The organism is Sphingomonas degradans (genome assembly GCF_053502645.1).
Genome location: NZ_CP177172.1, coordinates 1,131,637 through 1,189,307, shown reverse-complemented (window position 1 = coordinate 1,189,307; position 57,671 = coordinate 1,131,637). Strand labels below are relative to the sequence as shown.

36 protein-coding genes and 1 pseudogene (1 of these 37 running past the window's edge) are annotated in these 57,671 nt (G+C 66.7%); 17 read left to right on the top strand and 20 right to left on the bottom strand.

Annotation, left to right across the window (positions count from 1 at the left end):
- Nucleotides 1–2,111, bottom strand: the 5' portion of a protein-coding gene (locus tag ACG3SL_RS05245) for a penicillin acylase family protein (protein WP_448664088.1). The gene continues 328 nt to the left of window position 1, outside the view; the window shows 2,111 of its 2,439 coding nt (coding positions 1–2,111); it begins with the start codon at nt 2,109–2,111; its stop codon lies off the left edge, out of view.
- A 100-nt stretch (nt 2,112–2,211) separates the two neighbouring features.
- Between ACG3SL_RS05245 and ACG3SL_RS05240 the strand changes: the two genes are divergently transcribed.
- Entirely contained in the window at nt 2,212–3,579 is a 1,368-nt protein-coding gene (locus tag ACG3SL_RS05240; RefSeq protein ID WP_448664087.1) for a M24 family metallopeptidase, read from the top strand.
- A gap of 190 nt (nt 3,580–3,769) precedes the next feature.
- On the opposite strand, the gene ACG3SL_RS05235 is transcribed toward ACG3SL_RS05240, so the two are convergent.
- Nucleotides 3,770–4,630 carry a transglutaminase-like cysteine peptidase gene (locus ACG3SL_RS05235; RefSeq protein WP_448664086.1) on the bottom strand — a complete coding sequence of 287 codons (861 nt, stop codon included), beginning with the start codon at nt 4,628–4,630 and terminating at the stop codon, nt 3,770–3,772.
- Between the two features lie 410 nt (nt 4,631–5,040).
- Between ACG3SL_RS05235 and ACG3SL_RS05230 the strand changes: the two genes are divergently transcribed.
- Nucleotides 5,041–6,702: a ShlB/FhaC/HecB family hemolysin secretion/activation protein gene (locus ACG3SL_RS05230; RefSeq protein WP_448664085.1), complete on the top strand. Its 1,662-nt coding sequence runs from the start codon at nt 5,041–5,043 to the stop codon at nt 6,700–6,702.
- A 50-nt stretch (nt 6,703–6,752) separates the two neighbouring features.
- Complete coding sequence (locus ACG3SL_RS05225) at nt 6,753–16,370, top strand: beta strand repeat-containing protein (protein WP_448664084.1); 9,618 nt, start codon at nt 6,753–6,755, stop codon at nt 16,368–16,370.
- Nucleotides 16,371–16,626: 256 nt separating this feature from the next.
- On the opposite strand, the gene ACG3SL_RS05220 is transcribed toward ACG3SL_RS05225, so the two are convergent.
- The 3 genes from ACG3SL_RS05220 to ACG3SL_RS05210 are packed head-to-tail and all read right to left on the bottom strand — an operon-like array spanning nt 16,627 to nt 20,566.
- Entirely contained in the window at nt 16,627–17,049 is a 423-nt protein-coding gene (locus ACG3SL_RS05220) for a YbaN family protein (protein WP_448664083.1), read from the bottom strand.
- Nucleotides 17,033–17,608, bottom strand: a complete 576-nt coding sequence (locus ACG3SL_RS05215; protein WP_448664082.1) for a biliverdin-producing heme oxygenase — start codon at nt 17,606–17,608, stop codon at nt 17,033–17,035. Before ACG3SL_RS05215 ends, ACG3SL_RS05220 begins: the two co-directional genes overlap by 17 nt.
- A 39-nt stretch (nt 17,609–17,647) precedes the next feature.
- Nucleotides 17,648–20,566 carry a TonB-dependent receptor domain-containing protein gene (locus ACG3SL_RS05210; protein ID WP_448664081.1) on the bottom strand — a complete coding sequence of 973 codons (2,919 nt, stop codon included), beginning with the start codon at nt 20,564–20,566 and terminating at the stop codon, nt 17,648–17,650.
- A 157-nt stretch (nt 20,567–20,723) separates the two neighbouring features.
- Here ACG3SL_RS05210 and ACG3SL_RS05205 point away from each other — a divergent pair, with 157 nt between their 5' ends.
- From ACG3SL_RS05205 to ACG3SL_RS05185, 5 genes and pseudogenes are all read left to right on the top strand, one after another.
- Nucleotides 20,724–21,248, top strand: coding sequence for an RNA polymerase sigma factor (locus ACG3SL_RS05205; protein ID WP_448664080.1), 525 nt, complete (start codon nt 20,724–20,726; stop codon nt 21,246–21,248).
- On the top strand, nt 21,245–22,204 hold the full coding sequence (locus ACG3SL_RS05200) for a FecR family protein (RefSeq protein ID WP_448664079.1): 960 nt from the start codon (nt 21,245–21,247) through the stop codon (nt 22,202–22,204). Before ACG3SL_RS05205 ends, ACG3SL_RS05200 begins: the two co-directional genes overlap by 4 nt.
- A 77-nt stretch (nt 22,205–22,281) precedes the next feature.
- On the top strand, nt 22,282–23,058 hold the full coding sequence (locus ACG3SL_RS05195) for an energy transducer TonB family protein (RefSeq protein WP_448664078.1): 777 nt from the start codon (nt 22,282–22,284) through the stop codon (nt 23,056–23,058).
- A gap of 42 nt (nt 23,059–23,100) precedes the next feature.
- Nucleotides 23,101–23,265: pseudogene (locus ACG3SL_RS05190) on the top strand (IS3-like element IS1953 family transposase); the annotation flags it as partial.
- A 41-nt stretch (nt 23,266–23,306) separates the two neighbouring features.
- Complete coding sequence (locus ACG3SL_RS05185; RefSeq protein WP_448665229.1) at nt 23,307–23,432, top strand: IS3 family transposase; 126 nt, start codon at nt 23,307–23,309, stop codon at nt 23,430–23,432.
- Between the two features lie 66 nt (nt 23,433–23,498).
- Here ACG3SL_RS05185 and ACG3SL_RS05180 read toward each other — a convergent pair whose 3' ends face one another.
- A complete protein-coding gene (locus tag ACG3SL_RS05180; protein WP_448664077.1) occupies nt 23,499–23,873 on the bottom strand; it encodes a winged helix-turn-helix transcriptional regulator in 375 nt (124 codons plus the stop codon).
- Nucleotides 23,874–23,965: 92 nt separating this feature from the next.
- Between ACG3SL_RS05180 and ACG3SL_RS05175 the strand changes: the two genes are divergently transcribed.
- Complete coding sequence (locus tag ACG3SL_RS05175; protein WP_448664076.1) at nt 23,966–24,541, top strand: FMN-dependent NADH-azoreductase; 576 nt, start codon at nt 23,966–23,968, stop codon at nt 24,539–24,541.
- Between the two features lie 53 nt (nt 24,542–24,594).
- On the opposite strand, the gene ACG3SL_RS05170 is transcribed toward ACG3SL_RS05175, so the two are convergent.
- From ACG3SL_RS05170 to ACG3SL_RS05155, 4 genes are all read right to left on the bottom strand, one after another.
- Nucleotides 24,595–24,903 carry a DNA-3-methyladenine glycosylase I gene (locus tag ACG3SL_RS05170; protein WP_448664075.1) on the bottom strand — a complete coding sequence of 103 codons (309 nt, stop codon included), beginning with the start codon at nt 24,901–24,903 and terminating at the stop codon, nt 24,595–24,597.
- Between the two features lie 57 nt (nt 24,904–24,960).
- Entirely contained in the window at nt 24,961–31,302 is a 6,342-nt protein-coding gene (locus tag ACG3SL_RS05165) for an MBG domain-containing protein (RefSeq protein WP_448664074.1), read from the bottom strand.
- A 10-nt stretch (nt 31,303–31,312) separates the two neighbouring features.
- On the bottom strand, nt 31,313–32,938 hold the full coding sequence (locus ACG3SL_RS05160; RefSeq protein WP_448664073.1) for a ShlB/FhaC/HecB family hemolysin secretion/activation protein: 1,626 nt from the start codon (nt 32,936–32,938) through the stop codon (nt 31,313–31,315).
- A 544-nt stretch (nt 32,939–33,482) separates the two neighbouring features.
- On the bottom strand, nt 33,483–35,294 hold the full coding sequence (locus ACG3SL_RS05155) for a serine hydrolase domain-containing protein (RefSeq protein WP_448664072.1): 1,812 nt from the start codon (nt 35,292–35,294) through the stop codon (nt 33,483–33,485).
- Nucleotides 35,295–35,339: 45 nt separating this feature from the next.
- On the opposite strand from ACG3SL_RS05155, the gene ACG3SL_RS05150 reads away from it, so the two are divergent.
- Nucleotides 35,340–37,469 (top strand): TonB-dependent receptor, encoded by a 2,130-nt coding sequence (locus ACG3SL_RS05150; protein WP_448664071.1) that lies wholly within the window; start codon nt 35,340–35,342, stop codon nt 37,467–37,469.
- Nucleotides 37,469–38,548, top strand: a complete 1,080-nt coding sequence (locus ACG3SL_RS05145; RefSeq protein WP_448664070.1) for a PepSY-associated TM helix domain-containing protein — start codon at nt 37,469–37,471, stop codon at nt 38,546–38,548. The genes ACG3SL_RS05150 and ACG3SL_RS05145 overlap by 1 nt, the downstream gene beginning before the upstream one ends.
- 166 nt (nt 38,549–38,714) lie before the next feature.
- Here the strand turns inward: ACG3SL_RS05145 and ACG3SL_RS05140 are convergent, their stop codons facing one another.
- From ACG3SL_RS05140 to ACG3SL_RS05130, 3 genes are read right to left on the bottom strand one after another with little or no spacing between them, the layout of a single operon-like run.
- Nucleotides 38,715–40,175 carry an FGGY family carbohydrate kinase gene (locus ACG3SL_RS05140; RefSeq protein ID WP_448664069.1) on the bottom strand — a complete coding sequence of 487 codons (1,461 nt, stop codon included), beginning with the start codon at nt 40,173–40,175 and terminating at the stop codon, nt 38,715–38,717.
- The gene (locus ACG3SL_RS05135; protein WP_448664068.1) at nt 40,175–41,128 is read right to left on the bottom strand and encodes a transketolase family protein; all 954 of its coding nucleotides are present in this window, start codon (nt 41,126–41,128) and stop codon (nt 40,175–40,177) included. The genes ACG3SL_RS05140 and ACG3SL_RS05135 overlap by 1 nt, the downstream gene beginning before the upstream one ends.
- Nucleotides 41,125–41,985 carry a transketolase gene (locus ACG3SL_RS05130; RefSeq protein ID WP_448664067.1) on the bottom strand — a complete coding sequence of 287 codons (861 nt, stop codon included), beginning with the start codon at nt 41,983–41,985 and terminating at the stop codon, nt 41,125–41,127. The genes ACG3SL_RS05135 and ACG3SL_RS05130 overlap by 4 nt, the downstream gene beginning before the upstream one ends.
- Nucleotides 41,986–42,234: 249 nt before the next feature.
- Here ACG3SL_RS05130 and ACG3SL_RS05125 point away from each other — a divergent pair, with 249 nt between their 5' ends.
- Both ACG3SL_RS05125 and ACG3SL_RS05120 read left to right on the top strand, forming a co-directional pair.
- On the top strand, nt 42,235–43,023 hold the full coding sequence (locus ACG3SL_RS05125) for a DeoR/GlpR family DNA-binding transcription regulator (RefSeq protein ID WP_448664066.1): 789 nt from the start codon (nt 42,235–42,237) through the stop codon (nt 43,021–43,023).
- 91 nt (nt 43,024–43,114) lie between these two features.
- Nucleotides 43,115–44,095: a sugar phosphate isomerase/epimerase family protein gene (locus ACG3SL_RS05120; protein ID WP_448664065.1), complete on the top strand. Its 981-nt coding sequence runs from the start codon at nt 43,115–43,117 to the stop codon at nt 44,093–44,095.
- A gap of 399 nt (nt 44,096–44,494) precedes the next feature.
- Here the strand turns inward: ACG3SL_RS05120 and ACG3SL_RS05115 are convergent, their stop codons facing one another.
- A complete protein-coding gene (locus ACG3SL_RS05115; RefSeq protein ID WP_448664064.1) occupies nt 44,495–45,754 on the bottom strand; it encodes an SGNH/GDSL hydrolase family protein in 1,260 nt (419 codons plus the stop codon).
- Nucleotides 45,751–47,340, bottom strand: coding sequence for a DUF5060 domain-containing protein (locus tag ACG3SL_RS05110; RefSeq protein WP_448664063.1), 1,590 nt, complete (start codon nt 47,338–47,340; stop codon nt 45,751–45,753). The genes ACG3SL_RS05115 and ACG3SL_RS05110 overlap by 4 nt, the downstream gene beginning before the upstream one ends.
- Nucleotides 47,341–47,514: 174 nt before the next feature.
- Here ACG3SL_RS05110 and ACG3SL_RS05105 point away from each other — a divergent pair, with 174 nt between their 5' ends.
- The 3 genes from ACG3SL_RS05105 to ACG3SL_RS05095 all read left to right on the top strand — a co-directional run bounded on the left by ACG3SL_RS05105 (nt 47,515) and on the right by ACG3SL_RS05095 (nt 50,402).
- A complete protein-coding gene (locus ACG3SL_RS05105) occupies nt 47,515–48,777 on the top strand; it encodes an MFS transporter (RefSeq protein WP_448664062.1) in 1,263 nt (420 codons plus the stop codon).
- Between the two features lie 138 nt (nt 48,778–48,915).
- Nucleotides 48,916–50,037, top strand: a complete 1,122-nt coding sequence (locus tag ACG3SL_RS05100) for a glycoside hydrolase family 43 protein (RefSeq protein ID WP_448664061.1) — start codon at nt 48,916–48,918, stop codon at nt 50,035–50,037.
- 146 nt (nt 50,038–50,183) lie between these two features.
- Nucleotides 50,184–50,402 (top strand): hypothetical protein, encoded by a 219-nt coding sequence (locus ACG3SL_RS05095; RefSeq protein ID WP_448664060.1) that lies wholly within the window; start codon nt 50,184–50,186, stop codon nt 50,400–50,402.
- Nucleotides 50,403–50,419: 17 nt separating this feature from the next.
- Here ACG3SL_RS05095 and ACG3SL_RS05090 read toward each other — a convergent pair whose 3' ends face one another.
- Nucleotides 50,420–51,643, bottom strand: a complete 1,224-nt coding sequence (locus ACG3SL_RS05090) for an integrase core domain-containing protein (protein WP_448662704.1) — start codon at nt 51,641–51,643, stop codon at nt 50,420–50,422.
- Here ACG3SL_RS05090 and ACG3SL_RS05085 point away from each other — a divergent pair.
- A complete protein-coding gene (locus ACG3SL_RS05085; protein ID WP_448665072.1) occupies nt 51,536–52,273 on the top strand; it encodes a DUF6683 family protein in 738 nt (245 codons plus the stop codon). The two genes, ACG3SL_RS05090 and ACG3SL_RS05085, sit on opposite strands and share 108 nt — an antisense overlap.
- Before the next feature lie 91 nt (nt 52,274–52,364).
- On the opposite strand, the gene ACG3SL_RS05080 is transcribed toward ACG3SL_RS05085, so the two are convergent.
- The 4 genes from ACG3SL_RS05080 to ACG3SL_RS05065 form a co-directional block, all read right to left on the bottom strand.
- Complete coding sequence (locus ACG3SL_RS05080) at nt 52,365–52,712, bottom strand: endonuclease domain-containing protein (RefSeq protein WP_448665071.1); 348 nt, start codon at nt 52,710–52,712, stop codon at nt 52,365–52,367.
- A gap of 188 nt (nt 52,713–52,900) precedes the next feature.
- Nucleotides 52,901–53,194 (bottom strand): hypothetical protein, encoded by a 294-nt coding sequence (locus ACG3SL_RS05075; protein ID WP_448664059.1) that lies wholly within the window; start codon nt 53,192–53,194, stop codon nt 52,901–52,903.
- A gap of 198 nt (nt 53,195–53,392) precedes the next feature.
- On the bottom strand, nt 53,393–56,500 hold the full coding sequence (locus tag ACG3SL_RS05070) for a TonB-dependent receptor domain-containing protein (protein ID WP_448664058.1): 3,108 nt from the start codon (nt 56,498–56,500) through the stop codon (nt 53,393–53,395).
- Between the two features lie 123 nt (nt 56,501–56,623).
- A complete protein-coding gene (locus ACG3SL_RS05065; protein ID WP_448664057.1) occupies nt 56,624–57,502 on the bottom strand; it encodes a transketolase in 879 nt (292 codons plus the stop codon).
- Between the last annotated feature and the right edge of the window lie 169 nt (nt 57,503–57,671).

Here is a 57,671-nt window from a genome sequence, read left to right as displayed (position 1 = left end):
GCGTAGCGCACGACCTGATCGTCGAAATGCACCGACGCCGGATCGCCGCTCTCGCCGCCAGCGGAAACTGCCCAGGCACGAACCTGCGGTCCGAACTCCACCACCGCAACGAAGCTGTTGCCCGACGTGCCGTAGAAACAACGCTGCCCCGGCTGGCGCTCCACCCCGAACGCCGCGAGCGAGCCGAAATTGCCTGAGGTGAAGCCCACCGCCACGCTCGGCTGGCTGTCGTCGAAACGCGGGGAGATCGCGCTGCTCAACCGCTGGAAACGGTTGATCCGCCCCCATTCGATGCGCCACGTGCCCCAGCGCGCCGTCATCGTCGCCACCGCCGTATCCAGCGCGGCAAGGCGATCCGCGTCGGTGGTGCGCGTGTCCATATAGTCGAACAGCGGCATGCGCATCGCCGCCGCCTTCGGCCCCTCGGCCTGCCACAGCGCCTCGCCCCAATGCGCGGCCAGCGCCATGGGCTGCGAGTCCACGCCCCATCGGCGGTCCCACCCGCGCAGCAGCGCCACCGGCCCGCTGAGCGCCGCCCGACGCGGATCGCCGGCGGGTAATGCCTCCAGCCCGCGCAGCAGCCCCGGGATCTGCGCATCGAACAGCGGCAAGAAGCTGTCGAACGCCGCCCGCGTCAGGCTCTGCGCGGTGAAGCGGGGCGTCTCCGCCATCAGCCGCAGCACATGGCGCCCGCGCGGGTTCTCGCCGAACACGTCCATATAGGCGGGGAAATCCGCCGCCTTCGGGCTGTCCGGCCCCGCCGCCGACCAGGGCGCGTTGTTGGTGTTGTACACGAACCCGCTCGCCGGACGCACCGCCTGCGGCAGCTGATCGAGCCGGTGCAGCCCCTTCCAGTCGGTGGCGGGATCGCTGCCGTCCACTGGCCGGCTATAGTCGAACCGGGGGTCGCGTACCGGCACGAATTGCGGGTGGAGATAAGCGATCGTGCCGCTGCCATCGGCAAAAATCGTGTTGTTGGACGAATTGGCCTTGCGGTCCGATACGTTCAGATACTCCGCTAGGCTGCGCGCCTTGGTCCGCAGGAAGCTCTGCTCCAGCGCGGCGCGCGGGGCATTGAGCAGCGCGAGTGCGATCCATTTGTCGCCCTCGGCACGAATGATCGGGCCATGGTGCGTCGCCAGCACGGTAAAGCGGCGCTCGGCCAGGCTGCCGTCGCCCTGCCGCACCTTCAACTTCACTGCCCGCTCGGTCACCGGGCGCCAGCCATCGCCATAGCGATAGGCGAGCTTGCCGCCGCGCAGCGCCACGGTTTCGGCGAACTCGTCGATATTATCCACCCCGGTCGAGGTGTGCATCCACCCGGCATGGGCGTTGAAGCCCTGATAGACGAAGAACTGCCCCCAGGTAGCCGCGCCATAGACGTTCAGCCCGGCATCGCTCGTCACCTGCTGCTCGGCCCGGAAGAAGAACGAGGTGTGCGGGTTGATCCACAGCAGCGCATGGCCGCTCTCGCTGCGCGCGGGCGCGATGGCGATACCGTTCGATCCCTTGGGCTCCACCATCCGCCCCGGGTCCTCGCCGAGCAGCGCCACCAGTACGGCCGCACGCTTTTCGTAGAAGGCCTGGAGCGCGGGGAGCGACACGCCGCGCTCGAAATCGCCGCCGATGCTGCCTTCGGAAAAGGCCAGCGCCATCCAGGGCTCGAAGCGGGTAAGCACGCGCGGGCGCACCTGCGGATGCGTGGCCAGATAATGATTGAGTCCTGCGGCCCAGGCATCCATCAGCGCCTTCAGCCAGGCGGGGCTCGTGCGGTACTGCGCCTTCAACTCGTCAAGGTCGAGGAACAGCCGCTGGCGCAGATCCTGCCACAACGCGCCCTCGCCCTCCGCCTCGGCGAGCCGCCCCAGCGCGACGAGATAATTGCGCTCGATCCGGGGGAAATCGTCCTCGGCCTGGGCGTACATCATGCCGAACACGGCATCGGCATCGCTCGGCCCATGGATATGCGCGATGCCGAAGCCGTCGCGGACGATCCGCACCCGCGCGGCGCGGACATCGTCGCGGACCGGCGCCGCCTCCTGCGCCGCCACCGGCAGCGCGCTGCACCCGAGCAGCGCGGCCCCTGCGAGCAGTGCGTGGAAATGGCTCATCCGCATTCCTTTCCCATCGGCGCGGCTACGACAGCGCACCGCTTGCAGCGCCTTTAAATCATATATATTGGCAGCTTCAAGTCCGAATGGGAGAGTATGCATGACCGTGGTAACAAGAGAAATCGCCATTCCCGATTTCGGCCCGATCGCGCCGCCCCCGCCGCTGCCGCAGGAGCGCTATGCCGCCCGCTGCCGCGCCGCGCTGGCGGCGGCGGACACCGACTGGCTGTGCGTCTATGCCGATCGCGAGCATTTCGCGAACGTGATGTTCCTCACCGGCTTCGAGCCGCGCTTCGAAGAGGCGCTGCTGCTGCTCGGCCCGGGCGAGCGGCGGGTGATCGTCACCGGCAACGAATGCTTCTCCTATGCCGAGCGCCTGCCACTGCCGGGGCTGGAAGTGCGCCTGTCGCAGACGATGAGCCTGCCGGGGCAGGATCGCACCGCCGCGCCGCGCCTGACCGATGTGCTGCGCGACAGCGGACTGCGCGCGGGCGACCGGGTGGGGCTGGTCGGCTGGAAATATCTCGAACCCGAAGAGTGGGAGGGCGACGGCCCCGCCCCCAGCTTCGTCCCCGCACCGTTCGTCGAGGCGCTGCGCCGCGTCGTCGGGGCCCAGGGGGTGGTCGACCGCACACCGGTCCTGCTCGATCCGCAGACCGGCCAGCGCTCGATCATCGACGCCGATCAGATCGCGATTTTCGAGGCCGCCGCCGCGCGCTCCTCGGAAATGGTGTGGAATGCGCTGAGCCAGATCCGCCCCGGCGATACCGAGCAGGCGGCGGCGGCGCGCATGACCTATCGTGGCGATCCGCTGAACGTCCACACCATGCTTGCCTCCAGCGGGCCGGCGGACGGCCCCGTGATTGGCCTCGCCTCGCCCGGCAGCCGCCGGATCGCGCGCGGCGACGGCGTCTCTACCGCCGTCGGGCTGTGGGGCGGGCTCACTGCGCGCGCAGGGCTGGTGATAGAGAGCGATCCCGCTTTCGAAGCCGTCGCCGCCGCCTATTTCGCCGGGCTCGCCCGCTGGTACGCGGTCGCCGATATCGGCGCGGTCGGCGGCGAGATATTCACCGCGGTGGCGGAGACGCTGGCCCAAGGCGGGTTGCGCTCGATGCTCAATCCCGGCCATCTGACCGGACATGAGGAATGGTCGCACACCCCGATGCGTCCGGGCTCGACCGACCGCATCGTCTCGGGCATGCACTTCCAGGTCGACATCATCCCCACCCCCATGCGCGACGGCTGGGCGCTCAACTGCGAGGATAGCGTGGTCTTCGCCGACGCCACGCTCCGCGCCGAGCTGGCCGAGCGCCACCCCCAGGTCTGGGCGCGGATGCAGGCGCGGCGACGCTTCATGGCCGAGGAACTGGGTGTGACGGTCGCAGAATCGGTGCTGCCGCTGTCCTCCACCCCGCTCTGCCTGCCGCCCTGCTGGCTGCGCAGCAACCGGCTCTGCGCGACCGCCTGAGCGCACCCGGGCCTCGCCGTGCAGTTCCGCCATGCCGGCGCAGCAACTGGGGAGACGCGGAGACGCTCAGGCCAAAGGCCCGGGAGCCGACAGGGCCTCCGCGATGCTGGACATAGGGCCAGCCCCCCTTCGCTGATGCTCGCGATATAGAAGCTGTCGCGTGCAGCGATGAAATCGAGTTTCCTTGCGGTCAGCGCGTCGGTCGCACCGGCCTGGGCTTCCATGCGCGCATAGGCGATGCGGGAGCAGGCGCCGGATTGGGCGACAGCGCGGCTACCTGCACCACCGGCGCAGCGGCCATGCGATGAACCGGCCGCGTCTTGAACACCAGCATGCGCCCACCTGCGGCCAACCGCGGGCCATTGTCGCGTGTCGCGCCAAGCGCCGCGGGTGAAAAATGCGCGCCTTCCTGATTAAGCGAATAGAGCACGCGGTAGCGCGCCGCGAAGGCGCTGGCCGGCATTGGCGCGTCGAACTTGTTGTCGAGGAGCCACACCGCACCTTCGCTTCGTACGAACAATACTGCGTGCTGCTCACTGTCCTGATTGTCCCAGACGATCGCCAGCGTCAAATCCGGTTCCGGAAAGCCGAGTTCGCGGAGCGCGAAATACTTGGCCAATGCATAGTCTTCGCAATCGCCGCCCTTGGCGAACATCTCGGCTGGCGTGGCCCAGCGATCGGTCATGCTCCAATTTTCGATATCGGAGACATAGGGCAGGCGATTGATCGCAGTCTGCACCGCAGCGATCTGCTCGCGCGGCGCCCGGCCGTCCAGGCTCTGCATTTCGCTTTGCCATATCACGTAGCGGCAGGCAGCGGACCCGGCAGGTGCCTCGGCAGCGCATCCATTGCCGGCGCCACGCTCAAGCTGCGCACGCGACATCACGTCAGACCAGCGTGGCACTTGCTTCCAATTGAGAGCAACGCGTTCGGCAGCGGCAGGCGCCACGAGGCTCTTTCCCGAGGTATAGGAATAAGCAAGCGCCGGCGTTTGCGAGATGAGGACGCCGCACAATGCGACAGACTGTAGAAAACCAAAGGTACGCGCCATACATGGCTCCCGGGAGTTACCCGGAAGACGTACGTGCTAAGAACTAACGCCATAATAACATGGCTCTCGGGAGTTACCCGGAACACCGGTACACGCCAATAACTAACGCCATAATAATAAGACCTTTACCAAACATTACTACTGGTGGTTGCCATATTGTTAACGAATCGCGTCATCTCGCGGGCGCGGGCAGAAATGCCACCTAAATATGCCCGCTTCCGCCGCCTCCAATCGCACTCCTTAATTGTTATGGTTAACTTGCCGCTTCATCTCATTGTTGTTGACAGTTAATAAGTTACTACCTCTCCTAGAGCGACGACGAGGCTTGGAAACGCTGCCAATTGCACGCGAGTCGCTTGCTTGATTGATCCGCACAATGCCGATTTCATGCGAGCATCGGGGGAGGATAAATGTCGTTTAATTATCGCTGGTTAGCGGTCCTTTCGGTCGTTTCCGCGCCGGGTGTCGCCCGTGCACAGGTCACCCCGGTCGAGCCCGGCCGCGTGGATGAACGTCTCCGTCCCGCGCCGGTTGCCCCCAATGCCCGCACGCTGGAGGTCCCGGAACTGCCGCGTCAGCAAAATGCGCCCGAGGGCAACATCCCGGTCACTCTCACCGCGGTGCGTTTCGAAGGCGCGACCGCCGTTCCGGTCGAAGTGCTGGATGCGATCGCCGCCCCCTATATCGGCCGCGAAATGCCGCTGTCGGAAGTCTTCGTCCTCGCCGAGAAGATCTCCAGCGAATATCGCCGCCGCGGCTTCGTTTTGTCGCGTGCCATTGTCGGTGCCCAGCGCATCGACAATGGCGTCCTCACCCTCCAGATCATCGAGGGTCATATCGGCAAGACCGCGATCGACGGCGAAGCCGGCGGGTATGCGCGCTTCCTCGAAAGCTATCTTGCGGACGCCGCCGAGGCGCGCCCGACGACGGGCGACGCACTGAACCGCGCGCTGCTTCTGGCCCGCGACCTGGGCGGAATCGACGTGCGTGCGGTGCTGACGCCTTCGGTCAGCGCGCCGGCCGCCGCCGATCTCACCCTCTCGGTCGAGCGCAAGCCGATCGAAGGCTTTATCGCAGTCGACAATCGCGGCTCGCGCTGGCTTGGCCCGCTTCAGGTCTATGGCGGCCTGATCTTCAACGATCTGATCGGCGCCGGCGAGCGCATCAGCCTGACCGGCGTCAGCGCGCCGATACACAGCGATCTCGGCTATCTTTCGGTCACCTATGACCAGCCGGTCGGCGCCTCGGGCCTGCGCCTCTCGGTGTTTGGCAGCTACGTCGCGACACGCCCCGGCGACGAACTCCGCCGGTTCGATCTGCGCGGCCGCAGCCTGACCTTTGGCGGTGCGGCGAGCTATCCGTTCGTACGTAGCCGCGAGACCAACCTGTTCGGGCGGGTGACCTTCACCGGCCGTGACTCGCAATCGGCCAACATCGTCATCAATCCGCTGTTCCGCGACAAGACCCGCACCGTGCAGGCCGAGCTGTTCGGCAATTACGCGGCATCGTGGGGCAGCCTGATCAACGCGCGCGTCTCGGTGACGCAGGGGCTCGACATTTTCGGCGGCACTGTCCGCGGCGATGCCGACAAGTCGCGCGCGACCGGCTCGGGCACGTTCACGCGCCTCAACTTCGAGCTCAGCATCGCGCAGAAGATCGCCGGCGCATTCTATGTCCAGGCAAGCACTGCCGGCCAGATCAGCAATGACAGCCTGCTGGCATCGGAAGAGTTCGGTCTTGGCGGCGAGCAATATGCCCGCGCCTATGACCCATCCGAAATCACCGGCGATGAAGGCGTGGGCGGCCGTTTCGAGGCGTTTTACGCGGCGCGCGAGGCCTTCGGCTCTGTCCAGCCCTACGCCTATTACGAGATCGGCCGCGTGCGCCAGAACCGGGTGCTCCCGGGTGAGGCGCCGCACGCATCGCTCGAATCCGCGGGCGCCGGTGTGCGCCTCGGTCTCAGCGACAAGATTTCGGGCTCGGTGGAATACGCCGCGCCGCTCGGCCGTCGGGTTGCCTCCCGGGGCAACAAGGACGGCCGCGTCTTCTTCACACTCAGCGCAGCATTTTAAGAAATCCACGGGGTCGCCACCCGCGAACGGCCAACATGGGGATGTATCGTATGAAGTATGATCTAGGCTCCGGCGTTTCGAACTCGGCGAACCGCACGCGCCACCTCAAGCGGTCCGCGCTGATGCTCTCGGCAGCGGTTCTCGCGATTGCGCTGCACAACCCTGCCTTCGCGCAATCGGCCGACGCGCTCCCCACCGGCGGCGCCATCGTCGGCGGCACGGCGACGTTCGACAGCTCGGTGGCGGCGACGCTGACGGTCAACCAGAGCACCGATCGCGCGGTGATCAACTGGAACACGTTCGACATCGGATCGGACGCCACGGTCAACTTCGCGCAGCCCTCCAGCACGTCCATCGCCGTCAACCGCGTCGTCGGCGGCGGCGCGCCTTCGCAGATCGCGGGCAAGCTCAACGCCAATGGCACCGTTGCCATCCTGAATGCCAATGGCGTGTTGTTCGCGGGCACCGCTGACGTCAATGTCGGCGGGCTGATCGCCTCTACCGGCGACATCGACACGACCAACTTCATGGCCGGTGGCAGCACGCTCGGCATCACCGGCGCGAACAGCGGCGAGATCGTCGTCAGCGGCGGTGCGACCATCGACGCTGTCGGTCTTGCCGCATTCGTCGGCCCGACCGTGCGCAACAGCGGCACGATCGTTGCGACCGCAGGCAAGGTCCAGCTCGGCGGCGGGACCGCCTTCACGCTCGATCTCGCCGGCGACGGCCTGCTCGCGATCGGCGTTGGCGCTACCAGCCCGCTTGTCGAGAATAACGGCCAGATCTTCGCGACCGGCGGCCGCATCCAGCTGAGCGCGCGCCAGGCTTTGGCAGCTGTATCGCAGAGCATCTCCACCAGCGTCCTGCCCGCGACCACCGCGCGCGTCGACGGCAGCTCGATCATCCTGTCGGCAACCGACGATATCGAGATCGCCGCGAACATCGACGCGACCGGCAACCTCAACATAAACGGTCACCGCATCTATGGCGCCGGCGACGTCAACATGGCGTCGGGCACGCTGACCATGAAGGTCAACGACGGCGGCTCTGTCGCCGATACCTCGGCGAGTAGCTGGATCAACGATGCCCTGGGCGTGATCGGGACCGTCGCTGACGGTTCCACCCTCAATCTCGGCGCCGGCCTCTATCGTTCGGGCACTGTGATCAACGCCAGCAACGTCACGATCGATGGGCAGGGCGCGGCCAGGATCGGCTGGACCAGCGGCATCGAGAACGCGATCGACATCTGGGGCAGCAATGTCACCGTCAAGAATCTGGAGATCGCCGGCCCCGCGACGGAGGCGTATTACACCTATGACTGGGGAAGCACGAATTCGCGCGGCATCTTCATCAATCGCTCTGCCGACAACGTCACCGCGACCAACAACAACATCCACGACATCCGCACCGGAATCATCGTCGATGGCCGCAATCTCAATGCGATAGTGACCAACAACCGGCTCGATAATACCAAGAGCGGCATTTCGGTTCAGTACACCAACGGCGGCGACGCCAGCACTTCGGGCCTCGCTGGCTCGAGCATCACGCTCGCCAACAACAGCGAAGGCACGCTCGGCAATGAATGGGGCATCAACGTCCATCTGAACGGCGTGTGGAATGGCAATGCCGCCAGCGCACCGACTGCCAGCACCAGCGTCGTCAACGGCTATTCGGTCGGTATCCTCGGCGCGGCGTCGTCGGGGGAGCAGACCCGTATTTCCGCGCTGAGCGCTGCCAACAACGGCATGTCGACGCAAAACCTTCTCTATTCGTCGGCCAACCGTACCCGGGCCTATGTCTCGGCAGCCGGGATCGACGGGCGCCAGGGCAGCCTCGCCTCGTCGCTCGCCAGCGTCCAGGCCGGCGTCTCCGCCGTGGTCGCAGGCGGCACCGTCCATGTCGGCGCCGGCACCTATGCGGGCCTGGTGACGATGACGCGCGGCACCACGATCATCGGCGCGGGCATGGACAGCACCTCGCTGACCGGGGGCCTCTGGCTGAACGGCGCGATGAGCAACGTCGTGCTCAAGGACTTTGCCGTCAGCGGTCAGGTCAATGCCACCAACAGCACGATCCGCAATCAGAACATCACGACCAACCTCACGGTCGATGGCGTGCGGATCGACGGTCTCGGAGTCACCGGCCGTCACGGCATCGTCGGCGGACAGATCGCCGGCCAGGTCTCGGTCACCAATTCCGAGTTCGTGAACATCCGCGGTTTCGCGGCATTCGATACCGGCAGCAGCACCGGCAACAACGCGATCACCAGCGGCACCTTCTCGAACAACCTGCTGGACAACACCGTCGGCAGCGTCGCCTTCCGTCCCGATCCCGCGATGAACGCCACGATCAACATCGCCAACAACGTCGTCACCAATGTCGGCAGCACCACCGATAATGTGGGCGCGGTGTTCAAGGTGTTCGGCGGCCGGACGATCAACTTCACCGGCAACCAGGTGAGCGGCGTCGGCATCACGAATGCCGCCACATCGGGCGGCCCGGCAGCGGGCGCGGTTCTCGTCGTGCGCAACGCCAACGAACTGAACGTCACCGGCAACACCTTCACCGATAACAACCAGGTCTTCGCGGTCGATAACGCAGCGAACCTGGCGGTGACGACGAATTTCTCGGACAATATCTTCACCAACAACGGTACGTCGATCTACATCTCGACCAACTACACCGGCAGCGGCACGATCAACTTCGTTGGGGACAACAATTTCATCGACGGCGCCAATACGGGCCAGCACATCGTCTGGCGCGGCACCGGTTCGCTCGATCTGACCGGCGTGTCGTTCGGCGGTGTTGTGGCGAGCAGCCTGTCGCTCAGCGATCGCTTTGCGCTTGAAGACAAGATCACGCACGGCGTGGACTTGGCGGGGGTCGGCCTCGCCCGTCTGGTGCGCGGCGAAGTCTATGTCACGACCGGTTCGGGGAGCGGCGCAATCAACCGCGCCGTTGCACTTGCCGGTTCGGGCGATACCGTCGGCATCGCCAACGGCACCTATGACCTCGGCACGACCCAGCTGGCGCTGACCCGTGCGGTCAACCTGGTGGGCCAGTCCGAAGCGGGCGTGATCCTCGATGGCCGCGCCGTCAGCAACAACGGTCTCGGCACGATCCTTGTCGCGGCGGATAACACATCGCTCGGCAACTTCACGCTCTACGGCAGCGAAGTCTCGGGCGGCAATTACGGCATCAAGGTGCAGCCGGCCCCGTCGGCCTATGCTCCCACGCAGCGTATCAGCAGCATCGCAATCAGCGATGTGACGGTGAAGGGCTCGCGCCGCGCCGAAATCGACATCAACGGTGCGGTTGGCGTCACGCTGACGAATGTAACCGCCGATGGCCGCAGCGTTGCGACAGGCTTCAGCACCGACGGAAACGGCGTCCAGATCACCGACAGCGCGAACGTGACGCTCACCGGCGTCACCACGCTGGGCAACAACTGGGGCGGCGTCGCGCTGTACCAGGCCAACCGCGCGGGCAGCGGCTATGACGCGCAGAGCACCAACATCAACATCGATGCGTCCGCGAACACCCTCGGCGAGAGCAACGCGCTCTATACACAGGACGAATCGGCATCGAACAACTTCGGCCAACTCAACCTGACCGGCTTCAACTATGCCGTACGCAATACGGGCCATCGCACGGACGGTGACCAGTACACCTTCTTCCGCACCAGCCTGACCGATGCGACCGGCTTTGCGCTGGCGCTCGGCGCGCCATCCACCAGTTCGATCGAGGGCTATACCGGCACTGCCTTCAGCAACCAGTTCACGGTCAGCGACGGTCTGGCGATCAACGCGGCGGCGCGCGATGTGCGCGCTGGCGGCACGATCAATGTCGCGGCGGGCACCTATTCCGAGAACGTGCTGGTCAACAAGTCCGGCGTCAGCCTGCTCGGCGCGGGCCGTGACGTGACGACGATCAACGGCATCTCGAATGTCGGCGCATCCGCCACGGTGACGCTCGCAGAGGGCTCGAGCAACACGACGCTCAGCGGCTTCACGGTCAACGGCATCGAGAACGGCAACCCGGCCAGCGAGACTGCAGCGGTCTTTCTGCAGCGCACCAACACCGGCTCGACGATCAACAACAACACCCTAAACGCGGCAGGCGATCTCGCTTTGCTGTCGGAATGGGGCCATGCGATAACCGGTCTGACGGTCGATAATAACATCATCGGCGGCAAGACCTATGTTGGCGCGGCGCCCGCGCCGACCGGCGACCAGTTCACCGTGCCGAACATCTCGCGTCAGCTCGTTGCGCTGGGTGGCGGCGGCGTTGGCGGCGGCATCACCTTCACCAACAACACGGTGAACGGCGATTCCGGCCTTAACACCGCGGTGACGATCGACCCCGCCGGATCGCTGGTCAATCTCAACACCTTCGTCACCACCACCGGCGGCACCGGGGCGATGCTGCGCGTGCGCGGCGCCGGCGCGACGATCGCCGGGAACACCTTCAACACCGCCAATCTCGGCGCCACTGCCGATGCGCTGTACCTCACCACCCCGGTTCTGGGCGTGAATGGAGACTTCGGCGCCCTGGTCTCGGCCAACGCGGTCCTGGGCCGGGGCGTCTGGGCGAACAATTCGACCAGCGGCAATCACGCGCTGACGATGAGCATCCACAAGGCCGTGGCGGAAGCCGCGACCGGCGCGACCGTGAACCTGTTCGACGGCACCTATGTGTTGGGCAACCAGCTGATGCTCACGCGCTCGGTCAATCTGGTCGGCCAGTCGCGCGCGGGCACGATCATCGATGGCCGCACTGTCAATGACGGCGGCGGCCTGGGCACGCTCCTCGTGGCAGCCGACAATTCGAGCCTGAGCGGCTTCACGCTTTACGGCAGCGAGCTGGTCGGCGGCAATTACGGCATCAAGGTCGCGCCGGACCCGCTGCTCTACACGCCAAGCACCGGCCCCGATCAGCGTATCAGCAACATCGCGATCAGCGATGTGACGGTGAAGGGCTCGCGCCGCGCCGAGATCGACATCAACGGTGCGGTCGGCGTGACGCTGACGAATGTCACCGCCGACGGCCGCAGCGTTGCGACAGGCTTCAACACCGAAGGAAACGGCGTCCAGATCACCGACAGTTCGAACGTTACGCTCACCGGTGTCGGCACGCTGGGCAATAGCTGGGGCGGGGTCGCGCTGTACCAGACCAACCGCGCGGGCGGCTACAACGCCCAGACGACCAACATCAATATCAGCGCCTATGACAACAACGTCTTCGAGGAGGCGAACGGCCTCTTCAGCCAGCTTGAATCGACGACGCAGGGCTTTGGTACGCTGAACCTGGCCGGCTTCGACTTCACCGTGCGCAATGCCGCGCACCGCACCGACGGGGACCAGTTCACCTTCTTCCGCCGCTCGGTGAGCGACGCGCTGAACTTCGCGGTCAATCTCGACCCGGCCACCTCGGATGCTAGCGTCGTGCAGGGCTGGAACGGCTCTGGCGACAACGGCCAGTTCGTCGTCGGCTTCGGTTCTCTCAATGGCGGCGGCGTCAAGGCGCTGTCTCTGCAGACCGCGTTCGACGCTTCGTCGGCGGGTGACAGCATCTATGTCGGCTCGGGCATCTACGGCCAGACCGCGACGCTCACCGGCGGCCGCTCGCTGACCTTCAACGAAGCGACCTTCGATGGCCTGACGATCGGCGGCACCGGGACTTCGCTCGGCGGCACGCTGGCCAGCACCGGCGATCTGAGCATCGGCAATGTGTCGTTGAACGAAGCAACCGGCTTAACGGCAGCCGGCGCACTTTCGCTCGGGGCGGTCGATGGCGTCTATGCCCTGACGGTCTCGGGGGACAGCGTGACGCTCGGTACGGCAGATGTGGCCAGCCTCTCCGTCACCGGCACGACGATCATGTCAAATGGCGCGTCGACCAGCGGTGCGCAGAGCTACACCGGCGCAACCACCCTGAACGGCAGTTATGCGGCGGACAGCTTCGGCGTCACCGGCGCGACGACACTGGGCAGCGATGCGAGCATCTCGGGGACAACCGTTTCGCTCGGCACGGTCGGCGGGGCGCATGCGCTGACGGTCACTACCACCGGCGCGGCGTCGCTCGGCGAGGTCACCGGCCTGACGTCGCTCGCCATTACCGGCGGCACGATCGCCAGCAATGGCGCGTCGACCAGCGGCGCGCAGAGCTACACCGGCGCGACCACCCTGAACGGCAGTTATGCGGCGGACAGCTTCGGCGTCACCGGCGGCACCACACTGGGTAGCGATGCCAGCATCTCGGGGACAACCGTTGCGCTCGGCACAGTCGGCGGGGCGCATGCGCTGGCAGTCAACGCTTCCGGCGCAGCGTCGCTCGGCCAGGTCACCGGCCTGACGGCGCTCGCCGTTACCGGCAGCACGATCGCCAGCAATGGCGCCTCGACCAGCGGCGCGCAGAGCTACACCGGCGCAACCACGCTGAACGGCAGTTATGCGGCGGACAGCTTCGGCATCACCGGCGCGACGACGCTGGGAAGCGATGCGAACATCACCGGCAGCAGCGTTTCGCTCGGCACGGTCGGCGGCGCAGGTGTCCTGACGGTCACCGCCACCGGCGCGGCTTCGCTCGGCCAGGTTACCGGCCTGACCACGCTCGCCGTCACCGGCGGCACGATCGCCAGCAACGGCGCATCGACCAGCGGCGCGCAGAGCTACACCGGCGCAACCAACCTGAACGGCAGCTATGCGGCGGACAGCTTCGGCATCACCGGCGGCACCACACTGGGCAGCGATGCGAGCATCACCGGCACCAGCGTCTCGCTCGGCGCGGTCGGCGGCGCAGGTGCCCTGACGGTCACCGCCACCGGCGCGGCTTCGCTTGGCGAGGTCACCGGCCTGACGGCGCTCGCCGTCACCGGCAGCACGATCGCCAGCAATGGCGCCTCGACCAGCGGTGCGCAGAGCTACACCGGCGCAACCACGCTAAACGGCAGCTATGCAGCGGACAGCTTCGGCGTCACCGGCGCAACGACGCTGGGCAGCGATGCGAACATCACCGGCACCAGCGTTTCGCTCGGCACGGTCGGCGGCGCACGTGCCCTGACGGTGACCGCCACCGGCGCGGCGTCGCTCGGCCAGGTCACCGGCCTGACCACGCTCGCCGTTACCGGCAGCACGATCGCCAGCAACGGCGCTTCGACCAGCGGCGCGCAGAGCTACATCGGTGCCACCACCCTGAACGGCAGCTATGCGGCGGATAGCTTCGGCATCACCGGCGGCACCACACTGGGTAGCGATGCCAGCATCTCGGGGACAACCGTTTCACTTGGCGCGGTCGGCGGCGCACGTGCCCTGACGGTCACCGCCACCGGCGCAGCGTCGCTCGGCCAGGCCACCGGCCTGACCACGCTCGCCATTACCGGCAGCACGATCGCCAGCAATGGTGCATCGACCAGCGGCGCGCAGAGCTACATCGGTGCGACCACCCTGAACGGCAGCTATGCAGCGGACAGCTTCGGCGTCACCGGCGGCACCACACTGGGTAGCGATGCCAGCATCTCGGGGACAACCGTTTCGCTCGGCACGGTCGGTGGCGCACGTGCCCTGACGGTCACCGCCACCGGCACGGCTTCGCTCGGCCAGGTTACCGGCCTCACCACGCTCGCCGTTACCGGCAGCACGATCGACAGCAACGGCGCATCGACCAGCGGTGCGCAGAGCTACACCGGCACAACCATCCTTAACGGCAACTATGCGGCGGACAGCTTCGGCATCACCGGCGGCACCACGCTGGGCAGCGATGCCAGCATCACCGGCACCAGCGTTTCGCTCGGCACGGTCGGCGGCGCACGTGCCCTGGCAGTCAACGCCACCGGCGCAGCGTCGCTCGGCCAGGCCACCGGCCTGACGGCGCTCGCCGTCACCGGCGGCACGATCGCCAGCAACGGCGCGTCGACCAGCGGCGCGCAGAGCTACAACGGCGCAACCACCCTGAACGGCAGCTACGCAGCGGACAGCTTCGGCGTCATCGGCGGCACCACGCTGGGCAGCGATGCGAGCATATCGGGGACAACCGTTTCGCTCGGCACAGTCGGCGGGGCGCATGCGCTGGCAGTCAACGCTTCCGGCGCAGCGTCGCTCGGCCAGGTCGCCGGCCTGACGGCGCTCGCCGTCACCGGCAGCACGATCGCGAGCAATGGTGCATCGACCAGCGGCGCGCAAAGCTACAACGGTGCGGCGAGCCTCAAAGGCGCTTACGCAACCCAAGGCGGCGGCTTTGCCGTCAATGGTGCGGCCACGCTGGCCGGAGCGGGCAGTGTCTCGACTTCGGGGGGCGCGATCAGTTTCGGCACCGTCGACGGCGCTGGGGCGCTGACGCTCAACGCAGGGGCCGGTTCGGCCACGCTCGGAGCGATCGGCGGGGTCACCCAACTCGGGGTGCTTTCGGTGAATGCGGGCCAGACGGTGCTCAATGGCGCCGGCTACCGCGCCGCGAGCGTCACGTTCACCGGCGGCACCGGCTCCACCGTTCGGCTGACGCAGGGCACAACCAGCTTCACCACCACCAGCGCCAATGGTGGGGGCGCGATCTCGATCCTGCCGCAGCTGATCGGCACCGTCGTGGCGACTCAGAATGTCGTGTTCACCGCCGGCACGGGCCTCTCGGCCAATGACGACGACATCACGCTGGGCAATGCGGGCAGTGATGCCATCCGCCTCGGCGCGATGACGGCCCGTGGCCGCAACTTCTCGGCCCAGACCGTGAAGCTCGCCGGCAATTTCGAGTCGACCCTCAGCGGTTCGCAGACGTTTAGCGCGAACACGCTCGATACGCTGGGCAGCGTCCAGTCCAGCGTGCTCGGCAGTGAATCGGGCCCCATCCGCGCTGGGGGCTCGGTTGCGATCCAGGCGAGCGAGACCGGAATCGGTTCCGTTGTCGCGGGCGGTCCGGTCACCCTCACCTATGGCTCGGACGTGGCCCGCACGATCACCAGCACCGGAGCGGTCTCGATCGCCACCGGCGGCGCGATCAGCGGCTCGGTCAGCGGGACGCAGGTCAGCCTGAGTGGCGGCGCCGGCACGGTAACGACCACGGTCAACGCGACCGGCCCGGTCTCGATCACCACCACCAGCGGCGCAATTTCGTCGACAGTGACGTCGGGTGGCACGACGACGATCGGTTCGGGCACCGGCGCCGTCAGCAGCAACGTTACCAGCAGCGGCGCCATCACCGTCAACAGCGGCGGCACGATCGGTGGCACGCTGACCACGCCAGCCTCGACCACGCTCATATCGACCCAACCGGTCGATGTGCAGGTCAACGGTGCGGCTGTAACGGTTACGGCGCCTGGGGGCACCGTGACCGGCGTGTTCTCGCAAATCACGACCAGCGAGAATGGCACTTTCCGTGTCAACGACGCGCCGGTGATCGGGTCGGGCACTTCGGATGCCAATCAGATCATCATCGACAGTTTCATCGCTCCGTCCGGCGGCACCGTTGGCCCGACTGGCGAGATCCAGCTGCCGGTCGGCCTGGCACTCGGCCTGATCGCTCCGGCAGGCCGCGGCGATGGCCAGCGTCCGCCGGTGGTCGTCAACTCGGTTAGCCGGCTCGGCGAACTGCTCCGCATCGGCTATACCGCGATCATCATCCAGCTCGATGAATCGAATGTCGATCTGGAAGAAGAACTAATCGCAGCGGCCGAGTAACCGGCTGCCGAGAGGCTCAGAGAATCGGGCGCAGAGCGTGGTCATGGCCGCGGAACCACCCTAGCGGCAGGATGCAGACGGAGGCCGCCCCGCCAACTCGGCCAGGGTGTTCTCGCCGTTCACGGCCCCCAACACCACCCCCGTCCGCGCGGGGGCAGGCTCTTGGCCTTGAACGCCGGGCTGTGGTTCCGGCGGAGTTGCTTGCTCGTCCTGCCGCCCCCTCGCGGCCACGGCCGCTCTCAGATCGACAAGCCAACTATCCCCGCTCTTCAGATTCCCCGAGCCCCCCTTCCGGGCGCCGGACGATCCACGCCGCGCAGCCGGACAAGATCAGCCCAACCAGTGTCGCCAGCCAGAAAGGGGCCTGCGCAAACCAGAGGAACAACGAAAAGCCTGTCACCATGCCCATACAGGCAGCGAATTTGGCATGTCGCGGGATCGCGCGAGCCGATTGCCATCCACGCAGCACAACGCCGAAACGCGGATGGTTGAGCAACCAGGATTCCAGTCGCGGTGAGGAACGCGCGAAGCATGGCAGCGCCAGGATCAGGAAATCCACGGTCGGCAATAGCGGCACGAACAGCCCCACAAAGCCGATCGCGACGAGAAGCAGGCCCAGAGCAAGCCATAGCACCCGCCGCGTCCGCCCACGTGCGACCGGATCAGCCGAGTTCGGCATCGACCAGCGCCTGCACCCGAGCAAAGGCGGCGTTGGCGCCGGCGATCGCCCGCTTGGCCTCTGCATCGGTGAGCAGCGCGCCATCCAGCCCCTCCTTGAACTGACGCCAATGCGCGGCGGGACCATCCTCTGCCGGCGCGAGATGGCGGGCACCATGGGTGTCCGACAAGCCGAGGCGTGCGGCTTCCTTGCGAAGCAGGGCCGCGCCAAGATTCGAGCCCTCGGCGACATAGAGCCAGCCGAGCGCAGTGGCAGGATCGGCGGTCGGCCCGGCCGAGCCAGCCGGAGCGCCCTCGCCTTCCTCAAGGTCGGTGAGGTCGGCCTGGATCAGCGGCAGGCGGCGGCGCTCGGCCAGGCCGGGCAACAGCGCCTGGAGCGCGGGATCATCGTAGAGCGCGTCAATATCGCCGTGGAACGCGCGCTGAACGCGCAGGAAACGGCGATAGCCGTCCAGAGTGTCGAAAGCGGCAGCGTCCATGATCGAGCGATCGAGCTTGTCATGGGTAGCGTGGGTCTCGTTCTTGAGGCGGGCCGAGAGCGGCGTGTCGATGACGTCCATCGGGATACTCCTTGCAGATAGGGGGATGGCGTCCGGCGCTCAGTAGCGGAAGCTCATCGCGGCGCGGAAAGTGCGCCCCGGGGCGGGCATCACGCCGAGCGCGAGCGGATCGAGATAATAGCGATCCGTCAGGTTATCGACGTTCAGGTCGAGCTGGACCTGCTCGGTAACCTTGGCGCTGAGAAACGCATCGACGATGCTCGAGCGCTTGTAGAGCTGCTGGATCGCGGACAGGCCGACATTCCATTCCTTGTCGAGCCTGCTGATCGGACCGCTGTTGTGGACCAGTCGCGCGCCGAAGGTCAGGCGATCATCGAACAGGCGGGCGCCCAGCGTGGCATTCAGGTTGAAGCGCGGCGGGTTCTGGGTGTTGGTGTAGGAGCCCTCGAAGCCACCATCGACGCAATCGGGGGTGTTGATCAGTTCGTCGATCCCGCGCGACTTGCCATAGGCGCGGCGCTCGGCTGCGATGTCGGGGGCGCAGGTCTTGGCCTTGAGATAATAGTGCGCCGAGAGGTTCACGAACGGCACCCGGCCCGAATATTCGGACTGGAACTCGATGCCCGAAACCTTGAACTTGTCGACATTGCGGATGAGGCCGGCCGACAGCGTGCGATAGTCGCGGGTGATCAGATCGCTGATATTGTTGTTGAAATAGGCGGCCTTGACCGCCAGCCGGTCACCCGCTGCGAAGACGCCGCGCTGGAGCGTGCTGGCACCGATTTCCCAGCTGCGGCTGCGCTCGGGCTTGAGTTCCGCGACCGGCCGCGCGGCGGTGAACAGGCCGAGCGTGGTCTCGAAGATGCTCGGCAGCTTTACGCCCTCGGCATAGCGGCCATAGATGCGCGCGAAGCCTGCGTCATAGCTGATCGTGCCGGTGGGAGTGAACGCCGTGTCGCGACGCTTGATCGGCTTCGACCAGTTCCACGCAGTCGGCACGATCAGCGGCTTGACCGGATCGGCCTTGTACGTCGTCCAGCCGGGAATGTCGGCAACGGTGCCCTTCTCGAAGGGCGAGGCCAATAGCGAGGCATAGGTGAACTGGCCATTGGCATCCGGATACCAGTTGAGCAGCTGCACGCGCGCGGTGCGGTTCGGGTTGGTCGCGCTAGGGTTCGGGCGCAGCAGCTCGGTATAGCGGTAGAAGCCGATCTGGCTTTCCTCCGCCACCGTCGCCAGCCGGTTTCGATCCTGGATCTCGACATGGTTGAGCCGGCCGCCGACCAGCAGCTCCCAGCGCGAATCCGGCTGCCACTTGACCGAGGCGGTGCCGCTATATTCCTGGCGGTGCGCGTTGCGCAGGAAGCGGTTGTTGACGATGTCGTCTTGCTTGATCGGAGAGTTCGGGCCAGGCTTGATGTCGTCGTTTGCGAAGGCAAGGCCATAGGTGAAGGTGAAGTCGCCGAGGCCGCCGCTCAACTTCGAGATATTGGTGAGGTCATAGCCCCAACGATTGTTGGTCAGCTCGTTCCAATAGGCGTCGCGATAGCCAGCCTCGCTGTTGAAGGTCGGCGCATCCCACCATTCGGTGCGGCGATCGTAGAACCAGGGCGTGATGCCGGTCAGGCCGTTATACATCAGGCTGTTCGAGTGGGTGTACCAGGCGCGCGCGGTGAAATCGATCGCGGCGCCCTGCTTGGCGCGATAGGTGAGCGTATAGGCGTCGAGGCCGATGCGGCCGGGCTCCCATTGCGGCACCTGCTCGCCCGTGCCGCGGATGATCTGGGAGGCCATGATCTCGCCCTGCCGTCCCTCATAGCGGCGATAGCTCGCCTCGATCGCCTGGGCATCATCGATGCGCCAGGTGCCCTTGAGCAGGATCGAGTCCGACTTGGCGGACGTGTTGAACACTTCGGATTTGCGCGGGTTGAGCGCTGCTACGGTGCGACGGGTGAGCGGATAATCCTCGTAACCCACGCTGCCGGCATAATAATTGCCGGTCTCGCGGTGGGCATAGGCGGCGAGCAGCTCGATATCGTCGTTGCGCCAGGCCAGCGCGGCATTGCCGAAGAAGCCGCCGGGCTTCAGCGTCTCGCGGCGGCGCTGCTTGTCCGCATAGCCGGGGAGATCCGGCGCGCTGCCATCCGACAGACCGAAGCGGACGCGCGCGCCGATAGTCTTCCCCTCGCGCAGCACGTCGCCCGGCTTGAGCGTGTCGACGCTGACCACGCCGCCGATCCCGCCCGAGGCGTTGGTGGCGAGGCTCGGGCCCTTCTCGATCGTGATCGCGCTGATCAGATCGGGATCGAGATAGGCGCGCTGCGATTGGCCAGCATAGCCGCGATAGGTGTCCATGCCCGATTGCGCGCCGTCGATCAGGATCGGCACGCGGCCCTGCCCCTGCACGCCGCGGATATTGACGTCGAGCGCATTGGCGACGCGCGGATCGCCCGCGGTGACGCCGGCCACCCCCTTCACCACATCCGCTACCGTCGCGCCGCGAAATCGCTCGATCGTCTCCTGCGGGATATAGGCGCTGGAGCCGGCCTCGATATAGGGCCGGTCCGCCGGCGTCGCACCCTCGCCGCGACCACCGACGCCCGCCGGATTGGTCCCACCGGCACCGCCGCGCTCGTTCGACGCGCCGACTCGGACCGGGCCGAGCACGGTCGCGTCAGCCGATTGCGGTGCGCGCTCCAGCGTCACCCGGCGCCCCTCAACCCGGTAGCTGAGCCCGCTGCCCTGGAGCAGCCGCGACAGCGCGGCGATCGGGGCCATGGTGCCGTCGACGCCATTGGTGGTGAGACCACGGGTCAGATCGGCATCATAGACGAGCTGCAAGCCGCTCTGCTGCGAAAACCGGGCAAGCGCCTCCCCCAGCGGCCCCTTGGGGATCGAAAACCGGGTTGCCTGCGCCGCCTGCGCCAGCGCCAGCGCCGGCGACGCCAGCATCGTCCCGCCCATCAGCACCTGCACCGCCAGCAGCATCGCGCCGCGTGCCCGATTGCGTCCCGTCATATTCTAACCCCTTGCTCTTGTCGCATGCGCCCCTTTTTGCGAGGCACTCGCAAAGGTTGACGTGCGGCAACGCAACAACGGGACCTCGCAAGCGCAAAATTTCGCGGTTGCCGCTTTTTTATTGCGACTAACTCGCAGTTGCGTTTAAGCGGGCCGCATGGGCAAAGGGCCTTCCACCACGGCAATGCTGTCGCACGCGATCATCGGCAATCGACGACCGTTGCTGGGCGTCGCGCGCCGCATCCTGGGTGACGGACCGGCCGCCGAGGACGTGGTGCAGAGCCTGTGGTTCCGGGTTCAGACGCTCGACGAGCGGGTGACCGTACGCGACAGCGGCGCGTTCCTGCGCCGGCTGGTGCGCAACCTCGCGCTCGATCAATTGCGCAAGGATCGGGTGCGGCATGACTATTTCCACGAAGCCCCTCCCGACGACACCACGCCCGATCAAACCCCGGACGCCGAACAGGTGCTGATCGATCGCGACCGGCTGCGCCGCTTGAGACTCGCACTGGACGAATTGCCGCCGCGCTGCCGCGAAGTGTTCGTGCTGCGCCGTATCCACGACCTGTCCAGCGCCGAGATTGCGGAGCGGCTGGGAATCACCCAGAACGCCGTCGCCAAGCATGTCCGCCTGGCATTACAGCATTGCCACAGCCGATTGGCGGAGGCGGAGCAGGCATGAAACCCGAGGACGACAAGGCGATCATCGCCGAGGCGGCACGCCTGCTCGCCGATGACCTGTGCCGCAACGGCGCGCAGGGCACAGGCGAGGCGATCGAGGCGTGGCGCGTCTCGGATCCACGGCACGACAAGCATCTCGCCGAGATGGAAGCGATCTGGCGCGATCTGGGCAAGGTCGCCGAAGCCAGTACGCCGCCCCTGCCCGCCGAAGTGGCGCCGCGCCGCCGCGCCCGGATGCGCGCGCCGACCCCGCGCCGCACAGCCCAGGCCGGTGCAGCGCTGGCCGCCGCGATCGCGCTCGCCGTGCTGGCCGATGTGCCGTTGCGGCTCCAGGCCGATCTGCGCACCGGTGTCGGCGAACGGCGGATCGAGCAGTTGACCGATGGCTCGCGCGTCTGGCTCGACACCGACAGCGCCGTCGCGCTCGATTTCACCGCGAAACGCCGCGAGGTCCGGCTGCTGCGTGGCCGCGCCGAATTCGAAGTCGCGCCCGATCGCAGCCGGCCGTTCACCGTCGATGCGGGCAGCGGCGCGACCACGGCGCTCGGCACCCGCTTCATCGTCCAGCGCCAGGGCGATGCCGCTGACGTCACCGTTACCGAACACGCCGTGCAGGTCGCGCTCGACAGCGGCGCCAGCGCCCGCGTCGCCGAGGGGCAGGCGGTGCATTATCAGGGCAGCACGATCGGTGCGGTCCGCCCGGTGAGCCGCGACACGGCGATGGCCTGGACGCGGGGCTGGCTGGTGTTCGAGGATGCGCCGCTGGGCGATGTCGTCAAGGAACTGGCACGCAGTCATCCCGGCATGATCCGGCTGGTCGGCAGCGCGCTTTCCGAGCGGCGGGTGAGCGGATCTATCGCCGTCGACAATCCCGAAGAAGCGCTGCGCACGCTGGAGAGCCTGCTCCACCTGCGCGCCACCCGGATCGGCTCCGTCGTGATTTTTCTGCACGCTTGAAGGTCCCGATCCTGGTGCCGCACACGTCTAAACAGGAGAGACCAGCCAAGGCGCAACCGCGCCCGGGGAGATTGCAGGTGACCGATGCAACGGCGCGGCGGGGCGCAACGCCCGCGCAGGTGCCGGAGGGCAGCGCAGCGATCCTCGACTTTCCAGCGCGTGCCCGCCCCGCACCAAGCCGTTATGTGCCGATTTCGGCGCGGCACCGGTTCATGAGCCTGTGCCTGTCGGTGCTGCTGCCGGCACTGATGCTGATCCCGCTGCTGCTCCGCTTCGAAGGCGTGATGCGAACGCCCGCGCCGACTCCGCTGGTGGTCAACATGCTGCCGCTTGCCAGCCCGCCCGAGCCCGCGCGTGAGGGCAAGCCCGGCCCGCTCCAGACCGCGCGCAAACAGACCCCGCCCCAACCGCAGGACACGCCGATCCCGCCGCCCAGGATGGTGACGCCGCTGCATATCCCGGTATCGGCGGCCCCGCCGATGCCGCCCGCTCCCGATCCCGGCCCGCCCGCGCCTGCCACCACCGCACCGGTCTCCAATCCGGCACCGCCCGCGCCGCAGATCTCGGGTCGCGACACCAGCTATGAGGCGCAGCTCCTCGCGCATATCCAGAAGTTCCGCCGCTATCCCTCTGCCGCACGGCGGATGGGCGACCAGGGGGTGGCGCATCTGCGGGTGAGGATCGATCGCGGCGGGCACGTCCTTTCCGCACAGGTGCTGCGCGGCTCGGGCTTCGGCTCGCTCGACAAGGGCGCGCTGGAAACGATCCGCCGCGCCGATCCGCTACCGGCAGTTCCCGCCGACCGGAATGCGCCGTTCGAGATGGTGCTGCCCGTAGAGTTCTATATCGAATGATCAGGCCACTCGACTTGCTTCGAAAAAGTGGAGCGTTTGCCTCGCACAGCGCGGCTGATGCGCGAGAACGGCATGCCTGGCCGGCAGAAGCGCCGCTTCAAACGGACGACCGACAGCGAGCATAGCTGGCCGGTCGCGCCGAACATCATCGACCAGGATTTCAGCGCGACAGCGCCCAACCAGAAGTGGGGCGTGGACATCTCGTATGCATCCCCATGTCAGGAAAGGGAAATTGCCACGGTAATGCGATGGTCGATACCGTCTTCTATACCCGTGACCAAGCCGCGCACGCCATTGCCCGCTATATCGACGGTTTCCACAACACCGTCCGGCGCCACTCCGCGCTCGACTACAGCTGCCCTGCGCAGTTCTAGCGAACCACGCCACGCTGACCAAATGCCTCTCCCCTTAAGCGGGGCAAGTCCACCATCGCGGAAACCCTAGACCTGAGTGTCCCGGGCGTCGAACGCAGCCTGGCTCGCATGTATCGCGTGTTCGTGATCCACCACCCACCGGCCCAGATTCTGGCCGAGCGCGGCCAGCGAATGCCCCAGCGGGGTGAGCGCATATTCCACCATCGGCGGAACCGTGGGATGCACGGTCCGCGTCACGACGCCGTCGCGTTCCAGGCGGCGCAGCGTGCGGGTGAGCATCTGTTGCGATATCCCCGCCACCGCCCGGCGCAGTTCGTTGAAGCGAAGCGTCCCCGACGCCAGCACGACCACGACCGGCAAGGTCCATCGATCCCCGATCCATCCCAGATGGCGTGCCACTTCCTGGCAACGGGCGGGATTGTGCGTGCTGGAAGCAGTCATATCCATGTGACTAGGTCTCGAAAATATGCGTTCTTGGCCCCCCGGAGGGGCACTTTACGTGGTGTAGGCCACGTAAGACAGGAACAGGCCCCATGCACCTACTTCATCTCGATTCATCGATCCAAGGCGACGCTTCGGTCAGCCGCACCATGTCCGCCGCGATTGTCGAACAGCTGAGCCGGTCGCACAGCGCGCTTGCGCTGTCCTACCGCGATCTCGGCGCAGAGCCGCTGCCCCACCTGACCCTGCCCGGCTTCGCCACGCCGGAGGCGACAGCCACGCTGGACGCGTTTCTTGCCGCCGATATCGTGGTGATCGGCGCCGCGATGTACAATTTCGGCATCCCGACACAGCTCAAGGGCTGGTTCGACCACATTCTGGTTTCGGGCAAGACCTTTCGCTATGGCGAGAACGGCGTCGAAGGCCTGGCTGGCACCAAGCGCGTCTTCGTCGCGCTGGCCCGCGGCGGTCAATATGCCGACGGCCCCACTGCGGTGATGGAGCATGCCGAAACGCATCTGCGCGCGATGCTGGGCTTCATCGGTATCACACAGCCCGAATTCGTGATCGCCGAAGGGGTCGCCTTCGGGCCAGACCAGCGGAATATGGCGGTCGCATCGGCGCTGGATCAGGTCGCGGCGATTCAGTGCGACATCGCCCCGGCATGATGCCGACGACGTAATCATACGGCGATAGGCGCGACGCCACACATTCCCGCCCGTTACGGCGTGGACGGTGTGGCGTCGGTAGCGTCCCGTCGAAAACAGTCCTGTTCAGGGTCGTTGACGATGCCAACCGCTTGCATCCAGGCATAGACCATCGTCGGGCCGACGCATTTGAAGCCCCACTTCCTCATGTCCTTCGAGATCGTTTCCGAAAGCGGCGAGGCGGCGCCCCACTCACGACCGGCGTTCTTGATCGACGCACCATTGGTGAAGGACCGGCAATAGTCCGCAAAGCTCTCACCGTGCTCGGCCATCTCGCAATAAATCCGTGCGCCACCGATCGCCGCAAATCGTTCTAACCGCACGATTTGGCGACCATCTCGACCTGTTTGCGGTATCGTTGTGCGGAACAGTATCCTTGGTTACCGGCACCCCGCGACGACGCACTCGACAGGCGTGGAAAGCAATGCTTCATCCGCTTGATCAGGCTTCGCGTATTCGAAAAGAGGCAAACGGGGGGCTGCCAGCTGGTATGCGGCTTGCGACGCACGTGCGATGCTTGCGGCATCGGTGTATGACACGGCATTGATGACCGTCAGGACCCCCTCGCGATACGTGATATTGTAGTTTGCGAGACCAGATCCGGAAGCATCGCGGCCAATGATCTTGTACAGGCCCGTGGCGGCCTCCGGCGCGCCGCCTGGGCTTGTCATCAGAAGCGACGACACGCTGTCTCCATTCACCAATCCGAATACGGTGAAACCGTTGAGCTGGGCGCTAAAGCCAAACCGTTTGGTTTCGTCCGCAGCCACGATCGTCAGCGCCGCCGGGGTGACCGCCAGCGTGCCGGCGGTGTAGCCGATCGTGTAGTTCGCCAGGCCGCTGCCGAGGGCGCCGGAGGCGGTGATGGCGTAGTTGCCGACACCCGCCGTCACAGGCGTGCCGGTGCTGGCGAGGCTCACGGACGTCACGCTGTCGGCGTTGAGCAGGCCGGTGACCTGATAGCCCCCCAGCGTGGTGGTCTGCCCGTAGATCTTGGCAGCGTCACCGGCCACGATCGTCAACGCCGCTGGAGTGACCGCCAGCGTGCCGGCGGTGTAGCCGATCGTGTAGTTCGCCAAGCCGCTGCCGAGCGCGTCGGACGCGGTGATGGCATAGTTGCCGACGCCCGCCGTCACGGGCGCGCCAGTGCTGGCGAGGCTTACCGAGGATACGCTGTCGGCGTTGAGCAGGCCGGTGACCTGATAGCCCCCCAGCGTGGTGGTCTGCCCGTAGATCTTGGCAGCGTCACCGGCCACGATCGTCAACGCCGCTGGAGTGACCGCCAGCGTGCCGGCGGTGTAGCCGATCGTGTAGTTCGCCAAGCCGCTGCCGAGCGCGTCGGACGCGGTGATGGCATAGTTGCCGACGCCCGCCGTCACGGGCGCGCCAGTGCTGGCGAGGCTTACCGAGGATACGCTGTCGGCGTTGAGCAGGCCGGTGACCTGATAGCCCCCCAGCGTGGTGGTCTGCCCGTAGATCTTGGCAGCGTCACCGGCCACGATCGTCAACGCCGCTGGAGTGACCGCCAGCGTGCCGGCGGTGTAGCCGATCGTGTAGTTCGCCAAGCCGCTGCCGAGCGCGTCGGACGCGGTGATGGCATAGTTGCCGACGCCCGCCGTCACCTGAGAGCCGGTGCTGGCTAGGCTTACCGACGTCACGCTGTCGGCGTTGAGCAGGCCGGTCACCTGATAGCCGCCGAACGAGGTGGTCTGCCCGTAGATCTTGGTGGCATCGCCGGCGACGATCGTCAGCGCCGCCGGGGTCACCGCCAGCGTGCCGCCGGTGTAGCCAATCGTGTAGTTCGCCAGGCCACTGCCGAGCGCGTCGGACGCGGTGATGGCATAGTTGCCAACGCCTGCGGTCACGGGCGCGCCGGTGCTGGCGAGGCTGACCGACGTCACGCTGTCGGCGTTGAGCAGGCCGGTGACCTGATAGCCGCCGAACGAGGTGGTCTGGCCGTAGACCTTGGCGGCATCGCCGGCCACGATCGTCAGCGCCGCCGGGGTGACCGCCAGCGAGCCGGCGGTGTAGCCGATCGTGTAGTTCGCGAGGCCGCTGCCGAGGGCATCCGATGCAGTGATGGCATAGTTGCCGACACCCGCCGTCACGGGGGCGCCGGTGCTGGCGAGGCTTACCGAGGATACGCTGTCGGCATTGAGCAGGCCGGTGACCTGGTAGCCCCCCAGCGTAGTGGTCTGGCCGTAGATCTTGGCGGCATCGCCGGCCACGATCGTCAACGCCGCTGGAGTGACCGCCAGCGTGCCGGCGGTGTAGCCGATCGTATAGTTCGCCAGGCCGCTGCCCAGGGCATCGGACGCGGTGATGGCGTAGTTGCCGACGCCGGCCGTCACCGGCGCACCGGTGCTGGCGAGGCTTACCGACGACACGCTGTCGGCATTGAGCAGGCCGGTGACCTGATAGCCGCCGAACGAGGTCGTCTGGCCGTAGATCTTGGCGGCGTCGCCAGCGACGATGGTCAGCGCCGCCGGGGTGACTGCCAGCGTGCCGGCGGTGTAGCCGATCGTATAGTTCGCCAGGCCGCTGCCGAGGGCATCCGATGCAGTGATGGCATAGTTGCCGACGCCTGCGGTAACGGGCGCACCGGCGCTGGCGAGGCTTACCGACGTCACGCTGTCGGCATTGAGCAGGCCGGTGACCTGATAGCCGCCGAATGTGGTGGTCTGGCCATAGATCTTGGCGGCGTCACCGGCCACGATGGTCAGCGCGGCGGGAGTCACTGCCAACGTGCCGGCGGTGTAGCCGATCGTGTAGTTCGCCAAGCCGCTGCCGAGCGCGTCGGACGCGGTGATGGCATAGTTGCCGACGCCCGCCGTCACCGGGGAGCCGGTGCTGGCAAGGCTTACCGAGGACACGCTGTCGGCGTTGAGCAGGCCGGTGATCTGATAGCCGCCAAGCGTGGTGGTCTGGCCATAGATCTTGGCGGCGTCACCGGCCACGATCGTCAGCGCCGCTGGGGTTACCGCCAGCGTGCCGGCGGTGTAGCCGATCGTATAGTTCGCCAACCCGCTGCCCAGGGCATCGGAAGCAATGATGGCATAGTTGCCGACGCCGGCCGTCACCGGCGCACCGGTGCTGATGAGGCTTACCGAGGACACGCTGTCGGCGTTGAGCAGGCCGGTCACCTGATAGCCGCCGAACGTCGTGGTCTGCCCGTAGATCTTGGTGGCATCGCCGGCCACGATGGTCAGCGCGGCGGGAGTCACTGCCAACGTGCCGCCGGTGTAGCCGATCGTATAGTTCGCCAAGCCGCTGCCGAGCGCATCGGACGCGGTGATGGCGTAGTTGCCGACGCCTGCAGTCACGGGCGCGCCGGTGCTGGCGAGGCTGACCGACGACACGCTATCGGCATTGAGCAGGCCGGTGACCTGATAGCCCCCCAGCGTGGTGGTCTGGCCATAGATCTTGGCGGCGTCACCGGCCACGATGGTCAGCGCCGCCGGGGTCACCGCCAGCGAGCCGGCGGTGTAGCCGATCGTGTAGTTCGCCAGGCCGCTGCCGAGCGCATCGGAAGCAGTGATGGCGTAGTTGCCAACGCCGGCCGTCACGGGCGCACCGGCGCTGGCGAGGCTTACCGAGGATACGCTATCGGCATTGAGCAGGCCGGTGACCTGATAGCCGCCAAGCGTGGTGGTCTGCCCGTAGATCTTGGCGGCATCGCCAGCCACGATCGTCAGCGCCGCCGGGGTCACCGCCAGCGTGCCGGCGGTGTAGCCGATCGTGTAGTTCGCGAGGCCGCTGCCCAGGGCATCGGACGCGGTGATGGCATAGGTGCCGACACCCGCCGTCACCGGCGCGCCGGTGCTGGCCAGGCTGACCGACGTCACGCTGTCGGCATTGAGCAGGCCGGTGACCTGATAGCCGCCGAACGTCGTGGTCTGGCCATAGACTTTGGTGGCATCGCCCGCCGCGATGCTGAGCGTGGCAGGGCTGACCGACAATTGGCCCACCCCGAGAAGATCGAGCCGATAGCCCGACGTCGACGTATCCAGCGTTCCGGCCTGGACATCGATCGTATAGCCGCTGCTCACGGCCGCGGTGCTCGCGGTGCCGGCCGAAGACAGCAAGGGCGCGCCGCTGCCGACCGCGATGGCGAGGCTGTCCCCAAGATACGCGCCGGCGACGCCGGCCATCAGGCCGGTCATCGTGAAATTGTTGGTGACGTCCGCCGTCGCTCCATAGACCTTCGTCGCATTGGTCGACGAGACCGAGAGCGTTGGCTGGAAGGCGAAGACATAGCGTTTGCCCGAAACGCCGACGGTCGCGAACGCCGCCTTGTTCCAGACGGCGGTATTGCCGCTGTCGAGCCCGCCGAAACGGTGCGTGGCGGCCGGCGCGGCAAGGAACACCCGCCAGGCGCCGTCGGACACATTCAACGCCCCCGCACCCGCATCGTTGAGGAAATTCCCGCCCGCCGCCAGCTCCGCGCTCGTCGCGGTGATGGTGCCCGTCAGGTTCAGGTCGGTCCCGCTGCTGGCGCGGAACGCCCCCGCGGTCACGGCGCCGAGCGTCAGCGCGCCACCGTCGGCGATCGACGTGGTGCCGCCGGTGAGGGTTACCGCCTGGCTGAAATGGTTGCCGGCCGTGGCCAGGGTTATCGCACCCGCGCCCGCATTGATGCTGCTGGTGCCGGTGACGCTCAGGCCGCTGGCAGTGGACTGGCTGATCGCCCCGCCGTTGCTGACCGCCTGCAGCGTGCCCGCTACCGTGCCGCTGCCGAGGTTCAGTGCGCCGTTGCTGGTCGCGCTCAGCCCGCCGGTGGACAGCGTCCCCAGAGTGAGCGCGCCGCTGTCGACAATCTGCGTGGTCCCACCGCTCAGGCTGACCGCCTGGCTGAAATGGTTGCCGCTGGTCGCCAGCGTGATCGCGCCGCTGCCCGCCGCCACATTGCTGGTGCCGGTAACGGTGAGCGGGCTGCCGGCGGACTGGCTGATCGCCCCGCCATTGCTGGTCGCCTGCAACGCGCCGGCCACGGTGCCGCTGCCGAGGTTGAGCGCGCCGGTGCTGGTCACGCTCAAGGCGCCGGTGGCGAGCGTGCCCAGCGTAAGCGCCCCGCCATCCACGATCTGGGTGGTGCCGCCGGCAAGGTTCACCGACGGGCCGAAATCATTCCCGGCTCGCGTGAGGGTGATCGCACCGCTGCCGGCACTTACGCTCGCAATGCCGGAAACGGAAAGCGCGCCCCCGCTCTGAGTGATCGCGCTGTTGGTGGATGTCAGCGCCAAGGTGCCGGTTGCGCTGACATTGTGGCCAAGGGTGATGCCGCTGGCGCCGCTGAGGCTCACATTGGCGCCGGACAGCGACGCCTGGGTGGCAAGGGCGCCGCCGCTGGACAGCGTAAGATCGGCGGAGCCGGTATTGATCGCACCGGCGGGCAAGGTGAGCGTTCCCGCCGCGATGAGCGACAGCACATTGTTGGCCCCCAGGGTCAGCGTGCCGATCGACAGATTGCCATTGGCTGCCACCCGCAGCGCACTGGCAGTGGCGCTGAACGCGCCGCCAAATGTATTGGCGGCATTGGTCAAGGTCAGCGCGTGGCCGCTCATCGACACGCTGGTCGCGCCGCCGACCGTCAGCGCGCCGGACTGGACAAGCGCCGCGCCGTTGGTGATCGAAAAATCCCCGCCGACGTTCAAGGCACCCAGCGCGGCAAGCTGGTTGGCGCCGGTAAAGGCGGCCGCCCCGCCGATGCTGCCGCTCAGCGTGCCGGCGGTATATGCACCGCTTTGTTGCACGCCCCGGTCGGTGCTCACGGCAATGGCGCCACTGCCCACATTGATGCTGCCCCCGCCGCCAATCCCGGTCTGGCTGGCCCCATTGGCGACGAGCGACACGCTCCCGTCGGCACCAGCCGAGATCGCCGAAGCGTTGATGACGCCGCTGTGGTTGATCAGCTGGTTGAACATGCCGCTTGCGGCGCGCGCCTGGAGCGAGACGGTGCCGCCGCGCGCGAGAAGGCTGCCGCTGTTATCGACGGCCAGGAGATCCAGCTGCAATTGCAGCGCCTTGTCGATCGCGACGGCGAACCCGCCGCTTTCGAAACTCAGCGTCACCTTGTCGGCGGCGACAAGATTGATCGCGCCCCCCGTGGCGGTGATCGTGCCGCTGTTGACCACTTTGCCGCCGATCAGCGAAACGCCGCCTGCGTTCGCGGTGATGGTGCCGCCGTTCGACATGAGCGCGACCGTATTGGCGCCCGCGTCCAGCACGTCGTTGCCGGACATGAAGTTGCTGGCACTGGTGCCCAGGGTGCTGGCAACCAGACCGCCGACATTCATGTTGGCGGTGCTGCCGAAGATCATGCCGTTGGCGTTGATCAGGAACACCTGGCCGTTCGAGTTCAGATTTCCGAAGATCTGGGTGGGATTGCCGCCCTGCACCAGGTTCAGGACCGCCGCTGTCGACGATGGCTGGTTGAAGGTGACGGTTGCCGCAGAGCCGATATCGAACGACGACCAGTTCAAGGCCATGCGCGCAGACGTCTGGTCGATGGTGAGGGTTGCCCCGCTCGGCGCGTTGATCGTGCCGGTTCCCCCGGCGATGCTGCCCCCGCTCGGCAGTTGCGTCGATGCGACCTGCGCCCGCGCGGCGGCGGGTGCCGCCGCCGCGGCCAGCGCGATCACCAGGGCCAGCGGGGCCCGCCCAAAGGCCTTGCTGGTAGAGCGGCGGCGTGCGGACGGCGAGGGGCGCAAGATGGCATGCATGACGCGATCCTTAAAAGGTGAAGCCGAGGCCGGCCCAGATCTGGGCAGCGCGGTCGGTGTTCGGATGGCGGCGCGTGGGAAGCGCCGCCGACAGGTTGAGCTGGACGCCCTGTTGGTAGGGCAGCCGGAATTCGAGGCCGAGCCCCGCCCCCTCGAAGATCGCCGGCAGTGCCCCGAGCCGGCGATTGCGCGCGACCGGCGACACCCGGCCCCAATCGTAAAATGCCTGGACCGTCAGCAGATCGCCCCAGCTGCGCCCGGCAAAGGGCGAAGGCGCCGATGCGAAGCCCGGCGCATCGACCTGATATTCCACCGTCGCCTGGACACCGCGATCCCCGAGTGCCGCCGAAAGCGTCGCCGAACGCACGCTCGTCGGCCCGCCGATCGAGAATTGCTCCAGCGGCGGGAGCGCATCATCGGTCACCTGGCCGTTGCCGCGCACGATCAGCCGATGGCCGGACGCAATCCCCTGGATGCGCGACAGCGACCAGCGGCCGCTCCAGAACTGGCTTTCGTGCGGGCTGAAGATCACATTTGCCGAGGACGAACCGTCGTGAATCGCCCGGCGAAGGCCGATCTGCGCGAAATTGACGGCATGGCTTTTGCGCTGGTCAGCGCGGACGGCCAGGCCGGCGTCGAGCACATCGAAACGATAGGAAGACAGGCGCAGCCCAAGCCCGTCGAGCTGCGAGGTTTCGTGGATATAGCGGCCGGACGCCTGCACCTTCAGGGTCGGGCGATTGATGAACTTCCAGTCGATCCCGGCATAGGCTTGCGTCGTCGGGCCATGGATATCCAGCGCGGCGAACGGCCCCGTCCGCAATTGCAGCTGGCTGCGCAGGAACCCCATGGTCGCGCTCAGGCCCGATGCGCGATCCAGCGGCAGCGTGTAGGATGCCGAACCCACCCAGCTGTTGCTCGGCTTCACGGAATAGGCGAAGCTCGCCGCCAGCACATCGCCGATGCCGAGCGGGCTGTAGAGCGTAATCCCCGCCTCGAACCGATAGCGCCCGATCGTTTCGGTGCCATAGTTGCTGGTGCCAAGACGAATAGCATAGGGCCGCGGATTGTCCTTGGCGACGAGGATGATGTCGGTCTCGCCCGGGTTTGCACCGGCGGTAAGCATCGGCGAAATCGTCACCCCGGGAAGATCGCGCGCATACAGGGTCGCCTGTTCCAGCGACTGGCGCTCCAGCGGCTGGCCGACCAGCGGCCGCAGCGTCGAGGCGATGACGGCGTCGCGGTAGCGCTTGCTGCCCTGAACCTTGATCTGCCCGACCTTGCCTTCGAGGATGCGGAGGGTCAGCGTGCCGCCGGCCGCGATATCCTGCGGGGGCACGATGGCAGTGGCAACGATAAGGCCGGCGCGGCGATACGCCTGAGTGACGCTGTCCGCGACCGCCTGGATCTGCACGAAGCTGAGCGCGGCGGGCAGCGCGCCATTCGCCTGATCCCGAAGCGCGGCATCGGCGATGCGCTGGATGCTCTCGGCGGTGATGCCGATCTCCGGGCGTGGCTGGAGATCGAGGATGCGGACGGCGGATACCGTGACGCGGGTCTCCGCTGGCGCGGCGGCGCCCTGATTCTCCGCGTCGATCGTCTGTGCGGCGCAAGGCACCGCGAAAACAGGTACCATAGCGGTGGCTACAGCTAAGACTCGTTTAAGTACGTGCACTGCTTGCTTTGCCCCCAACCGCAAGACTCGATTGGCAGCGATGCCAATGTGCCCTGCGTGATTTCCCCCGCGCGGCTGCGTAGCCTGCTCGGTCAGAAAATGCACGCGATCAAAATCTGGAATTGGTTCAGAAGAGTAGAGAGCTTTCCTGATGAAGCCGCGACGGTCCACGAACGAGAATTTCAGGACCACGCGGTGGGACTGGTCGTAACCAGTGGACGCCGGCACCGCGATCTGCGCTTGCGCCCCGACGTAAAGCCATTTTCATGCGCCGTCGGCCCAATGGGCCCATGCATCATTCGGACCGCGACGGCCAATATTGTTCCGTAGACTACGAGACCGAACCGCACCGCCACAGCGCATCTATCCACATGTCTAGAAAAGAAACTTTTTATGATGGGGCCACGCTCCGAGCGGCAGCTGTCGACCAGCTCAAGCCCTTCCGATCGAAGAGCCAGAGTGTCTGCCCACACCGGAACCGGCCATTCGTCCTGCCATATCCCCGCTATTTCATCCGTTTCGCCGGATAAGTGTTCGCACCGCGAACCAGCGCAAATCCGGTGATTGCGCCGTCGCTGCCGCGTTCGAAGCGGATCGACATGTCCTGTGCCGTCATGAAGAACGACGCCTTCGATTCCGCGAACAGCTCCATGCGTTTGGCCCCGAACAACTGGCTTTGAAAATACAGGCGGTCTCCTTCGGCGATGACGTGCGCGGGCAGGTCCAGCAGTTGATAGTCGCCCGCAACCTGCGCGTTGACCGCCGCGTCACCCGGAAGCGCGGCTTTCTCGACCACCTTGAAATCGGGCCAGCCATATTCGGCGGCAATACTGGACAGGATCTCCGCGATCAGCGCCGCGCCGGTATCGCTGTTGGTCATCACGATCGCGCCCTGGCCCGCCCGGGTGTACCCATATAGCTGGGAGCGGAAGCCCATGGTGCCGCCGCTATGGCTGAAGCTTGTCCGGTCGCCCAGCTTTTCGACGAAGAAGCCCAGCCCATATTCGCCCAGGCCGCGCGTCAGCATGGTGGTTGTCATCGCGCGCGACAATACAGCGTCGGACTTCCCCGCTTCCGCCTTCTGCACCTCGATCACCACGCGCGCCAGATCACTGGGCGTGGTCCACAGGCCTGCCGCGGCGGATTCCGGATAGTTGTGCCATCGGCCCGCAATGGCCGTGCCGGCGCCGTCATAGGCAGTGGCGGCCAGCGCGCGCCGGGTGTCAGGCAACGGCACGGCGAAACTGCTTTCGGACATTCCCATCCGATCCAGCACCGCCGCCTGCATGTATCGGTCAAAGGGCTGGCCGCTGGCTTCGCGCATCATGACCTGGACGACGGTGTAACCGCCTCCCGAGTAGCGCCAGGCGCTTCCCGGGACCAGGTCGACACGGACCGGATCGGAGTTGGCAGGTGGAACGCCGTCCAGCACCTGCACCAGCGTCGGAAGCGCCTGCCCCTGCGCGTAGCCCATGAAGCCGTGGACGGTGAGGCCGGCGCCGTGATTGAGCAACATGCGCAGGGTAATCGCCTTTTGGCGGGCAAGATCGTTCTGCGGAATCTTCCACGCGGTAAGCTGGCGGTTGGCCTCTTCGTCCAGCGACAATTTACCCTGCTCGACAAGGCGCAAAGCCCCGATGGCAGTGATTGCCTTGCTGATCGAGCCGGCCTGGAACAAGGTTTTTGTTGTCGCCGGCCGCTGACTGGCAATGTCGGCCATGCCATAGGCGCGCGCCCATTCGATGCGACCATTGTTGATCAAGGCGATGCTGACAGCGGGCACCTGATAAAATGCCATGCGCTCGGCCAGCGCCATCTTCTGATCCGGTGCGCCTTTGATCACCACGGGCGCCGAAAGCCCCTGCTCCACCCGACCGATTCTGGCTTGGACCGCAGAGGGTGGCACTTCGTCGGAAGCAGATGGACGGGTCCCCTGCGCGCTTGCGCACGGGCTCCACAGCAGGAGCGCTGCGCAGATCAACAACGAAGACTTTTTCATGCAGGATTTGCCACCGCAAGGAAAAGGCCGGGCGAGATGCGCGGCGCACCGCTTCGTTGCATCGCCTGTACGCATTGTCAAAGCAGCCCCGGCGCATGCTGTGTGCGCGTCAATCACCCCTTGCCGAAGCAGCCGGCAGGGGCCTGTTTTCGCCGAACCGAGCGGCTTGCCGCGATAAGTGAACACATGCGTCTTGTGTTTGTCGGCCTGCCGTTCGGCTTCTCCAGCATCGATCGCGCGGACGTTCCGATCTGATGTCCGCTCGTTCGCCCAGATGCGCGTTCCCCGAACAGGCCCGCTAATGCGAACGACTTGCAATTAATCTTCCGCCCGTCTAGTCGCCCCTGAAAAGAGGGACGCAAAATGAAAATTGCATTGGGCCTGGTGGCCGCTACCGGACTATGGGCAGGCGCCGCACACGCGCAGGACGTCGATGGCGACGGTCTGGGTGCGGAACGCCGTGACGAAATCGTGGTGACTGCTGCCCGCACTGTGCTGCCCGCCAGCGCGCTGCCGCTGACGGTGGACGTGATCGATCGCGAGACGCTGTCGCGTCAGGTGACCGTGTCGGGATCGGTCGTCGATGCGGTGTCCGCGCTCCTCCCCGCCTTCTCGCCGACGCGCGAAAAGATCACGGGCGTGGGCGAAACGCTGCGCGGCCGCTCGCCGCTCTATGCGATCAACGGCATTCCGCAGACCACACCGATCCGCGACGGCGCGCGCGATGGCTATACGATCGATCCGTTCTTCATCGACCGCATCGAAGTCATCTATGGATCGAACGCCCTGCAGGGGATCGGCGCGACCGGCGGCGTCGTCAATCAGGTGACCGCCCGCGCCCCTGCGCGCGACGGCTTCACCGGGCGCACGCTCCTCCAGGCGAACGCCGGGGACGATTTCTCCGGCGCGTCACTGGGCGGCAAGGTCGCAGGGCTGCTGAACTGGCGCGGCGGTCGCGTGGATGCGACGGCGGGCGTGGCGTTCGAGCGGCGGGGCGTGTTCCTCGACGGAGGCGGGCGCCGGGTCGGCTATGACGGCAACCAGAGCGAAATCCAGGACACCGACACGCTGTCCTTCTTCGGCCGGATCGGCATCGACCTGTCGGATACCGCCCGCCTGGAAGTGATCGCCAATCGCTTCGAACTGCAAGGCAACAACCATTATGTCCCGGTGGACGGCAGCCGGGCAAAGGGAATCCCCGCGACCACGCGGCGCGGCCAGACGCCGGGCCAGCCCTCGACCGGGCTCGCCGAAATGGTATCGGCATCGCTGACCGACGGCGATCTGGCGGGCGGCGCGTTCACGCTGCAGGGCTTTTACAACCGCACCAGCGACACCTTTGCCGGCGGCATCCTCGCCACGTTCCAGGACGCGGCGATCGCCCCGGTGGGCACGCTGTTCGATCAATCGCGCAACGTCTCGCGCAAGCTGGGCGGCAAGGTCAGCTATGAGCGCGCGGTTCCGGGTTTCGATGCACTGACGGTGACGCTGGGGTTCGACGCGCTGATCGATCGCACGGCGCAGTCGCTGGTGCAGACCGGCCGCAGCTGGGTGCCGCAGACCGATTTCCGCAGCCTGGCGCCATTCGCGCAGACCAACCTCAAGCTGTTCGACGGCATCGTCCGGCTGGCGGGTGGCGTGCGCTATGAGAACGTCCGGCTCGACGTGCCCGACTATACGACGCTGGCGACCTCCGGCTCGCGCTTCGTGACGGGTGGCAAGCCCGCGTTCGAGCGGGCGTTGTGGAACGGCGGAATCGTGCTGGAGCCGGTCAAGGGCGTCCGCGCCTATGGCAGCTATGCCGAGGGCTATACCATCGCCGATATCGGCCGGGTGCTGCGCGGCGTCAGCCAGGCGGGCGTGCGGATCGACGACTTCCTCGATCTCACCCCGGTGATCTCGAACAATCGCGAAGTCGGCGTCGAACTGGCGCAAGGCCCGCTGACCGCCAGTGCCACCTATTACTGGTCGTCGAGCGACGCCGGGCAGGTGCTGGTCCGCAACGATGACGGCATCTTCAACGTGGTCCGCCAGCCGATCGACATCGAAGGGCTGGAACTCAACCTGGATACCCGCACGCCGGTTCCGGGGCTAAAGGTCGGCGTCGGGTACAGCCATGTGACCGGACGGACCGACACCAATGCCGACGGCATTCTGGATGCCGACCTGGACGGGGCCAATATCTCGCCCGACCGGCTCAACCTCAACGCCGACTTCACCAACGGCGCGTTCAGCGCACGCGTGCAGGGCCGCTATTACCTGTCGCGCCGCTTCCAGGGGCAACCGATCGCCAACGACTTTGCGGGATACCAGCTGTTCGACGCCTATGTCGCCTACACGCTCTCGATCGGCCGGGTGATGCTGAGCGTCCAGAATATCGGGAACAAGGATTACGTCACTTACTATAGCGACACCCAGGGGCCGACCGACAACGCGCGCTTCTACACCGGGCGCGGGCGCAACTTCACGCTGAGCTGGCAAGCCGCCTTCTGATGCGCCTGTTGTCGCTGCTCCACCGGTGGGTCGGCGCGCTCATGGGCGCGCTGCTGGCGCTGCTCGGGCTGACCGGCGCGCTGCTGGTGTGGCGCGATCAATGGACGATCGTGCCCCATGCGGGCGATGCCGTCCGCCACGACCCGCAGGCACTGGCGCAGGTCGCGGACAGGCTGGCGCAGGCACCGGGGGGCGTGGATCGCATCACCTTTGCCGGGGACGGCCTGGGCGTGCACCAGGCCGTGTTCGCGGATGGCGGCGGCGCCTATCTGAGCCAGGCTGGCGAAACGGTGGCGCGCTGGTCCGCCGCGTGGCAGCGCCCAGAGCTGTGGCTGTTCGATCTCCACCACCGGCTTCTGCTCGGCGATGCGGGTGAGATTGCCAACGGCGTGGCGGGGCTGATCGGGCTGTTCTTCGTCGTCAGCGGCGTCGTGCTGTGGTGGCGGATGCGCGCCCGCTTCCGGCCCCGGCTGTGGCCGGCGAAGATGACGCCGGGGGCAATCGTCCACCACCACCGCGATATCGGCGTCCTGACCGCCCCCCTGCTGTTCCTGTCGATGCTGACCGGCGTGATGATGGTGTTGCCCGCTGTCGGGGCGCTCCTGCTCGCGCCGCTCGGCCACGAGCAAAAGCCGCGCGTGCCGACCGCGCCCTCCGCGCACAGGCTGCCCGCGCAGCCGGGCTTCGCCACGCTGTTCGCCGCCGCGCAAGCCCGCTTTCCCGACGCGGAGCCCCGCCGGCTCCAATGGCCGCGCAAGCCCGGCGCCCCGGTCGTACTGCGGTTGCGCCAGCCTTTCGAATGGACTCCGAACGGGCGGACGTTCCTCTATTTCGATCCGGCGACGATGGCGGTGCTGGGCGCCGCGGACCCGCGCGCCGGCAACGCGCATATGTGGCTACGCGAAAAGCTGTACCCGCTACACGCCGCCAAGGTCGGCGGCATCGCCTGGAAGCTGGCGATCACCGCGTCGGGCATCGCGCTGGCACTGCTCGGGAGCCTGGCGGTCTATGGATTCTGGCGAACGCGATGGAACGCCCGAGGCGCTGCCCGACGGAAGCGACGTGCGCTGACCGCATGATCCGCTGAACACGAAGCGTCGCCGCGATGGCCGGTCGACTTCACTCGCCACGGTCGGCGCCGATTCAGCGCGGGGCATGGCCGCCCACGGGGGCAACCCCATTGGCATGCCGCCGCCCCGAGCGCGCGCCGATCAAGCGCGCACAGAGGTGGCAAAAACGCGCGGCCTATGCCGATAGCGTCGCCGACGCCGCGACTGCATGGCGCCACCGCGCCATCAATGCGGTGCGATCGGCCCCGCCGGGCGAGGGATCGAAGCGGTCGGTGGCGACGGGGTCCCATCGGGCGGCGCCCAGCGTCTCGGCCGCGAGTTGCGCCACCCCGCGCGCACCCAGTTCCAGCTGGCGCGGTCGCAGCACCGGGCGATCGATCACGTCCGCCAGAATCTGCACGAGCAGGTCGTTCGCCGCCGCCCCGCCATCGACCGACAGCGTCTCCAGCGGCGCGCCCAGATCGGCGTCCATGGCAAAGACGATGTCGGCGATCTGAAGCGCGATCCCCTCCAGCACGGCCCGCGCGACATGCGCGGGGCTGGTGCCCAGCGACATGCCGCTCAACACACCGCGCGCCTCGGATCGCCAGTGCGGCGCGCCCAGCCCCGCCAGCGCGGGCACGAACGTCACCCCCTGGCTGTCCGTCACCTGCGACGCCAGCCGGGTCAGTTCGGCTTCGTCGCGCAGGTTGAGCAGCCGCACGGCAAAGGCCGCCGCATGGCCCGACACCGCGACATTACCCTCCAGCGCGTGGAACACCGCGCCCCCGCGCGCCCAGGCGATCGTGCTCCACAGGCCGTGCGCCGAATGCACGCGCCCCGCCGTGACGGCCATCAGCGACGATCCGGTGCCGCACGTCACCTTGGCCCGTCCCGGCGCGGCAAAGCCATGGCCGAGCAGCGCGGCGTGCGAATCGCCCAGCAGCACCTGGATCGGCACGCCACCGGGCACGCCGGCAGCGGCGGTCAGCCCGAACAGGTCGTCGGACGGCCGGATTTCCGGCAACACCTGCCGGGGCACGCCGAACAGCGCCAGCATCGCCGGGTCCCAGTCGAGCGTGTCGAGCGCCATCAGCTGCGTGCGCGACGCATTGCTGACATCGCTCACATGCCGCGCGCCTTGCGTCAGCTTCCAGACCAGCCAGCTGTCGATCGTGCCCGCACGCAGCAGCCCCGCCTCGGCCTTTGCCCGCACACCCGGCGTCTCGTCGAGCAGCCAGGCGAGCTTGGTACTCGGCGCCAGCGGGTCGATGCCGAGCCCGGTGGACGCCGTGATCTCCGCCGCATGGGGCACCACGGCGGCGCAGCGATCGGCAGTCCGCCGGCATTGCCAGCTGATCGCCGGCGCCACGGCCTCGCCGGTCTCGGCATCCCACAGCACGATCGTCTCGCGCTGGTTGGCGATGGCAAGTGCGGCGATCTCGGCGCCCGGCGTGGTGGCGATGACTTCGCCGATCGCGCCCGCGACGCTGCCCCAGATCGCCTCCGCCGATTGCTCGGCCCAGCCGGGGCGCGGATGCACCACGCCCAGTGGGTGCGATGCGCGGCCCAGCACCTCGCCGCTATCCGCCGCGAACAGCAGCGCCTTGGTGTTGGTCGTCCCCTGATCGACCGCAAGGATCGCCGCGCGCGCCATCAGCCGCGCTTGGCGATCAGTGCGCGCGCGGCGGCGGCAATCCCGTCGCGCGTCAGCCCGTGCTGCTCGAACAGCCATTCCGCCGATCCGGTCTGGAGGAATCCGGGGAAACCGAGAATGCGCATCGGCACGGGCAATTCCTCCACCACGACTTCCGCCACGGCAGCGCCCAGCCCCCCGCGCACGACATGTTCCTCGGCCGTGACGATAGCACCGGTGCCCGCTGCGGCAACGATCGCCGCGCGATCGATCGGCGATACCGTCGCCATGTTCACCACGCGCGCGGATATTCCCTCGGCCGCCAGCAGCGCGGCGGCATCCAGCGCGCGGTGCACCAGCGTGCCGCAGGCGATGATCGCGATGTCGCCGCCGTCGCGCAGCACTTCCGCCGCGCCGGCCGTGAAGCGCGCGCCCTCGGGCCGTTCCAGCGCGGGCACGGCCATGCGGCTGATCCGGATGAACACCGGCCCCTCATGCGCCGCGGCCCAGCGGATCGCCTCCGCCGTTTCCCACGGATCGGCGGGCACGATCACTGTCAGCCCCTTGAGCGGGCGCAGCCAGGCCAGGTCCTCGATGCTGTGATGCGTCGCGCCCAGCTCGCCATAGGCGACTCCGCTGGAGATGCCGCACAGCTTCACGTTGACGTTGCTATAGGCGATGTCCGCCTTGATCTGTTCGAGCGCGCGGCCGGTGAGGAAGCACGATGCGCCGCTCACGAACGGCACCTTGCCGCCATTGGCCAGCCCCGCGCCCACGCCGACCATGTTCTGCTCGGCGATGCCGACATTGATCAGCCGTTCGGGAAATTTGTCGCGGAACGCGTTGAGCTTGGACGAGCCGACCGAATCGTTGACCACCGCGACGATGCGCGGGTCCGCTGCGGCCAGCGCTTCCAGCGTCTCGACATAGGCGTTGCGGCAATCGAAGCCCTTGGCGGGGGATGCCGCGCTCATGCCGCCAGCGCCGCGTCGAGTTCGGCAAAGGCTTGCGCCAGTTGCGCGTCGCTGGGCACGCCGTGGTGCCATTTGGCCTGATGTTCCATAAAGCTGATGCCTCGTCCCTTGATCGTGTGGGCGATGATGCAGAGCGGCTTGCCGTTCGCACTGCGGGTTTCGGAAAGTGCCGCGAGAAGCGCTGCCGGATCATGCCCGTCGACTTCGGCGACGTCCCAGCCAAACGCCGCCCATTTGTCGGCCAGCGGCTCCAGCGCATTGGTATCCTCGGTCCCGGCCCCCTGCTGAAGCCGGTTGCGGTCGATAATGACGGTCAGGGTGCCCAGCCGGCGGTGCCCAGCGAACATCGCCGCCTCCCACATGCTGCCTTCCTGCAGTTCGCCGTCGCCGGTCAGCGCGAACACGCGGTAGCCCGCGCCATCAATCTGCCCCGCCACCGCCATGCCCACCGCCACCGGCAGGCCGTGCCCCAGCGGCCCCGTATTGGTCTCCACGCCGGGCAGGTAGTTGCGGTTCGGATGCCCGTTCAGCCGCGATCCCGGCTGCAGATAGGTGTCGAGATCGCTGGTCGGAAAATACCCCGAACCGGCAAGCGCGGCATAAAGGGCGCCGGTGCAATGCCCCTTGCTCATCACGAAACGGTCGCGCGCCGGGTCGTTCGGGCGGGTGGGATCGAAGCGCAGCACGGCGAAATACAGCGTCGCCAGAATGTCGGCGCACGACATGTCGCCGCCCGGATGCCCCTGTTTCGCGCGATGCGCCATCGTCAGCGCCTGGCGCCGGATCGCGTCGGCGCGGCGGCGAATCCCGGCCACGCGGGCATCCTCGATGCCTGCGGTTGCTGCTGCTCTCTCCATGCCCCGCCCTTACCCGACGCCCGCGTCGAATCGCAACCGAGTTTTTACGATTATCTTCGTTTACCTCCATTTCCGTTCGATTGATGGTTCATTCGTTGACAGTTCCCGCCCGCACCGCGTAGCGTTCCGCAAGAGACAAGCGGTAAGGAGCGAGGGGCGCTGGCCGCGCTCCAGCGGGAAAGCGATGCCTTGCGCGGCCATGCCGGAGCCGCGACAGGCGCCGCATCGCGCAGGGATTTGGAGACTGGCATGAACACACGAACCGGAACCCCCGGGCTGCTGGGCGAAGCCCGCCGCATGAAGATCCTCGAATGGCTCCAGGAAGAAGGCGCCGCCCGCGTGCGCACCCTCGCCGATGCCTTTGGGGTATCGGAAGTCACCGTGCGCCAGGATCTGGAGAAGCTGGAGGCCGAGGGCCATGTCGTGCGCGAGCATGGCGGCGCGTTCCTCAAATCCGTGACGCAACAGGTCCGCGCCATGGCGCTGCACCATATGGTCCATATGGACGCAAAGCGCCGCATCGGTCGCGCCGCCGCATCGCTGGTGCAGGATGGCGAGACGATCATCCTCGATTCCGGGTCGACCACCACCGAAATCTCGGCGCATCTCGCCACGCGCAGCGGGCTGACGGTCATCACCAACGCGCTCAACATTGCGCTCGCGCTGGGCGGCCTGCCCGGCTTCGACGTCCATATGCCCGGCGGCCATTTCAAGGCGCCGACGCTGTCGCTCAGCGGCGAGCGCTCGGGCGACTATTTCAGGGGCCTGTTCGCGCAAAAGCTGTTCCTGGCCACTGCCGCGGTGTCGCTGGACGCGGGGCTTACCTTCCCCTCGCTGTCCGACATCACGGTGAAGCGCGCGATGATCGAATCCGCCGCCGAAGTGATCCTGGTCGCCGACAGCAGCAAGATCGGCCACCGTTCCTTCACCTCGCTGGGCGGCATCGAGCTGGTCCACACGCTGGTGACCGACGACGGCATCCGGGACGAGGACCGCGCAGGGTTCGAGGCGGCGGGGGTAAAGCTGCTCATCGCCTGACACGCATCTGCGGCCAGGCGGGGCACAACCCGCCGGCCGCTTCTTTCACGCGCCGCGACGACGCGGGGCGCCACCATCGAGAGGACTGACTATGGCAAGCGAACAGAAGTTCGGCGCAGGCATCTGGCATTTCGCGACCTATGTGGATCGCTATGCGACCGACGGCTATGGCCCGCCGCGCTCGCTGATCGAGATGATCGACATGGCCGGCGAAGTCGGCGACCTGTCGGTGGTCGACATCAACTATCCCTTCCCCGGCGGCGAGACCGATTTCGCGGCGGTCGAGGCGGCGCTGGCGCGCAACAAGCTGTCGGTCATCGGCATCACCCCCGAAATCTACACCCGGAAATTCGCCAAAGGCGCCTTCACCAATCCCGATCCGGGCATCCGCCGCGAAGCCCATGCGATGGTGACCGAGGCCGCCGGCGTCGTGCGCCGCTTCGGCGCCAATTACGTGAAGCTGTGGCCGGGCCAGGATGGCTGGGACTATCCCTTCCAGGTCGATCATGGCGATCTGTGGCGGATGAGCATGGACGGCGTCGGCCTGCTCGCGCAGGAAAATCCCGACCTGAACTTCGTGATCGAATACAAGCCACGCGAGCCGCGCAACCATATGAGCTTCGACAGCGTGGCGCGCACGCTGCTCGGCATCGAAAAGATCGGGCTGCCCAATATCGGCATCCTGCTCGATTTCGGCCACGCGCTGTACGGCGGCGAGAGCCCGGCGGATTCGGCGCAGCTGGCGATCGACCATGGCCGGTTGTTCGGCATGGACGTGAACGACAATCTGCGCGGCTGGGACGACGACATGATCGCCGGATCGGTGCACCCGATCGAGCTGTTCGAATTCTTCTACACGCTGCGCAAAAATAAGTGGGAAGGCGTCTGGCAGCTCGACCAGTTCCCCTTCCGCGAGGACTGCGTCGGCGCCGCCAAGAGCGCGATCGGCTTCCTCAAGCATATCGAAAAGGCGCTCGACCGGCTCGATTTCGATGCGATGCGCGCCGCCCAGGCAAAGCAGGACGCCGTCGAAGCGCTGCGCCTCGCCCGCGAAGCGCTGTTCGCGAGCTGATGCCCCCTCAGGGCAATTGCATTTGAACGCAAGTCCCCCTCACCCGTCCGCCGCTTCGCGGCACTCTCCCTCTCCCCTTGTGGGAGAGGAGTACCGGGTGGACAGCGCCCCGCGCTGTCCAGGCCATGCCGGGGGCATGGCCGACCCGATACTGGGCCCGCCGCCGGAGGCGGTGGGAAGGGTGAGGGGGACGAACAGCCATATACGATTGCCCTGCCCCCGCCCGGCACCGGCCCCTCGCATAGGAAAAAATACGCCGTCATCCTGACGAAAGTCAGGATCCATTCGATGCTACGCTTGCGGCTTTTGCTGCAACGGAGCGGCAATGGATCCCGGCCTGCGCCGGGATGACGGAATTTATGGTAGCCCGAATGCCATGTGCGATGGCCCCGTCCCGGCTCAACGCGGGCGGTCGAACACTGCGATGTCGATGCTGTCGCCCATCGCCCGGTACCCGGCTTCGCTCGGATGGATATGGTCGCCGGAATCATAGGCCGGCAAAAGCTGTAGCGGCGCGGCGGGATCGCGGACCGCCCGGTCGAAATCGATCACCTCATCCGCCTCCCCCGCCGTGCGTATCCAGCGATTGACCGCCTGCCGCTGCTCCTCGCGCGCCTCGGTATAGGAGGTCGCGCCCTTGAACGGCGTCAGCGTCGCCATCACCACGCGGATGCCGGCGGCGTGCGCCCGCGCGATGATCTGGCGATAGCCGGCGATCAGGTCTTCCACGTCCAGCGGCGGGTTCTTGCCGAACAGCGCGCTCGATCCGCCATTGCCGATGTCGTTGATCCCCTCGAACAGCACGACATGACACACGCCCCGCACGCGGGCGACGTCGCGGTCGAACCGGGCCAGCGCGCCCTTGCCCCAGCTGGTGGACAGCACGCGATTGCCGCCGATGCCCGCATTGACCACCGCCAGCGCCGGCCGGTTGCGGTCGGCGGCGATGCGTTGCCCCAGCCGCTCCGGCCAGCCGTGCAGCTGCCCCAGCGCGGGCCGGTTGCCGTCGGTAATCGAATCGCCAAGCGTGACGATCACGCAGGGCGGGCGGGCGCTGCGCACCAATGCCCCGCTGACCGGCGGCCGCCCGATGATCGTGTCGGCGCCCGCCAGCGCCACCGCCATCGTCTGGTCGCCCTCCCCCATCGCCATCGCCGCGTTGCCGAAAGCCTGGAGCTTCAGCCCCTGCGGCACATGCACGCTGACCACCAGTTCGCCCATCGCCCGCACCGGCAGGTCGACGGGATCACTCAGCACCGGCGCGCCCGGCGCAATCGTCACCCGCGCGGCACCGCCGAAGCGCAGGCCGCGCAGCGTGCCCGGCTTTGCAGCAAAGCCCTCGCCCGCCAGCCCGATGCTCGCCGCCGCCACTGTCAGCGGCGCAGTGCCGTCTTCGTTCGACAGCCGGATGCGCACCTGCCGCCCGCCGGTCGCGACCGCGAAGCGAAACCGCAGCGTGCCGGTCACCGGGGGCCGGTCGCGCAGCCGCTCGCGTGCTTCCGCCGGCAGTTGCAGATCCTTGGGAATGACGAAGTCATACGCCGCCGGACTCGATTGAAAGGCATCGACCCACGCCTCGCGCGCAGCGTGCACGTCCTGCGCCGCAGCACCCGGCACCGACAGCACCAGTGCGGCACCCGCCAGCCGTGCGAACATCATGCCGACACCTTCACCAGCCGCACCGCGATCCACGGCTTGCCCGGCAACTTTACGACGGGCCGCGCGGGATCGTGCACGTCATAGTCGTCCTTGCGCGCCATGCGAAACACGCCCTCCACCGGCGTCACGGTCATGTTCCACGTATCGATGATGTCGGCGCGATAGCTCTGCAGCGCCTCCGCCCCGCGTCCGGGCAGCACCACCGGCCACTCGGTCGGCCGCGCGGCCCCGAAATAGCGCAGATACCAGGCGTTCTGCTGCCCGCCGAGATGGTAGTTCCACCATGCCTGGATCGGCTCGACGCCGGGCACCGGGCCTTCCTCCATGATCCGCCGCAGGAAGGCGAGGCGCGGCGCGCTCTGCCCGCGCAGGCTGCCGCCCTGCCCCAGCCACGAACTGTCGGCATTGCCATCGTCCGCGAACGTCTCGCTATGTCCGACATAGCACCCGCCGACCAGCCCGTGCCAGAAACGCTGCACCATGTCCTCGCCGCGCAGATTGCCCCATCGCTTGGCGATATTGCCTTCGTAGACCACTTCGTCGAACACCACCGGCTTCAGTGCAAAGGCGCGGTGCAGCTCGGCGCGCAGATCGTCGAGCACGGCGGCGCCATTCTGGACGCTGGCATGGGTGATCCACGGCTTGCGATGGTCGTAATAGGTGTTGATCTGGTGGATCGAGCGGAGCCGGTCGTGCGGGTCGGCGGCGACCAGCAGCTGGAACAGATGGTCCCAGTCCGCCATCGTCTTGCTCTCGATATTGTCATACTCGTTCGCCATCGACCACCAGACGTTGCGATACGCGCCGAAGCGCGCGGCGACGTAGCGCAGATAGCGTTCGTCATCGGCGCGGCGCATGTCCGAATAGCCGCGCGCCGCGTCATAGGGGTGGTACAGGATCACATCCGCCTCGATGCCCAAGGCACCCAGCCGCCGGATGCGATCCTCATAGCGGCGGAAATAGGCGGGATCGAACCGCGCCGGGTCCCAGTCCTTCGGCCCGTCGCCGGTGCGCGCAAAGGGCCGGGTTGCAACCGAGGGCACGTTGGGAAAGACCAGCATCCGCATCTTGTTGAACGGCGCCGCCGCCAGCGTGCGCAGCGTCTCGGCGCATTTCGCGTCGGATTGCAGCGCCCAGCTGTAACAGGTCGTGCCGATCTGGCGGAACGGCGTGCCATCGGCATAGGCGAAGTGATAGCCGTCCTTCGACACGCGCACCGGCCCGCGATTGCCCGCACCGGGCGCGACGGCGGTGAAGCCGTGTTCCTGCCCGTCAAGCGAGGGGGCGCTGCTCTCGGTCCGGCACTGCCAGCGCCCGGTGTCGGGCGGGCTGAAGCGGATGCGGTACACGCCCTCGCCGTCATAGAATCCCGGCACGCGGAAGCGCTTGCCCGCACTCTCGAACACCGCCGCGAGCGCGACGTCGGCGAAGGGATTGCCCGCCTGCGGGCCGTGCAGGACCAGTTCGAACACGCCCCAGCGCTCGACCGTGGCGGGCGGCGCGGCGCCGCTGGCCATGGCGGGCGCGGCCGCCGCACCGCCGATCGCCGCCGCCTGCGCCAGCATGGTGCGTCGCGTGATCTCCATCGAACCCTCTCCCATTTTTTATCGTATTATTATCTTACTAGAAACCGTGCACCCCGCAACCGTCCCCGCCCGGCGCAAAACGGGCGCCGGAAGCGCTTGCCCCGGCCTTCGCGCGACGCTAGGCTCTGCGTCAAATAATACTATCATATGCTATTAAGGGAGGGGAGCGCGGCCATGGCCAGCACCAATGCGCAGGACAAGGACGATTGGCGGAACACGATCCTGGCCGGCCTTGCGAATTACATCGATGCGGGCTCGATCGTCGCCGGATCGGCGGCGCTCGCGCTGTGGCAAGAGGCGTATCATCTCACCACCGACACCGTCGGGCTGATCGGCGCGTTCGGCCCCAACGCAATCTCCGCCGGCGTCGGCGCGCTGATCGGCGGGCGGCTGTGCGACCTGTTCGGGCGCAAGAAGATCTACCAGTACGACATGCTGTTCTACGCCTTCGGCATGCTGTGGCTGGTGTTCGCGATGAACGCCTGGATGGTCGTGCTCGGCTTCTTCCTCGTCGGCCTCGCGGTGGGCGCAGACATCCCCGCCTCCTGGTCGATCATCGCCGAGATGGCGCCCAAGGGAAAGCGCGGCAAGCATAGCGGCGTGGCGCAGGTGCTGTGGTATCTGGGCCCGGTCGTCGTGCTGCTGATGTTCCTGGCGCTGACGCCGCTCGGCCTGCTCGGCGCGCGGATCGTGTTCGCGCACCTCGCCCTGCTCGCGATCGGGCTCACTTTCCTGCGCTCGCGGATGCACGAATCGCCTCGCTGGCTCGAAGCGCAGGCGGCGACCGAAGGCACCGCCCGGATCGAACCCGCCAAGATCAGCGCGCTGTTCGCGCCGCGCTATCTCGGTTCGATGGCGTTCCTGATCGGCATGTACGGCATGTGGAATCTGTGGGCGGGAACCAACGGCTTCTTCTTCCCCTATATCCTGCGCACCGTCGGCGATGCGAGCCAGGCGACGGCAGTCGCGGTCCAGACGCTCAGCTTCCTGATCGGGATGCTGTCGATCTGGGGCGTGTTCATGCAGTTCGCCGATCGGCTGAACCAGCGGACGATGTTCCTCGTTTCGGCGGTGATCCAGGTCGTCGGCATGTCGCTGCTGGCGCTGTTCCCGCTCACCCTGCCGCTGGCGATCCTCCACGTCTTCCTGATGGCATTCGGCCAGGGCTTTGGCGCGCAATCCTTCTTCCAGCTTTGGAGTTCGGAGATGTTCCCCACGCTGCTGCGCTCGACGGCACAGGGGCTGATGTTCGCGGTGGTGCGCATCGGCCTGGGCATCTGGAGCTTCTTCGTCCCCGTGCTGACCGCCACCGGCTTCACTACGCTGGCGTGGATCCTCACCGGCTTCCTCGCGGCCAGCGGCATCATCGGCATGCTCGGCGCGCCCCGCAACGAAGGCAAGTCGCTGGAGGAACTGGAAGCCAAGCTGCAGGCGTAAAGCCCGGCCCGCGCGCGCCTGTCCGGTCGGGCGCGCGCGGCACCGACATCAAGCCTCTTGCCCCCGGCAACGGACGAATGGTAGCGCTATCGTCAACGCGGCATAAGCCGCACGGGACCATGAAGAGAGGATAGGCTGTTGCGTCTTTCGCTGAAATTTCCGACGGCTGCGGCCGCCATTGCGCTCCTTGCCGGCTGCACCGGCGGCGACCCGGTGCAAAACGGCGCCGCGTCCAATACGACCGCAAACGCATCGGACGAAGCACGCAGCCCGGATGGCAAGCGCTACCTCGCCCAGCCGCTGGTCAAGGACCTGTTCTTCGCCGATCCCTCCGCGCATGTTTTCGACGGCAAGGTCTATGTCTATCCCAGCCACGATGTCGACGCGGGCATCCCCGACGACGACCTTGGCAGCCAATATGCGATGCACGACTATCAGGTGCTGAGCATGGACCAGCCGGGCGGTCCGGTAACGGTGCACCCCGTCGCGCTCGACCTGAAACAGATCCCCTGGGCCTCCGAAAAGCTCTGGGCACCGGACGCTGCGGTCAAGAACGGCATCTATTACCTCTATTTCCCGGCCAAGGATAAGCAGGGCGTGTTCCGCATCGGCGTGGCGACTTCCAACTCGCCGGTCGGCCCGTTCAAGGCGGAGCCGCAGCCGATCCAGGGCGCCTATTCGATGGACCCCGCCGTCTTCACCGACGACGACGGCCAGAGCTACCTGTATCTCGGCGGCATCTGGGGCGGCCAGCTCCAGCGCTGGGCGACGGGCAAATACGATCCCAACGGCGGCGATACCGATCTGAAGAAGGACGATCAGCCCGCCCTGTCGGGCAAGGTGGCGCGCCTCGCGCCCGACATGAAGACCCTGGCCGAGCCGCTGCGCGACGCGGTGATCCTGGATGAAAAGGGCAAGCCGGTCCTGGGCGGCGACCATGACCGCCGCTTCTTCGAAGGGTCGTGGACGTTCAAGCGGGGCGGCAAATATTATTACATGTATTCGACCGGGGACACGCACTACCTCGCCTATGCGATCGGCAGCAGCCCCTATGGCCCGTTCAAATATACCGGGCGCATCCTCGAGCCGGTGCAGGGCTGGACCAGCCATGGCTCGGTCTTCGAATTCAAGGGCAAATGGTATCTGGCGTACCATGATTCCCAGCTCTCGAATAAGAACCACCTCCGCTCGGCCAAGATCACCGAACTGACCTTCCGCCCGGACGGCACGATCGAGACGCTGAAGCCTTTCAAGGACTGACCCACGCCTTCGCCTGCGGTGCTCCGCCACCGCAGGCGCTTTTGCAACCAGCCGTAATTCCTGCACATTTGTTCGCAATCGATGCGCGCCCCTCCCGGCGCGCGTGCAGAATGCGCCTTCACGACGGCAACCTGTGAAGGCGTGACATGCGGACATTGCGAACGGCGATATTCTGTCTGGGCCTGCTGGCGGCATCCGCCCCGGCGGCGCAGGCGCAGGAATTTTCGCCCAATTACTTCGGCTGGTCGACCATCATTCCCTCGTTCGCGCGGACCGACATCCTCGGCACCCACCTGCGCGAGCTTGAGCGCCAGGACGCAGCGCGCGCCGCCGCGCGACGCGGGCGCGCCGCCCCCGCCACTTGATCAACCGGGTTGAAGCCCTACAGATCAGACCGGGTTGATCCTCCACAGTTTTGGCCGGGTGCTTTTGGTGGTTCGCGCAGCCTGTATCGGGGCGGTGCGAAGCGCCGGAAGCGGCCCGAGCGGTCGATTACACCCAGGTCGGTGTCGCAGAACCGCACGAGGTGCGAACCGTCCTCCTGCGCGGTGATACCGACCACCTCGCCTGCCAGCGATTCGCTCACGAACACGCGCCCCTGGCGCCACTTGATGTCCCCCGACCCCTGCACCGTGCGCGCTTCGTGATCGGCGTCGTACCATGGCTCCGGCACGCGTTCCGGCATCGTCCTTCGCGATGCCTGCCACAGGCTCGCGGGCGCGACCTGGCCAAGCGCCTCGTGCGGCCGCTCTTCGTTATAGTGCGCACGGAACGCATCGAACCGTGCCTGCTGCGCGCCCAGCGTCGCCGCCGCGGGCCGCGAGGTCTGCCCCTTGAGCTCGCGGTGCATCCGCTCGTGACGGCCGTTATCCTGCGGCGAGGCAGGGCGGATGAAGTGGGGCCGAACCCCCAGCTTGAGCCACCATGCCGACAGCCGCGTAAGCCCGCCCGCGCCATCCGATCCGAACGGCGGCCCGTTGTCGCAACGGATCGCCTGCGGCAGGCCATGCGCCTGGAACAGCTGCTCGAATACCGGTCGCACACCCGCAATCGACGGATCGGTGATGCGCACTTCCAGCAGATAGCGGCTGTACGCATCCGTCACTGTCAACGGGTCGCAACGCCTGCCATCCCGCGTGCGGAACCAGCCCTTGAAGTCGCACGCCCATTCCACATTGGGCGCATCCGGCCAAAGCGGCTGCGGATCAACCGCGACCCCACGCCTGCGTATGCGCCGCGGCGCAACCAACCCGCTTCGCTTCACGATGTCCCCGATCGTGGAGGCCGCTGGCCAGTCCCTCCCCGGCGCCTCCCGCTCCAGCCACGCCAGAATCTTCTTCGGACCGAAATGCGGATAGCGTGTCCGCACCGCAATCACCGCCGCCTCCACCTCCGCCACCGTCCGGTGCGGACAACTGCGCGGCGCGTGCGAGCGATCCGCAAACCAACGCGCATCGCCACCCGCGCGCCGCGAATGCCACAGGTAAAAGGTCGACCGATCAATCCCGTAGCGCGCACACAGCGCCGTCACGCTGAATGCCCCGGTATCGTAATCCGACAGCAGACCTATCCGCCGCTCCATCCGGCTGCTCTCCACAAATGGCATCGAAGAAACCCTCCTGCGACACAACGCTGCCGTGGAGGATCAACCCGGTCCAATCTGTGGAACATCTACCCGGTTCGTACCACTGCGACCCCCAGCCCCGCCCCTGCCGCGCTCCTGCGCTACACGCCGTCAAAGGCACGGCGCGACGCCAACCTCGCGGGCTTCCTGTCCCAGACCAGGGCGCGCGACCCCGCCGGCGCCCGCGGCCTGCAGGAATTGTTCGCGCAGGGCGACGTCATCGCGCGGATGACGCCGCTGATCGGCGGCTATGGCCTGCGCATCGACAATGTCGCCGATGCCTATGCGCTGTGGTGGATCAGCGTGTGGGCGGCGGCGCATGGCCGGACCGACACGTTCGACAAGGCCACCTACCAAGCCGTCCGCGCCCAGGCCGCCGCCGCCCTGTCCGCAACGCCGGAGATCAAGGCGGCGGACGACGCGGCAAAGCAGCAACTGGCCGAGGCACTGCTGATCCAGTCCGCACTGCTCGACGGCGCGACCGAACAGGCAAAGGGCGACCCGGCCCGACTGGCGCGCGTCGCAAAGGCCGCCGCACAGGGCGGCCGCGGCATGGGCCTCGACCTGATGGGCATGACGCTGACGCCCTCGGGATTTGTCGCGGCGAGGTAGGCACGCGCCGGGCTGCGGACGGCGCCTAAGTCGTGCATTCATCAAACGAACTGTCAGCAAGCGCCCCACAAACGGAGTCTAAAAGCCATGCTCATTCCTCCCCCGGAGGGGGAGGGGGACCGGCGAAGCCGGTGGAGGGGTAGTCGCCGCGGGCGGTAGCGACGATGTGACGGATCGCAGCTTCTACGTCGGACAGTATGATCTGCGCGGGGATGCGAAGCACCCGAACGCCCTGCGTGCAAAGCCAGCTGTCGCGGATCGCGTCTCGATCTGGCCGATCGCCACGCGCATGCGCTTCCCCATCGATCTCCACGGCAAGTTTGCAAGACGGACAGAAGAAATCGAGGACATAGACGCCTGCCGGATGCTGACGGCGAAACCGCAACCCTTCGGGGCGGGCTCGAAGCGCCTGCCACAGTAGAACTTCAGGCAAAGTCATACGCTGCCGCAGATGCCGGGCAAACTCCTGCGTTTTCTTCGGACCGTGAAGCATGCGGCGACTACCCCTCCACCAGCCTGCGGCTGGTCCCCCTCCCCCTCCGGGGGAGGATCAAGGAAAGCACCATCCGCGCACCAGCAGCTTCCCACCCCTTACCGCCCGTCCAGCCCACGTCCCGAGCGCGGTCGCTATGCGTCCACGACCTCGGACTTCGCGCGCGATTGCAGTGCGTACACGATCGCAGCGCCGGCGAAGGGCCAGCATGCGTTTTGCAGCGCGCCATACACGCCAGAAACCAGCTGTATGCGAGCGATCTTGTAGCCGCCCTCCGCAAGGATATGCATGGGTGCGCTACTGACCTGCGCCGACGTCGCAAGATACATCATGACTGCGACGACCACGCCGATCAGTAAAATTATGAGGCTGACCGCAAGGAGAATTGCCGGAGCCTTGTACATCGACCACGCGAAAAACTGGCGCATGCAATCCCCTTCTGTGAAAACACTTGTCCCCGATTGCGCGAGGCTATGCTCGCATGGTGGATAAGGCAAGGGATCGGTCGCAGGCATAGGGCCAGGGCAGCCGGACCGGCACGCCCCCACACCTGCCCGCCCCCCCAAAAAAAAGGGGCGGCGCACTGCACCGCCCCGATGGGAATCCAACGCGGAGGGGGCGCCGGATCAGAACTTCAGGCGAAGGCCCGCATAGTAACGGCGGCCGATGATGTCCCAGATCGCATTGGGGCTGCCGTTGGGCGTTCCCGTCCACAGCGGCGGCTGCTGGACGTCGAACAGGTTGTTCACGCCCGCATACAGCTCGAAATGCTCGATACCCTTGTAGCGGATCTGCATGTTGTTGTAGTTCTTCGCGCCGATCGTAAAGTATTTCCTGTCGGGCAACGAGCCATCGGCCAGCCGGAACGTCGTCTGGTAATTCTCGTAATCGAACATCTGCTTGCCCGTAACCTCACCCGTCAGGGTGAAGCCGAAGGTTTCATTGTCCCAGTTCAGCCCATAGTTGAACGAGTCGCGCGGCGTGCCGATTTCGCCCATGGTGTTGTCATAGGCATCGCCGGTCAGCGGCACGATGCCCTGCTTGAGCAGATGGGTCCAGCTGCCCGACCAGGTGGCGGTGCCGCCGAACAGGTTGTGGCTGTAGCTCGCCGTCATGTCGATGCCGCGCGTGAACTGGCCGCCGCTGTTGACCAGCCCGCGCACCACCTGTTCCACCGAACCGGTGCTGAACGCACCCGAAGGCTGTTGCCGGCGCGTGACGAACTGGCAGAAATCGGCCAGCCCGCTGACATAGCATTTGTTGAGCACGGTCGCCGCCGCCAGCCGGTTGATCGCGTTCTCCAGCTTGATGTCGTAATAATCGGCGGTGATCGTCAGCCCGCGCAGCGCCTGGATCGAGCGCGGGTTGATGACGACGCCGAACGTCATCGTCTTGCCGGTTTCCTGCTGGATGCCGGGGTTGCTGGCGGTGATGCTGCCGACGCCCGCGGTGTCGGACGAGGTCAGCGTCATCGAACCATTGGCGTTGATGTTGGCCAGCACCCCCGGGTCCTTGCGGCAATTCACGGCCACCGCCGTGGTCTGCGCCAGCGTCACGCCCTGGCACGGATCGGTGATGTTGATGATGCCTGCCGCCGCCGCCGCGTACAGCTCGCCGATGTTCGGCGCGCGCACGGCATGGGCATAGACCGCGCGGAAACGCACGTCCTCGACCGGCGCCCATTCGCCGCCGATATTCCATGCCCAGAAGCTGCCGACCGTCGAATAATCGGACACGCGCGCCGCACCGCGCAGCGACAGGTTCTGGAAGAACGGCGTGTCGTGCAGCAGCGGCACGACGATTTCGCCATACGCTTCCTTGACGTTGAACCGCCCCTTGGTGTCGAGCAGCTGGACATAGCCGTTGCGCGCCGCGTTGGTCAGCGGATCGAAATCGTCCATGCTGTATTCCGAACGCCATTCGGCGCCCACCGACACCTGGACCGGCCCGGCGGGCAGGTTGAACAGCGTGCCGCCGACGTTGAGCGCCGCAGTCTGCAACTCCTGCTTCGAATAGCGGCTCATCTCGGTCATCAGCCACGCGGCGGCTTCCTTCGACACCTTCGACGTGCCGTCGGCGTTCAGGCCGAACACGTTGATCGGCACGCATCCCTGCGACCGCGCATTGGCATCGACGCAGATCGCTTCGCTGGTGTTGCCGTCCTTGTCATAGTCGAACACGTCGGGGATCGCCTGCACCGACTGCGCGAGGCGATACAGGTCGGCCAGGCCGGTCATGCTCTGGCGCTGCTTGGTGAAGCCGTACTGATAGTAGAAGTCGGCGCTCCAGTCGCCCATCAGCTGATAGGTGCCGCCCACCACCGCGCGGAAATTGTCGCGCTCGGTCGGGGTGCTGCGCGTGCCGTCGCCGAACATCGTCGTGCGCAGCAGGAAGCTGACGTCCTTCGATGCGATCGCGTCGTTGGCCGCGCGATTGTCCGCCGCGTTGAACACGGCGGTCGGCACGAACGGGTTGTTGAGGATGCGGACATCCGCCGGGTTGGTCGGGTTCACCACCTGGAACTGGATCGGGAAATACCCGTTCGTCCCCGTGAACGCGCCCAGCGCGCTGTCGGTGCGCATCGGCGATGCCTCGCGCCGGCCCTTGGTCTTGTAGTTCGAGAAGGTCGATTCGACGAACAGGTTGAGCTTGTCCGTCACGTCGAAATTGGCGCGCGTGGCGACCGTGATCTGGTTCGACGGCGACGCCTGCTGGCCGAGCGCAGCGGCGTTATAGCCGTATTTCTGGATCTTCGCGACAACCGTGGGGTCGTTATAGTTGGTGCCGTTGACCGCCGGATAGGTGTCCAGCGTGCCGTCGGGCAGGATCAGCCGGCTGCCGACGCCGCCGAAGTTGAACACCCCGCCCGGGCCCACGTTCGACGGCTGGTAGAATCGCGTGAACAGGTTCTGTGCCGCGGTCAGGTTGTTCGCGCTGTTGCCGCCCACGCGCTGCGTGTTGCCCAGGCTGCTATAGCCGGCGGCGGTCCGCTCGCGCTTGTAATTGGGCACGTCGCCTTCGTGGTTGTACCCGGCAAAGACCATCACATTGCCGCGGCCATCCGCGAAATTCTGGCCGAAGGTTGCGTTGATCGAATAGCGCTTGTCGTCGCCCAGCTCCGAAATGCCGGCCTGCGCATTGGCCTGGAGGCCCTCGAAGTTCTTCTTGTAGACGAAGTTGACGACGCCCGCGATCGCATCCGATCCATAGACGGCCGATGCGCCGCCGGTCAGCACGTCAACGCGCTCGACGAACGACGTCGGGATCATCGACAGGTCGACCGTCGAGGTGCCGGGAATGCCCGCCACCGAACGGCGGCCATCGATCAGCACCAGCGTGCGGTTGTCGCCCAAGTTGCGCAGGTTGACCGTGGCGAGGCCCGGACTGGTATCGCCGGCGTTGCTCACACGGGTCTGGCCGGGCACGCCCACTGCCGGGATCTGCGACAGCGCTTCCTGCACGTTGGTCGCGCCGATATTCTGGATCGTCTCGGCGGTGACGGCCTGCAACGGCGACGGCGAGGTCAGCGTCGGGCTCTTGATGCGGCTGCCGGTGACGACGATCGCGTCGTTCTGCGCCACCGTTTCCTGCGGCGCCTCGGCGATGCTGTCCGCCGGCGTCGCGGTCTGCGCAAAGGCGGCAGGCGCGACGATCATCGTCATCGCACTCACCCCGGTCAGCAACGCACCGCGCAGCAACGGCGCGCCGTGCGAGATCTTCAAAGCCTTTTTCATTTCCACTCCCTTTCGTTTTTTTATCGTGCCTGGGCACGTCACGTCATTCGGTGCGACCCCGCCGCGCCGTCGCGTCCTATCTGGCGGCAGCGCTGGGCGCTCCGCCGAAATCCTGGTGGCCCCTCACGCCGCCGCCTCGGCTTCCAGCTCGGCGATGGCCTGCGCATATTGCGCCGCGTCGGGCACGCCGTGGTGCCAGCTGGCGCGGTCGCGCATGAAGCTGATGCCCTGTCCCTTGATCGTGCTGGCGATCAGCACGCGCGGCCGGTCGCGCGGTGCGGCGGCATCGTCGAGCGCCGCCAGCAGCGCCACCGGGTCGTGCCCGTCCACCGCGACCACGTCCCACCCGAACGCGCGCCATTTGTCGGCCAGCGGCTCCAGCGCATTGGTATCCTCGGTCCCGGCGCCTTGTTGCAGCCGGTTGCGGTCGACGATCACGGTCAGGTTGCCCAGCCCGCGATGCCCGGCGAACATCGCCGCCTCCCACATGCTGCCTTCCTGCAACTCGCCGTCGCCGGTGAGCACGAACACGCGGTAGTCCGCGCCGTCGATCTGCCCCGCCACTGCAATGCCCACGCCGACCGGGAAGCCATGCCCCAGCGGGCCGGTATTGGTCTCGACGCCGGGCAGATAGTTGCGGTTCGGATGGCCGTTCAGCCGCGATCCGGGCTTCAGATAGGTGTCGAGTTCCGCCTCGGGGAAAAATCCCGCCCCGGCGAGCGCGGTGTACAGCGCGCCCGTGCAATGCCCCTTGCTCAGGATGAAGCGGTCGCGATCCGGCGCGGCGGGCCGGTTCGGATCGACTCGAAGGATATCGAAATACAGCGCAGCGATGATGTCCGCAGCCGACAGGTCGCCGCCCGGATGCCCCTGGCCGGCGTCGAAAATCATCTTCAACAGGCGGCGGCGCATCCAGTTGGCGCGCTCCCGCACATGGGCAGCACGACCTTCCAAATGCGCGGAGCGGTCACCCGCCACCTCCGGCTCCTTCAGCTTTTGCATCGCTCTCTCCTGCCCGCTGGTTAGCCGGGGAAAGCGGCATTTGCAACGATTAGTACTATAATATCTTCAATATTCCGCACGCCGGGCTTGCGACTTTTTTGTTTTCCGCGATTTAGCGTAAAAATTGACAAGTGCGGAGCCCCGCCCCTAGATCGGCGCGCAGCCCGCC

Bases quoted from the DNA above. Each gene is read 5' to 3' on its own strand.
- ACG3SL_RS05240 (WP_448664087.1), top strand. From the start codon at position 2,212: ATGACCGTGGTAACAAGAGAAATCGCCATTCCCGATTTCGGCCCGATC.
- ACG3SL_RS05235 (WP_448664086.1), bottom strand. From the start codon at position 4,630: ATGGCGCGTACCTTTGGTTTTCTACAGTCTGTCGCATTGTGCGGCGTC.
- ACG3SL_RS05230 (WP_448664085.1), top strand. From the start codon at position 5,041: ATGTCGTTTAATTATCGCTGGTTAGCGGTCCTTTCGGTCGTTTCCGCG.
- ACG3SL_RS05225 (WP_448664084.1), top strand. From the start codon at position 6,753: ATGAAGTATGATCTAGGCTCCGGCGTTTCGAACTCGGCGAACCGCACG.
- ACG3SL_RS05220 (WP_448664083.1), bottom strand. From the start codon at position 17,049: ATGCCGAACTCGGCTGATCCGGTCGCACGTGGGCGGACGCGGCGGGTG.
- ACG3SL_RS05215 (WP_448664082.1), bottom strand. From the start codon at position 17,608: ATGGACGTCATCGACACGCCGCTCTCGGCCCGCCTCAAGAACGAGACC.
- ACG3SL_RS05210 (WP_448664081.1), bottom strand. From the start codon at position 20,566: ATGACGGGACGCAATCGGGCACGCGGCGCGATGCTGCTGGCGGTGCAG.
- ACG3SL_RS05205 (WP_448664080.1), top strand. From the start codon at position 20,724: ATGGGCAAAGGGCCTTCCACCACGGCAATGCTGTCGCACGCGATCATC.
- ACG3SL_RS05200 (WP_448664079.1), top strand. From the start codon at position 21,245: ATGAAACCCGAGGACGACAAGGCGATCATCGCCGAGGCGGCACGCCTG.
- ACG3SL_RS05185 (WP_448665229.1), top strand. From the start codon at position 23,307: ATGGTCGATACCGTCTTCTATACCCGTGACCAAGCCGCGCACGCCATT.
- ACG3SL_RS05180 (WP_448664077.1), bottom strand. From the start codon at position 23,873: ATGACTGCTTCCAGCACGCACAATCCCGCCCGTTGCCAGGAAGTGGCA.
- ACG3SL_RS05175 (WP_448664076.1), top strand. From the start codon at position 23,966: ATGCACCTACTTCATCTCGATTCATCGATCCAAGGCGACGCTTCGGTC.
- ACG3SL_RS05165 (WP_448664074.1), bottom strand. From the start codon at position 31,302: ATGCATGCCATCTTGCGCCCCTCGCCGTCCGCACGCCGCCGCTCTACC.
- ACG3SL_RS05160 (WP_448664073.1), bottom strand. From the start codon at position 32,938: ATGGTACCTGTTTTCGCGGTGCCTTGCGCCGCACAGACGATCGACGCG.
- ACG3SL_RS05150 (WP_448664071.1), top strand. From the start codon at position 35,340: ATGAAAATTGCATTGGGCCTGGTGGCCGCTACCGGACTATGGGCAGGC.
- ACG3SL_RS05145 (WP_448664070.1), top strand. From the start codon at position 37,469: ATGCGCCTGTTGTCGCTGCTCCACCGGTGGGTCGGCGCGCTCATGGGC.
- ACG3SL_RS05140 (WP_448664069.1), bottom strand. From the start codon at position 40,175: ATGGCGCGCGCGGCGATCCTTGCGGTCGATCAGGGGACGACCAACACC.
- ACG3SL_RS05135 (WP_448664068.1), bottom strand. From the start codon at position 41,128: ATGAGCGCGGCATCCCCCGCCAAGGGCTTCGATTGCCGCAACGCCTAT.
- ACG3SL_RS05130 (WP_448664067.1), bottom strand. From the start codon at position 41,985: ATGGAGAGAGCAGCAGCAACCGCAGGCATCGAGGATGCCCGCGTGGCC.
- ACG3SL_RS05125 (WP_448664066.1), top strand. From the start codon at position 42,235: ATGAACACACGAACCGGAACCCCCGGGCTGCTGGGCGAAGCCCGCCGC.
- ACG3SL_RS05120 (WP_448664065.1), top strand. From the start codon at position 43,115: ATGGCAAGCGAACAGAAGTTCGGCGCAGGCATCTGGCATTTCGCGACC.
- ACG3SL_RS05115 (WP_448664064.1), bottom strand. From the start codon at position 45,754: ATGATGTTCGCACGGCTGGCGGGTGCCGCACTGGTGCTGTCGGTGCCG.
- ACG3SL_RS05110 (WP_448664063.1), bottom strand. From the start codon at position 47,340: ATGGAGATCACGCGACGCACCATGCTGGCGCAGGCGGCGGCGATCGGC.
- ACG3SL_RS05105 (WP_448664062.1), top strand. From the start codon at position 47,515: ATGGCCAGCACCAATGCGCAGGACAAGGACGATTGGCGGAACACGATC.
- ACG3SL_RS05095 (WP_448664060.1), top strand. From the start codon at position 50,184: ATGCGGACATTGCGAACGGCGATATTCTGTCTGGGCCTGCTGGCGGCA.
- ACG3SL_RS05090 (WP_448662704.1), bottom strand. From the start codon at position 51,643: ATGCCATTTGTGGAGAGCAGCCGGATGGAGCGGCGGATAGGTCTGCTG.
- ACG3SL_RS05080 (WP_448665071.1), bottom strand. From the start codon at position 52,712: ATGACTTTGCCTGAAGTTCTACTGTGGCAGGCGCTTCGAGCCCGCCCC.
- ACG3SL_RS05075 (WP_448664059.1), bottom strand. From the start codon at position 53,194: ATGCGCCAGTTTTTCGCGTGGTCGATGTACAAGGCTCCGGCAATTCTC.
- ACG3SL_RS05070 (WP_448664058.1), bottom strand. From the start codon at position 56,500: ATGAAAAAGGCTTTGAAGATCTCGCACGGCGCGCCGTTGCTGCGCGGT.
- ACG3SL_RS05065 (WP_448664057.1), bottom strand. From the start codon at position 57,502: ATGCAAAAGCTGAAGGAGCCGGAGGTGGCGGGTGACCGCTCCGCGCAT.